Source organism: Nonomuraea sp. NPDC050691 (assembly GCF_040654455.1).
Classification (GTDB): domain Bacteria; phylum Actinomycetota; class Actinomycetes; order Streptosporangiales; family Streptosporangiaceae; genus Nonomuraea.
Genome location: NZ_JBFAIA010000027.1, coordinates 1 through 57238 on the forward strand (window position 1 = coordinate 1; position 57238 = coordinate 57238).

The window sequence follows — 57238 nt, forward strand, 5'->3', positions numbered from 1 at the left end:
CGATCTTCCCCAGCCGCTCGTAGCCCAACGTCTCGTCCGTGTCGCGGGCCGAGTGCGCTCGGCGGTCCCAGTCGCGCAAGAGGCTCCAGGCGGCTATGGAGCTGCCCGCCGAGCCTGGCCGACCTACTCACGGGCTCCCGCCGACTTAGTCGAGGCGCCGGACCGTCCGCTCCGCGCGGGCGCGACGGCCGATTCGCACATGATCGTCCGCGCTCTACCGTGCTTGCGATCTCACGGAACGGAGTGCGCGGATGCACAGACTCCTCAGGTGCGGCCTGGCCGCGGTCATGTCCTCGGTCGTGGCCGCGGCGGCGCTGGCCGGCACCGCGGCGCCCGCCTCGGCGGAGCCCTCGCGCGGCGACGGGCGCCGCGTGACGCTGATGGTGCACGGGTTCGACCGCGAAGCCGACACCAACTGCGCGAGCTCCTGGCAGAACGCCAGGGACCTGCTCACCGCCAACGGGTGGACCGACGTCTACACGTTCGGGTACTACAACAAGAGCACGAACTGCGACATCAAGTTCAGTGGCACGACCGACACCCGCATCCAGGAGATCGGCCGCCAGCTCGCCTGGACCGTCTACTCGTCCTACTCCAGCCAGGGCGTCCCGGTGGACATCATGGCGCACTCCATGGGCGGCCTCATCGCCAAGGCCGCCATCGAGGGGGTCAACCGGTACGGCGTGGCGTCCACGGCCCCTGACCTGAGCGCCGTGTCGATGGACGCCCAGGACATCGGCGCGACGGCCTGGCCGAGCGGCTGGCCCCCGTACCTGTACATCGAGGACGTCGTCACCCTCGCCACCCCGCACAAGGGCATCAACACGGCCCTGGTGGACGCGTGCGCCATCACCCACGAGCAGTGCAGCGACATGCGTGACGGCAGCGGCTTCCTCAGGTGGCTGGGCGCCCAGCCGCCGTCGCAGATGGGGACGGACTACACCTTCCTCGCCTCCTCGTACGACGACACGGTCGCGAGGTCGTCGGCCACGAACGGCTACAGCGCGCACCACTGGAGCATCTACAACAAGAACAGCACCGGCGGGACGCTGAGCCACACGACGATGCGCACCACCGCGACCGGGCAGTGGCAGGCGCAGTGGGGCGGGTCGAGGACCACGGCCGGTTCGGGCACGTACGCCCCGCCGCTGGTGCAGGCCATGAACGCCCTCTACAGCCACGAGGCTTCCTGACCCAGGAAATGGCCACTTAATCGCCCATCAAATGCTCGAAAAAGGTAACTCGAGCGATATATCAGGTCCTATTCGGTTGTGCGGAGAAGGGCGGGAAAGCCGAGCACAACGGCCATGACGGCGCCCCTGACCCCCAGCGTGGCGGACCGAAAATGGGTTGATCCCACGTATTAGCCTGGTGGGGATGCCTCCCGATACACGCTCACCCCGCCGTCCCCTGCCCTTCTCACTGCCCGCGCTCTCAAGCCTCGCCCTGTGGCGGATGAAGCCCTACCTCCGTCCGTACGTGGGCAAGCTGGTGTTCATCTGGCTCGTCGCGATCCTGTCCATCGCCGCCAGCATCGCGCTGCCGCTCATCGGCAAGGACGTCGTCGACGGCCCCGTGCGCACCGGCGACTCCGGCGCCCTGCTGCCGCTCGGCCTGCTGGCGCTCGGCGTCGGGACCGCCGAGGCGGTGCTGATCTTCCTGCGCCGCTGGACCCAGGTCGGTCCCGTGCTCGGCCTGGAGACCCGCATCCGCGACGACCTGTACGCGCACCTGCAGCGCCTGCCGATGGCCTTCCACGGCGAATGGCAGTCGGGCCAGCTCCTGTCCCGCGCCACCACCGACCTGTCGACCATCCGCCGCTTCCTCGGCTTCGGCATGCTCTTCCTGGTCATGAACATCCTGCAGCTCATCACCGTCACGGTGCTGCTGCTGAACATGTACTGGCCGCTGGGGCTCCTCGTGGCCGCCTCCGCCGTGCCGATCGTGCTGGTGTCGAACCGCTTCGAGAAGCGCTACATCAAGATCTCCCGCCAGGTGCAGGACGAGCAGGGCGACCTCGCCACGCTCGTCGAGGAGTCGGCCATCGGCATCCGCACCATCAAGGCGTTCGGCCGCCGCCACCACGTCTACGACCGCTACGACGACGCCGCGCTCAAGGTGTACGGCACGTCGATGGACAAGGTGCGGCTGTCGGCCCGGTTCTTCACGTTCCTGGAGGTGATCCCGAACTTCACGCTGGCCCTGGTGCTGCTGCTGGGCGCGCTGGCCGTGGGCTCGGGCGCGCTGACGCTGGGCACGCTGGTCGCCTTCACCACGATGATGCTCCAGCTCGTCTGGCCCATCGCCAGCCTCGGCTACATCCTCGCGATGGCGCAGGAGTCGATGACCTCCGCCGACCGGGTCATGGAGGTCATGGACACGGCCCCGGCCATCCAGGGCGGCACCGCGGTGATCGAGAACCCGCGCGGCCACCTGCGCTTCGAGGGGGTCGAGTTCCGCTTCCCCGGCGCCGAGCAGCCGGTGCTGCGCGACGTCTGGCTGGAGGTGCGGCCCGGCGAGACCGTCGCGATCGTCGGCGCCACCGGCTCCGGCAAGACCACGATGACCGCGATGGTGCCCCGGCTCATCGACCCGACCGCGGGGCGCGTGACCATCGACGGCCACGACGTGCGCGACCTGACGCTGCCCGCCCTGCGCCAGGTGGTGGCCACCGCCTTCGAGGAGCCCACGCTGTTCTCGATGAGCGTGCGCGAGAACCTCACGCTCGGCCGCCACGACGCCACCGAGGAGGAGCTCGAGGACGCCATCCGCACCGCGCAGGCCATGTTCGTCCACGACCTGCCGTGGGGCCTCGACACCCGGATCGGCGAGCAGGGCATGTCGCTGTCCGGCGGGCAGCGGCAGCGGCTCGCGCTGGCCCGCGCCGTGCTGAGCCGACCGCGGATCCTCGTGCTCGACGACACGCTCTCGGCGCTGGACGTCGAGACGGAGGCGCTGGTCGAGCAGGCGCTGCGCCACGTGCTGCGCGACGCCACCGGCATCGTGGTCGCGCACCGCGCCTCGACCGTGCTGCTGGCCGACAAGGTCGCGCTGCTGTCGGGCGGCACGATCACCCACGTCGGACGCCACCACGAGCTGCTGGCCGAGGTGCCCGCCTACCGCGAGCTGCTCGCCCAGGACGCCGACCTCGACCCCTCGGAAGGAGCCCTGCGTTGAGCGCGGACGCCAACACGTCCACCGGCACGCCGGGCGACCCGGCTGACGGCACAGCCGGCGACCCGGCCGCCGAGGAGCCCGCCGTCGCCGACTGGCGCGGCGTCGCCTCCGAGGAGCAGGACGAGCTGTCCGAGAAGGTGTCGGTGCTGCTGCGGACCCGCTCGCGGCGGCTGCTCGGCGACCTGCTCTCGCCGCACCGCAAGGCGATCGCCCTGCTCACCGGCATCATCGTCGTCTCCAACGCGGCCGGCCTCGCCATCCCGTACCTGGTGAAGGTCGGCATCGACGCGGGCATCCCGCCGATGCTCAAGGGCAGCGGGCCCGCCACGCTGCTCACCGTCATCGGCGTGATCCTGGCCGCGGCGGTCACGCAGGCGCTCACCCGGCAGGCGTTCCTGCAACTGTCCGGCAAGATCGGGCAGGGCATCCTGCTGGAGCTGCGCCGGCGGGTGTTCGACCACTTCCAGCGGCTGTCGCTGAGCTTCCACGAGAAGTACACCTCCGGCCGCGTGATCTCCCGGCTGACCTCCGACATCGAGGCCATCGCCGAGCTGCTCCAGTCGGGCTTCGACAGCCTGGTGACCGCGGTCCTGACGCTGTTCGGCACGGCCGTGCTGCTGGTGGTGCTGGACGTGCACCTCGGCCTGGTGGCGCTGCTGCCGCTGCCCCTGCTGCTGCTGTTCACCCGCTGGTTCCGCCGCCAGTCGGCGATCGTCTACCGGCGCACCCGCGAGACCGTCGCCCTGGTGATCGTCCACTTCGTGGAGTCGATGACCGGCATCCGGGCGGTGCAGGCGTTCCGCCGCGAGCCGCGCAACCAGGAGATCTTCACCCGGCTCAACGACGACTACCGCGGCGCCAACGCCAGCAGCATGCAGCTCGTCGCACTGTTCATGCCGGGCATCAAGCTGATCGGCAACCTGACCGTGGGCGGCGTGCTGCTCTACGGCGGCTGGCTGGCGCTGCACGGCGAGGTCACGGTCGGTGTGCTGACCGCGTTCCTGCTGTACCTGCGCCAGTTCTACGAGCCGATGCAGGAGATCAGCCAGTTCTACAACACGCTGCAGTCGGCGGGCGCGGCGCTGGAGAAGCTGTCGGGCGTGCTGGAGGAGGAGCCGACCGTCCCGGAACCGCGCGACCCGCGGGCGCTGCCCGAGCCGCGCGGCGAGGTGCGCTTCGAGGGCGCCAGGTTCGCCTACGTCGAGGAGATGCCGATCCTGCCCACGTTCGACCTGACCATCCCGGCGGGCCAGAGCGTCGCGCTGGTCGGCGCGACCGGCGCGGGCAAGACGACGCTGGCCAAGCTGATCTCGCGCTTCTACGACCCGACGGGCGGCCGGGTGCTGCTCGACGGCGTGGACCTGCGCCGGCTGGACGAGGCGACGCTGCGCTCGGCCGTCGTCATGGTGACGCAGGAGAACTTCCTGTTCAGCGGCACGGTCGCCGACAACATCAAGTTCGGCCGGCCGGAGGCCACGGACCGGCAGGTACGCGAGGCGGCGCGGGCCATCGGCGCCCACGACTTCATCGCGGCGCTGCCCGACGGCTACGACACGGAGGTGGGCAAGCGGGGCGGCCGGATGTCGGCGGGCCAGCGGCAGCTCGTCGCCTTCGCCCGGGCCTTCCTCGCCGACCCGGCGGTGCTGATCCTGGACGAGGCGACCTCCAGCCTGGACGTGCCGAGCGAGCGCCTGGTGCAGCGGGCGCTGCGGACCATCCTGGCCGACCGGACCGCGCTGATCATCGCGCACCGGCTCTCGACCGTCGAGATCGCCGACCGGGTGCTGGTGATGGACCGGGGCGAGATCGTCGAGGACGGGCCGCCGGACCGGCTCGTCGCCGCCTCGGGCCGTTTCGCCGGGCTCCACCGGGCCTGGCTGGAGAGCCTGAGCTGAGCTGAACGCCCGCAACCCTGGTGAGAGGGCGCCCGCGCGCCGCGGTGCCGCCCTCGCCAGGCGGCGGGCTCGCCGGCGCCGCCGCCACGGGTTCCGTCAGGAGCGCGGGCGCCGTTTCGAGTCTCGGTCACGCGCGCGGACCGCCACAAGACGCGGATTGTGACACCGGAGGCTAGAAAATGCTCACCCGATGTCACGTTACATGAGCCGGAGTCATGTGATCGGGGCCCGGGGACGGCGCGTGCGGCCGTCCCAGGGCTCCGGTGGATCAGAGGAAGCGTGGCCGTTTCGGGACCGGGCTGAGCAGCGGCTTGTCGTCCGGCTGGCCGGGCTCCTGGGCCGGAATGAGCTCCGGATGACTCCTCAGATAGCCGTCGGGGAACGTGGTGGCCTGCTGGCAGTGGCAGCGGGGGCAGATCATGCCCTCGGTGGGCGGCGGGACGGCGACCCCGCCCTGGATCCAGACGACTCTCTCGTTGCCGTGACGGTCCTCGCCGTGCCTGACGAGGTACTCCTCTTCCCACACGTGCCAGCAGCGGCGGCATTCGAACGGTACTAGTCTGCGCACCTCTTCCATGGGTTCACCCCCTAGACCGAGTGTCATCCCACCGGGGCGTTTCCGGCAAGCCACCGTCGACGCCCCCACCAGCCCTGATCACGCGGTGAGCACGAACGCGAACGCACCCGCCACGGCGCACAGCGTGCCGATCCAGGCCAGCAGGGCGTCCACCCGGTTGTCGGTGGGCCGGCCGCCGTGCAGGGCCTCCTGCACCCGCCGGAAGCGCAGGCCGGTGCGCAGCAGCAGCACACCCCCGCACAGCGCGGCCAGCGCGAACCCGGCCGCGGTCGCCACCGGCAGCCCGTGCCGCAGGGTCAGCCCCGCGGCGGCGATCCCGCCCGTGGACAGCACCACGGCCGTGCGCACCCAGGCCAGCCGGGTGCGTTCGCTCTGCAACCCGGGGTCCCAGATGTCGTCAGGCGCCGGCCCCGACATGTCAGGCCGCGATCACGATGCAGACCAGGGCGATCACGGCGACCGCGGTCACCCCGGCCCCGAAGACGACCGCGAGGGCGGGCGGCGGCAGCGGCTCCTGCCTGCGCAGCGCGCGCTGGATGTTGCGCCAGCGCGGGTACGCCATGCCGGCGGCCAGCGCCGACAGCGTGACCAGGATGACGGCGAGCAGGGTGCGCGCCCACGGCACGAAGACGCCCTCCGGCACCGCGGCCATGGCCACCCCGCCCGCGCTGAGGGCCAGCGCGGTGCTGAGCCACGTCAGGAACGTGCGCTCGTTGGCGAGCGTGAAACGGGGATCCGGCTCCATACCTGTGAAGCTAATTCGTCCCCATTTCCCCTAGAGAAGCCGGGGTTGAGGCACGGTTCAACTACAGGCCTCGGCGACCTTCTTCAGGTAGGCGGCCGTGTCGGTGCCGACCTTCTGGGCGGCGTCCACCGCATCGTTGACGTCCTTGACGTCGATGCCCGCCAGCGTGCGCGCGAGGTCGTCGGTGGCCTCCTTGAGGGTGGTGTTGGCGGCCTTGTCGGCCACCTCGGTCAGCTTCTTGGAGGTGTCGTCGAGGGCCTTGTCCATCGCCTGGGGGTCGTCCTTGAGCTTGCCGAGCTCGCTGCCCAGGTCGGCGACGATCTTGGGCGCCTCCAGACATGCCTGGGTCTTGTCGATCGTGCTGTTGACCTCGGAGCAGCCGACGACGGTGACGGCGAGGGCGGCGACGGCGGCGAGGGCGGAGAACCGGGTCGTGAAGGGGCGCATATCGGTGACCCTACCCAACGGCCCGCCGCCGCGGCCCCGCGCGCGAAAGCCGGGGCTCACAGCTTGGCGAAGCAGGGCCCGTCGAAGGTGTGCGCCTTGGCCGTGGGGCCGACGTAGAAGTCCTTGACGATCGTCACGCCGGTCGGCGCCTTGTCGTCGACCTGGTTGACGATCGTCTGGCGGAAGGTGGCGGCGTTGGGGTCGTCGGCGTAGTTCCCGGCCTCGGGCGGCAGCATGCCCTCGTAGTCGACGGTCCTGAGCTTCTTGACTGCCGCGAGCAGGCCCTTGCGGCTGACGTCGCCACTGGCCACCATCCCCTCCAGCGCCGCCTTCAGGGGGTACGCCCAGGCCCAGCCCGAGCTGTAGCCGTCGTTGGGGGTGACACCGGGCAGCGCCTCGCGCATCGCCCGGTGGCCCGGCGTGTCGGCGTTCCAGGGCCGGCCCGGCGCCGACTGCTCGTACAGGGCCTTGAGCGCGGGCGCGGCGGGCGACTTGAGCAGGGCGGGGTTCCAGGTGGGTCCGGTGCCGATGAAGCGGCCCTTGAAGCCGGCCGCGGCGGCCTGGCCGACGATGGCGGCCGCGTCGGCGGGCCCGGTGGTGAGGATGACGAGGTCGGGCCTGCCCTTGGTGATCTCGGTGATCGCGCGGCCCTGCTCGGTGGCGCCCGAGGGCGTCTCGACGTCGGTGAAGGTCAGGCCGTTGCGCTGCGCGGCGATCTTCGCCCCGGCGGCGGCGTCGGCGCCGTAGTCGCCGGCCAGGTGGACGGCCATGACGCTCCTGGACTTGTGCGCCTCCATGGCGTAGTCGACGGAGTTCATCGCCTCGACGCAGTAGTTCGACCCTGACTCGATGATCACGTCCTCGAACTCCCAGGCCGACGTCCAGGAGGCGGGGGCGGCGACGACGCTGTTGGCCTTGAGGTCGCCGAGGATCGCCGCCGTGGTGGGCGAGCCGAGCGTCTGGGCCAGGGCGAGCACCCGGTCCTTGATCTCGTTGTAGACCTGCCGGTGGACCTCGGGGTTGTACTTGTTGTCGCGGACGTACGTGGTGACGTCCACCTCGTACTTCCCGCCGATGCCGCCCGCCTTGTTGACCCGGGCCCAGAACGCCTTCTGCGCGTCGGTGATCGGCACGGCGAGCGCCGCGAACGGCCCGGAGGTGAGGTCGGAGACGGTGCCCAGGTAGATGCAGCCCTTCTTCTTGTCCACGGCCGAGGGACAGGGCTCGGCCGTGACCCCCGGCGCGTGGACGTCCCCGCCCCGGTCGTCGTCGCCCCGGATGACGCCGCACGCGGGAACGAGCGTCACCAACGCGGCCCCCACCACCACGCAACGACTTCTCATGGGTCACCCCTCTTCTAGTAGGAGAACGGCCAGGACTTCCAGTACGCGCGGACCCGGACCCACAGCCCGAACAGGCCCCGCGGCTCGAAGACCAGGAACAGCACGATCAGCAGGCCGTAGAGCACGGTCTCGACCTGGAAGACGTTGGGCGTGCGCGTGGTGTCGGCGCTGACGACCGGCACCAGCGCGGGCAGCGTCCGGGTGAGCGGCTGGAGCAGGGAGATGAACAGGGCGCCCGCGATGGAGCCCGACACGGTCGCCACGCCGCCGATCAGCACCATGGCGATGAACTGCACCGACAGCAGCAGGCTGAACGAGCCCGGCTCCACGTACCCCGAGACGGTGTAGAGCAGGCCGCCCGCGCACCCGGCGTAGAAGGAGGAGACGCCGAACGCCAGCACCTTGTAGCGGGTCAGCGGCACCCCGATGACGGCCGCGGCGATGTCGCGGTCGCGGATCGCGGCGAACGCGCGGCCGACACGCGAGCGGGCCAGGTTGCGCGCCGCGACCGCGAAGAGCACGAGCAGCGCCAGCATCAGCACGTAGAGGACCTGCTCCTTGGTGCCGAGCGGCCCGTCCTGGTCCAGCGGGTAGCCGAGCAGCCGGGGCACGGCCGCCTCCCGGCCCACGCCGGGGCCGCCGGTCAGCGCCTTCCACTCCTTGAAGACGTGCTCGCCGAGGAAGACCAGGCCGAGCGTGACGACGGCCAGGTAGAGGCCGCGCAGCCGGGTGGCGAGCGGCGCGACGAGCACCCCGGCCGCCGCCGCGGCGAGCCCGGCCGCGGGCAGCCAGATCCAGATCTCCGCCACGCCGAACCCGAGGGTCCTGCCGCCGGGCGGCCCGGACAGCGCGGCGGCGGTGTAGGCGCCGATGGCCACGAAGAAGGCATGGCCGAGCGACACCTGCCCGGCGTACCCGGTGACGATGTTGAGCCCGATCGCGCCGATGGCCAGCGCGTACGCCCCGGCCAGCACCTCCAGCGACCGGTCGGCGAGCACCACCGGCAGCGCGAGGGCCAGCGCCACCAGCAGCCCCGCCCACAGCCGCTTGGCCGGCGTGTCGAGCAGCGCCATGTCCTGGGCGTAGGAGGTGTTCAGCAGCGGCCGGCCCCGCACCCGGCGAGACCGTCCGGTCGGTATGTCGGGGACGTCGGAAATCGTCCCGGATCGCTGATCCGTCACACGCGTTCGACCTCCCGGGTGCCGAACAGGCCGTACGGCCTGACCAGCAGGACCACCAGCATCACCACGTACGGAGAGACGACGGCGAAGTTCTGGCCCAGCCACGGCGCGTACTCGCCCTGGTACGACTGGAACAGCGACTCCACCACCCCGACGACCAGCCCCCCGGCCACGGCCCCGCCGAGCGAGTCGAGCCCGCCCACGATGATCGCGGGCAGCGCCTTGAGCGCGATCACCCACGTGGACTGCTCGATGCCCTGCCCGGTGCCCGCGAACGCGCCCGCGACGGCGGCCAGGAACCCCGCGATCGCCCACGACAGCGCGAACACCAGGCCCACCGAGATGCCCTGCGCGAGCGCCGTCTCCTGGTCGTGGGCCGCGGCGCGCATCGCCAGCCCGTAGCGGGTGTGGCGGAAGAAGGCGAACAGCAGGGCGACGAGCGCCGCCGTCACCGCGAGCATCGCGAGCCAGCGCTGCTGCACGACCAGCGGCCCCAGCTCGACCTGCGCGAACCCCCACGGGTCTCCCACCTGGCGGACGTCGCGGCCGATGAAGGCGTTGACCACGACCCGCAGGACCACGTCCACGCCCAGCGTGATGATCGCCACCACGAACGCGGGCCGCCCCACCATCGGCCGGATCGCCGTCCGCTCCACGCCCAGCGCCACCCCGGCGACCAGCAGCGCGGCCAGCGGCACGGCCAGGTAGAAGCCCGTCGTCTCGGCCAGGTAGCTGACGGCCACGCCGCCGGCCAGCATCAGCGCCGGCTGCGCGAAGCTGATCACCCGGGTCGCCTTGTAGATGATGACGAAGCCGAGGGCGAGCAGCGCGTACACCGAGCCGTTGCCCAGCCCCCTGATGACCGTCTCCACCAGCCCCTTCACCGCGCGTACATCCCTTCGACCAGGTCCTCGAACAGCTTCACGACGGCGGCCCGCTTGACCTTCTGGGTGGCGGTCAGCTCGCCGTCCTCGTGGTCGAGCTCCTTGGGCAGGAACGCGAAGCGCTTGACCTGCTCGGCGCGGGCCAGGCGGGCGTTGACCGCGTCCACGACGCCCTGGACCAGCTCGCGGGTCTCCGGCCGCTCCGACAGGTCGCGGTAGGTGGTGTAGGGGATGCCGCGCCGCCGCGCCCACTCCCCCACCGTGTCGGGCTCGATGCCGACGAGCGCGACGAGGTAGGGCCGCCGGTCACCGACGACGACGGCCTCCTTGACGTACGGCGACGCCTTCAGCGCGTTCTCGATCTCGCTGGGCGCGACGTTCTTGCCGCCCGCGGTGATGATGATGTCCTTCAGCCGGTCGGTGATCCGCACGTGCGTGCCGTCCACCAGCTCGCCCACGTCGCCGGTGTGCAGCCAGCCGTCCGGGTCGAGGACGGCCTCGGTCGCCTCGGGCCGGCCCCAGTAGCCGGCGAACGTGCCGGGATGCCGGGTGAGGATCTCGCCCGTCGCCTCGTCGATCCGCAGCTCCACGCCGGGGTGCGGCTCGCCGACCGTGCCGAGCCGGATCCGGCCGGGCCGGTTGGCGGTGGCGATGGCGGTGTTCTCGCTCATGCCGTACAGCTCATGCATGGGCACGCCGATGCCCATGAAGAACCTGAGCACGGCCGGCGCGATGGGCGCGGCCCCGGAGGCGGCGTAGCGGACGTGGCGCATGCCGAAGCGTTCGCGCAGCGCCCGGTAGCAGCACACCCACCCGGCCGCGTACGCCAGCCGGGTGGCGAGGGTGTGGCGTCCGCCGGTGCTCGCCAGCGTGTCGCCCACCCGGTCGGCCACCCGCAGCCAGAAGCCGGTGACGGCCCGCTTGAGCGGGGTGGCCGAGGTACGCCGGATGTCGATCTGGGCGAGCACCTTCTCCCAGATGCGCGGCACGCCGAACAGGATCGTCGGCTGCACCTCGCGCAGGTTGGCCTGGACGGTGTCGATGGACTCGGCGAAGTTCACCTGCACGCCGGAGGCCGCGTTGAACCAGACGGTGAAGGCCCGCTCGGCCACGTGGCACAGCGGCAGGTACGACAGGACCAGGTCGCGTTCGGAGGGCGGCGGCGAGGTGAAGCCGCCGCCGGTCACCAGCGTCTCCACCGCGTACTCCACGTTGCGGGCCGTGAGCATGACGCCCTTCGGCGGCCCGGTCGTGCCGGAGGTGTAGATGAGCGTCATCACGTCGCCGGGGTCGGCGGCGGCCATGCGCCCGGCGACCGCGCCGGGATGATCGGCGCGGTGCCGCGCGCCGAGGGCCAGCAGCTCGGGCCAGGCCATGAGGCGCGGGTCGTCGTAGCGGCCGCGGATGCCGCGCGGCTCCAGGTAGACGACGTGCCGCAGGTCCGGGCATCGGCCGAGGACGGCCAGCGCCTTGTCGGCCTGCTCCTGGTCCTCGGCGACGAGGATCCGGGCGCCGCAGTCGGCGAGGAGGTAGGCCACCTCGTCGGCCGGGTTGGTCGGGTAGAGGCCGACGGTGACGCCGCGCACCGCGACCGTGCCGAGATCGGCGTAGAGCCACTCGGGACGGTTCTCGGAATGGACGGCCACCCGGTCGCCCGGCTCCACGCCGAGGGCGAGCAGCGCGTGCGCGACCAGCTCCGCCCGGTCCCAGTAGCCGGCCCAGGTGACCTCGCGCCAGACGCCGAGGTCCTTGTGCCGCATCGCGACCGCGCCAGGCGCGGACCGGGCCCGCGCGCGCACCCGGGTCGCGATCGTGGTCATCGTGCCGGTCGCCGCCTGGCTGACCGGGGCGCTCGGCGCCGTCATGCGGCACCTCCCGGGCGGGCGCGGGTCGGCGCCGTCACGCGGCACCTCCCAGGTACGCCCGGATCACGGCCGGGTCGCCGCGCACCTCGGCCGGGGTGCCGAGCGCCACGGGCCGCCCGAAGTCGAGTACCAGCACCCGGTCGGCCAGGTCCATCACCAGGCCCATGTCGTGCTCCACCATCACGATGGGCACGCCCAGCTCGTCACGCACGTCCAGGACGAACCGCGCCATGTCCTCGGTCTCCTCCACGTTCATCCCGGCCACCGGCTCGTCGAGCAGCAGCAGGCGCGGCTCCATGGCCAGCGCCCGGCCCAGCTCGACCCGCTTCTGGATCCCGTACGGCAGCAGCCGCACCGGGTGGCGCCGCCACGGCTCCAGCTCCAGGAAGTCGACGATCTCCTCCACCCGCTCGCGGGCCGCGAGTTCGGCCCGGCGCGCCCGGCCGAACCACAGGACGGCCGCCGCGGCGCCGTAGCGGAAGTGGTGGTGGCGCCCGAGCATGAGGTTGTCCAGGACCGTCAGGTTGTGGAACAGCTCGACGTTCTGGAACGTGCGCGCCATGCCCCGCGCGGCGATCTGGTGCGGCCGCAGCGCCAGCAGGTCCTCCCCGAGGAAGGTGACCCGGCCCCGCTGCGGCCGGTAGACGCCGGACAGCACGTTGAAGACCGACGTCTTGCCGGCGCCGTTCGGCCCGATGACCGCCAGCAGCTCGGACGGGCGCACGTCGAAGGTGACGCCGTCGATGGCCGTGACCCCGGCGAAGCCCAGCCGGACGTCCTGGAACCGGAGCACGGGCTCGGCCCCGCTCACGACAGCCACCTCTTCCTGCGCCTGTAGTGCTTGACGTCGCGGAAGGAGCGGACCGCCCCCAGGTAGAACTCCTTGATGTCGTCGTCGGCCAGCAGCTCACCGGCCGGCCGGTCCATGACGATCTTCCCGGTCTCCATGACGTAGCCGTGGGTCGCGATGGACAGCGCCATCCGGGCGTTCTGCTCCACCAGCAGCACCGTGGTGCCCTGCCGGTTGATCTCGACGACCAGGTCGCGCACCTGCGCCACCAGCGACGGGGCCAGGCCCAGGCTCGGCTCGTCCAGCAGCAGGTAGCGGGGGCCCGCCATGAGCGCGCGGCCGATCGCGAGCATCTGCTGCTCGCCGCCCGACAGGTAGCCGGCCGTGGCCGCCCGCCGCTCGCGCAGCAGGGGGAACAGGTCGTAGACCCGGTCCAGGTGGGAGACGCGGGCGGTGTGGCCGCCGGCCCGCAGGTTCTCCTCCACGGTGAGCTCGCCCAGGATGCGCCGGCCCTCCATGACCTGGCTGACGCCCCGCCGGACGATCTGAGCCGGCCGCAGGTGGTGGACGGGCTCACCCTCCAGCATGACCGAGCCCTTGACCACCTCGCCGTCGTGGACGCCGAGCAGCCCCGACACGGCGCGTAACAGGGTGGTCTTGCCGGCGCCGTTCGCGCCGAGCAGCGCGACGACCGACCCCGGCGGCACGCTCAGGCTCACCCCGCGCAGCACCAGCATCACGTCGTCGTAGACGACCTCGAGATTGCGCACCTCCAGCACCCGGGCTCCTCGGCACAGTGGTCCAGGTCACATCCCCGATGTGCACAATCTCCACTGTCACCCCGCCGTCAGCAAGGGGTGCGGGAGCACCGATATGAGAGTGGAGTTCTAGGATTTCGTCTATGGCAACTTGTGAACATCTTTCGCAGGCGGCGGATCCGGTGCCCCGCACCCCGGAAGGGTGCGAGGAGTGCCTGGCCGTGGGCGGCCGGTGGGTGCACCTGCGGCGCTGCCTCGACTGCGGGCACATCGGCTGCTGCGACTCCTCGCCCGGCAAGCACGCGACAAAGCACTTCCACGAGGTCGCCCACCCGGTCGTCCAGTCGTACGAGCGGGGCGAGCAGTGGAAGTGGTGCTACGTCGACAACGCGATGGGTTAGCGCTCCAGGATGGCCTCCTCGAAGTCGAGCTGGGCCATCACCTCACGCAGCACCTCGTCGTCGAGGCTGCGCTCGTCGCGCAGCCTGACGAACACCTCACGCTCGGCACGCAGCATGTCGCGCCGCAGGCGGCGGTAGAGCGCGCTGGGCGTCTCCGCGCCGCCCTGCGCCGTGCCGCCGCCCAGACGCTCCCAGGCGGTGAGCGAGCGCCGCCACGACTTCTCCTTGAGCTGGTCGATGACCTGCTTCTGGATCTCGTCCGGCTCGCCGTCCTCGGTCTCCATGGCCCGGTCGAGCGCCTCCAGGCCCGCGGTGAGCGCCGCCTGCTGGGCGCTGGCCTCGGCCAGCAGGTCCTGGTAGCGCTCCTCCTCGCTGGACACGCGCAGCCGCCGGATCAGCGCGGGGAACGACAGCCCCTGCACCAGCAGCGTGCCGATCACGGTGGTGAACGTCAGGAACAGCAGCATCGGCCGGCCCGGCACGTCGTCCGGGATGGAGAACGCGGCGGCCAGCGACACCACGCCCCGCATGCCGGCCCAGCTCACGATCACCACCTGCGCGGGCGCGGGCCTGTCATCGCCACGCCGCAGCAGCCTCGGCACGTACGCCGCGGGGAACATCCACGCGAAGCGCACCAGCACCGTCACCAGGAACACCGCGCCCGCGTACAGCGCCAGCTCGATCGCCCCGTAGGCGTTGACGCCCCGCACGACCGTCACGAGTTGAAGGCCGATCAGCGCGAACACGATCGTCTCCAGGAAGAAGTCGGTCACCTTCCACACCGACGCCGACACCAGCCGCGAGCCGAACCCGCGCAGGTGCATCTGGTTGCCCAGGTAGAGGCCGACGATGACCACGGAGATCACGCCCGAGGCGTGGGCCGACTCGGCCGCGAGGTAGGCGGCGAACGGGATGAGCAGCATGAGCGTGTTCTCGACCAGCGAGTCGCGGGTGTGCCGGAACACCCAGGCGAACGCCAGCGCCAGCGCCAGGCCGATGCCCACGCCGGCCACCGTCGCGTACACGAACTCGCCGGCCGCCATGGCGAGGTCCACGGTGGCGCCCGTGGCCGCGCCGATGGCCACCCGGTAGGCCGTCAGGGCGGTCGCGTCGTTGAACAGGCTCTCGCCGATGAGGATCGTCAGCGTCCGGCGCGGCAGGCCCAGCCGCCGGCCCACGGCGACCGCCGCCACCGCGTCGGGCGGCGCGACGATCGCGCCCAGCGCGAACGCCGCCGCCAGCGGCAGCTCGGGCAGCAGCAGGTGGACGGCCATGCCGACGGCGGCCGTCGTGACCAGCACCAGGCCCACCGACAGCAGCGCCACCGGCCGCCACACGTCGCGCAGCCGCAGGTAGGAGCTGTCGAGCGCGGCCGAGTAGAGCAGCGGCGGCAGGAACACGAACAGCACCAGCTCGGGGTCGAGCGGGATGGCCGGGACCACCGGCGACACGATCAGCCCGGCCGCCACGAGCAGCAGCGGCGCCGGCCAGCCTCTGCGGCGCGCCACGGCCGCCACGGCCACGGCGCCGCCGGCCACGAGGAGCAGCTGGAGTCCCGTGGTCGCGTTCACCGGGCACGCCCAGGGGAGGGCGCGGGACGATGGGACACTTCAGGCCCTCCTCGGCGACGGGTCGGGGCGCGGTCCCCGCTGCGCGCGGGGACGGCCCGGCCCACCGCCGGGACGGTCTCCCCGCCGGGGGAACGCATCGGTCTCCATCATGCCGTGCCCGCCCGCGACGGGGTCACGTGCCTCCCGCCAGGACCGCCCCGCAGGGTGTCACCCGGTCAGCGGGCCGGTCCTGGGCACGCCCGGGTGCCGCGCGTCACCAGTCGCGGCGGTCGTCCCGGTCGTCGTACTGCTGGTCCGGCCGCAGGCGCTCGCCCGTGGAGAACATGGGGTCACCGACGTACGGGCGCGAGAGCTGGCCGTCCTGCCGGTACCCCTGCCCCTGCTCGGGGGTGCCCAGCGCGAGCAGCGGGTCCACCGGGTTGGCGGGCGGCGGGTAGACCGGGTAGTCCTGGCCGGCGTAGTCGCGGGCCGGGGAGGGCTGGTCCAGGGAGGCGTAGCCGTCGCGGACCCGGTAGGAGTCGCCGCTCTGGTACGGCTCCTGCTGCGGGTACGGGTCCGGCTCGGCGCGGCGGGCGGCGGCCCGCTGGGGCATGGAGCGGCGGCGCCCGGCGCCGGGGATGCCGTGCATGGGCGTGCCCAGCCCGGCGGCACCAGGGTCGGCCGCGGGCGCGGCGCCGCGGCCCTGCTGCTGGTATCCGAGGTCGTCGTGGGCGTAGCGGTCCTGGCCGTGCCGGTCCTGTCCCCGCCCGCCGAACGGGTCGGACGCCTGTGACGGGAAGCCGAGCGGGTCGGTGGAGTGGGGCGGCGCCTGCCGCTCGCCGGGAAGCTGGTAGCGGCGCTCACCGGCGACCGGGTGCGGGCCGGAGAAGGGGTCTGGGTCGAGGGTGTACTGCGGGCCGCTCGGGGTGTCGTCCACGTACTGCGGGCCGGTGAACGGCTCCGACCGCTGCGGATCGGCGTACTGCTGGCCGGAGTAGGAGCGGCCGGCGCCCGGGTCGGCGTACTGGGGGCCGGTGAAGGGCTGCCGCTCGCCGTACTGGCCGGGGTCGGCGTAGGGCGAGGAGTCGCCGTACTGGCCGACGGAGGTGTCGGCGTACGGGGAGGAGTCGCCGTACTGGCCGGCCGAGGTGTCCGCGTACGGCGAGGAGTCACCGTACTGGCCGGCCGAAGTGTCCGCGTACGGCGAGGAATCGCCGTACTGGCCGGCGGAGGAGTCGCCGTAGGGGTCGCGCTGGGCGGGCGGCTCGCTGTAGGAGGCCACCAGCTTGTCCTGGCGCGGCGGGGTGCCGCGCGCGACCAGCACGTCGCTGGGCGACAGGGTCGCCGTGGGGCGCTCCTCGGGCTGCTGCTGCGCCGGCGGGGGCGTGAGGGTCTGCGGCCGCTGGTACTGGCCGGTGCCCGGGATCACCTCGGTGCCCGGGTCCTGCTGGGCGGGCACGGCCGGCTGCTCGCCGGTGGCCTCCGCGAAGCCGTCGTCGAGGGTGTCGAGGAGACGTCCGACGTCGTCCATCGGCATGCGGAAGCTGGCGGTGCACATCTCTCCCCGCCAGAGGCTGAGAACGAGGGTGCCCTCGTGCCAGGTGACCCGGAGACACCGCTCCTGCCCCCGGGCATCGAAGAACACTTCGCCGAACGACGGCAACGGGACAACTTCCGACATAGGGGACATCCTGCGATAACCAGCCCTTATTCGTCCACTCAACCCCGGGTAACTCTACTTAACCGGATTTACCATCCCCATCCTGGACCCATCCGGTCACAGTAGGAAGACCAGTTGGAGTCCCGGTCGTTCAGTGTGCCATGCGGGCCGCCGGGTGTGTCCCCCGAACGCCGGGATGCGCATGGCCGATCACACCGCGTTCGGCGCCGGGGACCCGCGAATGCGGGTAGCGTTTACTGCCGTGCCGGACTCCCATCTCCCGTCAGTCGACGAACTGCTCAGCATCGCGGTCAACGCTCTCGGAGGGAGCGAGCGGCAGGGCCAGATCACGATGGTCGGCGCCGTCCAGCGGGCCATCGAGCGCAAGGAGCACCTCGCCGTCCAGGCCGGCACGGGCACCGGCAAGTCGCTCGCCTACCTGGTCCCCTCGATCCGGCACGCCATGGACGCCGACAAGCCCGTGGTGATCTCCACCGCGACCATCGCGCTGCAGCGTCAGCTCGTCGACCGTGACCTGCCGCGCCTGTCCGAGGCGCTGGCCAAGGAGCTGCCGCACGCGCCGACGTTCGCCATCCTCAAGGGCCGGCGCAACTACCTGTGCCGCTACAAGGCGACCGCCGGCTGGCCCGAGGAGGACGAGCAGGACCAGCTGTTCGACCCGCGCGAGGTCAGCGCCACGGGCCGCATGGTCCAGCGCATCCAGGAGTGGGCCGAGGAGACCGAGACCGGCGACCGCGACGAGCTGGTGCCCGGCGTCAGCGAGCAGGCGTGGCGGCAGTTCTCCGTCAGCGCGCAGGAGTGCCTGGGCGCCAGCCGCTGCCCCAGCGGCGCCGAGTGCTTCGCCGAGATGGCCCGCGCCCGCGCCGGCGAGGTGGACGTCGTCGTCACCAACCACGCGCTGCTGGCCATCGACGCCATGGGCGACCTGCCGGTGCTGCCCGAGCACGACACGGTCGTGGTCGACGAGGCCCACGAACTGGTCGACCGGGTGACGTCCGTGGTGACCGGGGAGCTGTCGGAGACGTCGGTCATGCTGGCCGTACGACGGGTGGGGCGGCTCATCGAGCAGCCGATCGCCGACCAGCTCATGGAGGCCGGCGAGGACCTCAAGGCGCTGCTGGCCGCCGCGCCCGCGGGCCGGATCGACGAGTTGCCGCAGGTGCTCGGGCTGACGCTGGCGCTGGTGCGCGACGCCGCGGCCCGCTGCGTCACCGCGCTCGGGCCGCGCGGCGCCGACAAGGACGACCCCGACCGCGCCGGCCAGCGCAAGGCCGCGTTCACGGCGCTGGACGAGGTGCACGACACGGCGGTGCGCATGCTGGAGGCCTACGGCCACGCCTCCGAGACCGACCGGGCCGAGGTGGTCTGGCTCGACGCGGGCACCGACCGGCGCGCGCCCACGCTGCGCGTCGCGCCGCTGGGCGTGGGCGGCATGCTGCGCGAGCGGCTGTTCGGTGACCGCACGGTGGTGCTCACCTCGGCCACGCTGGCCCTCGGCGGCACCTTCGACGGCATGGCCCGCCAGTGGGGTCTGGTCGGCCCGAGCGCCAACGGCCCCGACACCGGCGCCTCCGCCACCGATGCCGGCCCGGCCTCCGGCTCCGGCTCCGGCTCGGGTTCCGGCTCAGGCTCGGGTTCCGGGGAGGGGCAGCGGGGCGGGCGTGCCGCCGAGTGGCAGGGCATCGACGTGGGCTCGCCGTTCGACCACCAGCGCGCGGGCATCCTGTACGTCGCCAAGCACCTCCCCCAGCCTGGCCGCGACGGCCTGCCCGAGGCGTACCTCGACGAGATCACCGAGCTGATCGAGGCGGCCGGCGGACGGACGCTCGGCCTGTTCTCCTCGATGCGGGCCGCCAAGGCCGCCACCGAGGCGCTGCGCGACCGGCTGGACGTCCCGCTGCTGTGCCAGGGCGACGACTCGACGATGCTGCTGGTCAAGCAGTTCGCCGAGGACGAGCCGACCTGCCTGTTCGGCACGCTGTCGCTGTGGCAGGGCGTGGACGTCCCGGGACCGTCGCTGCGGCTGGTCATCATCGACCGGGTGCCGTTCCCCCGCCCGGACGACCCGCTCACCTCCGCCCGGCAGCGCCACGTCGCGGCCAAGGGCGGCAACGGGTTCATGTCGGTCGCCGCCACCCACGCCGCGCTCCTGCTCGCCCAGGGCACGGGCCGGCTGCTGCGCTCGCAGCACGACAAGGGCGTCATCGCGGTGCTCGACCCCCGGCTGGCCACGGCCCGCTACAGCGGTTTCCTGCTCGGGTCGCTGCCGCCGTTCTGGCGCACCACCGACCCGGCCGTCCCGCGCGCCGCCCTCAAGCGCCTGTCGAGCGAGCCGTCCTGACGACGTCCTGAGCTCGGCGGCGCGGCCTCGCCCGCATGACCGGCCCACGGCTCACCCACGCACGGGAAACGCGCGCCTTCTTCTGGGCTCAGGGGCGCGCTCCCGGGTGCCGAGGCGCAGGAGATCCCCGCCCTCAGGCGTCCTCCCGCGCGAGCCTCGCTCTCCCGACGCCGCACTCATCGCCCCGGAAGCACCTCAACCCCGTGCGGTGGCCCGGATGGGACGTCAAGGGACCTCGGAAGGACGTCAGGGGGCGTCGGGAGTCCAGGGGGCGAGGTCGGGGCGCTTGGGGTCGAGGCCGTCGCCCGAGGAGGTGCCGCGCAGGCGGCGTCCCACCCACGGCACCAGGTACTCGCGCACCCACTGGGCGTCCTCACGCCGGCGTACCCGGGGGTCGGCCGTGCGCTCCGGCCACACCTTGCGCCAGTCGTCGAACGGCACCCCCAGCACGTCGAGCACGCGGGCCGCGACCAGCCGGTGGCCGTCCTCGTTCATGTGCAGCCGGTCCTCGCTCCAGGCCCGCCAGTCGCGCAACCCCTGCATCGACCACTGGTCGACCAGCTTGCACCCGTACAGGTCGGCGATCGAGCGGATGTGCAGGTAGAAGATCGCGAAACGGCCGCGCAGGCGCCGCATCAGCGGCGTGTCACGCGGATCGACGCCCGTGAACAGCAGCACGTCGGCCCCGCACGCCCGCAGCTCGCGCACGGCCCGGGCGAGGGTCTTGGCCATGACGTCGGGGTCGCTGCCCGGCCGGAGCAGGTCGTTGCCCCCGGCGCACAGGCTCACCAGGTCGGGCGCCATCTGCACGGCCAGCGGCACCTGCTCCTCGACGATCTGGTCGAGCAGCTTGCCGCGCACCGCGAGGTTGGCGTAACGGAAGGAGGGGCTGTCCTCGGCCAGGCGCTCGGCGACCCGGTCGGCCCAGCCGCGGAAGCGGCCGTCGGGGCCGGGGTCGTTGAGCCCTTCGGTGAAGCTGTCGCCGAGCGCGACGTAGGAACCGTAGTGTCTCATGACGGCGTCAGCGGGAGATCTCCTGGTAGGCGGCTTCGAGCAGCTCCTCGGACGGGTCCTCCAGGCGGCCCGGCTGGGCCAGGCCGTCGAGGACCACGAAGCGCTGCTTGGCGCCGCGGTTCTTCTTGTCCAGCCGCATGTGGTCGCGCAGGCGCGGCCAGGCGTCGGCGCGGTAGCCGGTGGGCAGGCCGACGGCGGTGAGGATGGACCGGGTGCGCTCGACGAGGTCGGCGCCGATCCGGCCGTCGAGGCGGGACAGCTCGGCCGCGTAGACCATGCCGATGGCGATGGCCTCGCCGTGGCGCATGTGGTAGTGCTCGGCGCGTTCGATGGCGTGGCCGAGGGTGTGGCCGTAGTTGAGGATCTCGCGCAGCCCGGCCTCGCGCAGGTCGGCGCCCACGACGTCGGCCTTGACCTGGATCTTGCGTTCGATCAGCTCGCGCGTGTGCCGGCCCTCGGGCCGGGTGGCGTCGGCCGGGTCCTGCTCGACCAGGTCGAGGATGACCGGGTCGGCGATGAACCCGCCCTTGATGATCTCCGCCAGGCCCGCCACGTAGTCGGCGCGCGGCATGCTGGCCAGCGTCGTCAGGTCGCACAGCACGCCGGCGGGCGGCAGGAACGTGCCGACGAGGTTCTTGCCCTCGGGCGTGTCGATGCCGTTCTTGCCGCCGACGGCGGCGTCGACCATGGCGAGCAGCGTCGTCGGCACCAGCACCACCTGGATGCCGCGCAGCCACGTGCCCGCCACGAACCCCGCCAGGTCGGTCGTGGCCCCGCCGCCGACGCCCACCACGGCGTCGGAACGGGTCACGCCGTAACGGCCGAACGCCGACCACAGCTGCGCCGCGACCTCGACGGTCTTGGCCTGCTCGCCGTCGGGCACGGGCAGCGCCACCACGTCGAACCCGGCGTCGGACAGCGACGCGCACACCGGGCGGGCGATCTCCGGCAGCCCGGCCGGGTGGACCACGGCGACCGTGCGCACCCCCGGCTTGAGCAGCGCCGGCAGCTCGCCCAGCACGCCCGCGCCGACCACCACGTCGTACGGGCTGTCGCCACGCACGGTGATCCTGGTCGCGGTCATGACGCCAGCCCCTTCACGATCTCGTCGGCCAGCTCCTCCGGGGCGCGCTGGTCGGTGACGACGGTCAGGACGGCGAGCCGCTCGTAGACGGGCCGCCGCTCCTCCATGAGCTTCTTGAGCCGGCTGCGCGGGTTGAGCACCAGCAGCGGCCGCGCCGAGGCGAGACCGACCCGCTGCACCGCGTCGGCCAGGCCCACCTGGAGGTAGACGACGGGCTGACCGGCGAGCAGCGCCTGCGTCTCCTCGTTGAGCACGGCGCCGCCGCCGAGCGACAGCACCCCGTCGTGCTCGGCCAGGGCCCGGCGGACGGCCTCGTGCTCCAGCTCGCGGAAGCGCTCCTCGCCGTCCTCGACGAAGATGTCGGAGACGGGCTTGCCGGCGACGGCCTCCACGTCGGCGTCGGTGTCGCGGAAGGCGACGCCGAGCCGCGCGGCGAGCAGGCGGCCGAGGGTGGTCTTGCCGGACCCGGGCGGTCCGATCAGCACGGCTCTGATCACTTGATCACCATGGAGGAGAGGTAGCCGGACAGGTTGCGGGCGACTTCCTCGACGGAGTCGCCGCCGAACTTCTCGAGCGCGGCGTCGGCCAGGACGAGCGCCACCATCGCCTCGGCCACGATGCCCGCGGCCGGGACGGCGCACACGTCGGAGCGCTCGTGGTGGGCCTTGGCGGCCTCGCCGGTCCTGACGTCGATCGTGGCCAGCGCCCTCGGCACGGTCGAGATGGGCTTCATGGCGGCACTGACCCGCAGGACCTCGCCGTTGGTCATGCCGCCCTCGATGCCGCCCGCGCGGTTGGTGACGCGCTTGACGCCGTTCTCGGTGGTGTACTCGATCTCGTCGTGGGCGCGGGAGCCGGGCCGGCGGGCCGTCTCGAACCCGTCGCCGACGGCCACGCCCTTGATCGCCTGGATGCCCATGAGCGCCCCGGCCAGCCGGGAGTCGAGGCGGCGGTCCCAATGGGTGTAGCTGCCGAGACCGGGCGGCAGGCCGTAGGCGAGCACCTCGACGACGCCGCCGAGCGTGTCGCCGTCCTTGTGCGCCTGGTCGATGACGGCGACCATGGCGGCGCTGCCCTCGGGGTCGGAGCACCTGACCGGGTCGTCGTCGATCCGGGCCAGGTCGCCCGGACCGGGCAGGGTCTCGGCCGGTGTCCTGGCGCCGCCGATCTCGGTGACGTGGCTGACGATGTCGACGCCGAGCGCCTGCTTGAGGAAGCGCCTGGCCACCTCGCCGAGAGCCACCCGGGCCGCCGTCTCGCGGGCGCTGGCCCGGTCGAGGACCTGCCGCGCGTCGTCGAACCCGTACTTCTGCATGCCCGCCAGGTCGGCGTGGCCCGGCCGGGGCCGCGAGCGCGGCGCGTTGCGCGCCAGCCCCTCCAGCTCGGCCGGGTCGACCGGGTCGGCGGCCATGACCTTCTCCCACTTCGGCCACTCGGTGTTGCCGACGCGCACGGCGACCGGGCTGCCCATGGTGCGGCCGTGGCGGACGCCGCCGACGATCGTCACCTGGTCCTGCTCGAACTTCATCCGGGCGCCGCGGCCATAGCCGAGACGGCGGCGGCGCAGCGCCTCGTCGATGGCGGCCGTGGTCACCTCGACCCCGGCCGGCAGGCCCTCCATGACGGCAACGAGCTCCGGCCCGTGGGACTCTCCGGCGGTCAACCAGCGCAACATGCGTACAAGTCTTCCACGTCCCGGCCGGTGGGATGGCCGAACGTTCACCAGGCGAGACACACGGCGGCCAGAGCACCGAGCAGCATGAAGGGTCCGAGCGGGAACTGCGAGTCCCGGCTCGCCCGCCGCGTCAGGAGCAGCGCGAGGGCGTACAGGGCGCCGAGGAGCTGCCCGGCGACGGCGGCCACCACCCACGCCTCCCAGCCCCGCGCGGCGGCGGCCATGCCGATGAGCCCGGCCAGCTTGACGTCGCCGAGGCCCATGGCGGCCGGCCTGGCCAGCCACAGCGCGCCGTAGACGGCGGCCAGCGCCGCCGCGCCCAGCAGGGCGCGCGGCAGCTCGCCGGTGGGGAGCAGGCTGAGCGCCAGCAGCGGGTACGAGGGCAGGGTGATGACGTCCGGCAGCCGTGAGGTACGCCAGTCGATCACGGCGAGGGCGGTACCGGCCAGGGCGAGGTAGAGGTAGGGCAGCCCGGCGCGCCAGGTGACCAGGGCCGCGACGGCGGCGGTGGCGACCTCCAGGTACGGCGGCCAGGGGGGGAGCGGCGTGGTGCGCAGGACCCGCGCGAACGCCTCCCGCGCCTCGGCCCGGGTGTCCGGGGGTTGTTCGTCGGTTCGGGGGGCGGTGCCGGGGGGCGTTCGGGGGGTGGTGTCGGTGGCGGAGCCGGGGGATGTGTCGGGGGCGGCGTGGGAATCCATGTCCGCGTGAGGCCCGGCGGGAAGATCCGCGTCCGGGTCGCGGGTGAAGCCGCCCGCCAGGGTGCGGACGTAGGGGCCGGCGAGGAAGCCGACCAGCGCCGACAGTGCCACCAGTCCCGCCACAGGGCGACCCTAGTGCGACGAACCGCTCCACGCGGCCCTCTTGGCCCACCCGGCCACACCCGGCCACGCGAGGATCAGGGCGGTCAGGTGGCCTTGCGGGAGAACCAGCGGCGGCGCCGCGGAGCGGGGGCGGCCTGCATGCGGGCGACCGTCACCCCCGCCACCTGGTCCAGCGTGCCCGAGGCGACCGCGGCCAGCGCCTCCAGCACCTCTCCCTCGATCACGAACGGCACCGGCCCCGCCACGTCCACCACCACGGCCGCGGCCCGCTCGTGGGTCGCCGCCTGGCACACCTGCGGAGTGGTCGCCTGCACGGGCCGGGCGTCCGGCCGCCACCGCGTCAGCGCGTCCGTGCCCGTGAACGCCAGCACCGCCTCCCTGCCGTCCTTGCCGACGAGCTTGGGCAGCGCCATCTCGCTCTCCTTCTCCTGCCGCAGCCCGTGCTCGCCGACCTCGGACTCGGTCAGCAGGGCCACGACGGGCACGAGGAGCCGGGCCCCGGTGAGAGCGGCCAGCACGTCTGCGGCGCCGGCCGTGCCCTCCTGGTAGGAGGCCAGGACGGCGGCCAGGGCGGGCGCGGCGCGGCCGTCGTCGTCCGGGTCGAGAGGTTGCGGAATGCTCGGCACAGTTCCCGACACTACCGCCGCCTTCCCCCGCCTCCCGAACACGCCCGCCGTCCCAACACGCCTGCCGTCCCGCAGCACACCCGCCCTCCCGACCCCCGCCCTCCGGAACAGGCCCGCTCTCCCAGCATTCCCGCAGCACACCCGCCCTCCCAACGCGCCTCTCCCCACACGTCCGCCGTCCGCGACACACCCGCCCTCTTGGACGCGCCGTCCGGCCGCAGCGGTGCGAGGGTGTCGGCCGTGTGGACGGCGCGCCGCCCGGTAGGCTGGAACCTCTTGATCTTGGGGGTGGCTGTGCGGTTCGGGCACGCGGACACGATCTGGCGCGACTTCCCGGAGCTGGTTCCGGCGGTGCTGTACGCCGAGGGGATCCGGCCGGACGTCTCCGTGGACGCCCGGGTGGCCCAGTTCTCGGCGACGGCCGCCGGGCGGCTGGAGGGGTCGCCGGAGGGCGAGCTGCCGGAGATCCAGGCGTGGCGGCGGGCGTTCGGGCGGATGGGCCTCAAGCCGACCCAGTACCGCTGCGCCTCGGAGTCGCTGCTGCGGCGGCTGCGCAAGGAGGGCACACTGCCGCGCATCCACCCGCTGATCGATCTGTGCAACGCGGTGTCGGTGGCGTACGCGATCCCGGTGGCGGTGTTCGACGTCGAGCACGTCACGGACTTCCTGGAGGTACGGCACGCCGCGGGCGACGAGACGTACCTGACCTTCTCCGGCGAGACCGAGCACCCCGCGCCCGGTGAGGTGGTCTTCGCCGACGGCGCCGGCCGGGCCCACGCCCGGCGCTGGACGAACCGGCAGAGCGGCCTTTCGGCCGTCCGCGACACGACGCGTTCCGTGCTCGTGGTCGCGGAGGCCCTGCACGAGACGGCGGCGCGCGACGTGACGCGGCTCGCGGAGGCGCTCGCGGGCGAGCTGGACGCCGCCTGGGGCACCGCCTCGAAGACGGCCGTGCTGACGCCGTCCGCCCGCCACTTCATCTTCTGAAGCTGAAGTCTCATCTTTGGAGGCTGAGGGTTCGCTTCTGAAGGCTGAAGGCGCCCGGCCCTGATGATGCGAAGCCGAGCCGTATGCCTGTCGCTGGGCCCGTCCGCCGCCGTCCCGGTGCGGTCGTGGCAGCGACCGCACCGGCCGGCGGGCCCGGGTCAGGTGAGGTGGAACCCGACCCTGGGGCCGTTTCCCTGATAGACCCCGTCGCGCGTCCACTCGGTGGTGCTGATGGAGAACGTCTGGCCGGGGAAGTGGCCGTAGAAGCCGGCGTTCGGAACGCGCATCCGCGTCTTGAAACGGCCCGTGCCGTCGGTCTTGGCCGTGCCCATGAGGTGCGCGTGGAAGGTCAGCCGCACCTGCCCGTTGCGGATGAACCCGGACCCGGTGACGGTGATCGTCGTCCGCGCCGAGCCGCGCCTCGGGCTGATCTTCAGTCTCGGCTCCCCACGCCCGGCGTACGCGCCGGATCCGCCCGACGTTCCGGGGCCCTGGCTGGAGCCCGCCGAGGGGCCCGAGAGCCAGGAGGGCAGCTGCAGCCGGGACAGGTCGGACTCCGTCAAGTAGTTGACGGCGAACACCGTGGCCACCAGGAGGAGGATCGTGAACAGCACGCCCCCGCCGGAGCGCCGCTCGGGCGGTGCGGGCGCGGGCTCTGAGGGCCGGGCGGGCGGCGGATCGGGCGACAGCGGGGCCGGACCTCCCTTCTTCTTGCCCTTCCCCGCCGTCTTGCCCTCGGAAACCGCCGGTCCCGCCGCGTACGGGCCCGGCGATCCCTCCACGTGCGGGCCCTGAACGCGCGGCCCCTCCACGTGCGGGCCCTGAACGTACGGGCCCTCCACGTGCGGGCCCTGGACGTGTGGGCCCTGGACGGATGGGGTCGCCGGTCCGGCTCGGCCGGTGACCGCCTGCCGGATCCTCTCCAGGTCCTCGTTGGCCGTCATCTGTCCAGCTCCGCCCCTCGTCGCGTGTCCTCCGCCACCCGGTCGGCGACGCGCCGCGCCTCCCGCTGGGCGGCCGCCGCCCGGCGCCGGTCGGTCGCGCGCGCCCGGGTCAGCGTCCTCGCGATGACGCAGTAGAACCCGGCGTGCAACTCCACGTACGAGGGGCGCATCCGGTCACGGACGATCAGGTGCTCCAGCATGCCCATCGCCGCATCGGCCTGCCCGTCCTCCGGCACGCCGGCCAGCCCGCTCTCGACCTCCGGCACCAGACGCAGCCAGTGCCGGGCCGCGCACGGGCGCGGGCACGCCTGGCACCAGATCCGCTCGGGCGGCCCCGCGTGATAAGCGGATCCGTTCTCGGAAGAGGGCGCGGGACCAGCGGGCCCGTACCCGGAAGACGTCCCGGCGACCTGTTCGGTAGGCGCCTCGGGCGTTGTGGCGCCGCCGGGTTCGGGGACCACCGTGACCCACACCGGGGCGGGATGGCCGCCCGCGTCCACGACGAACGCCTCGCCCCTGCCCAGCATCGGCACCTGGTCGGCCACCTGGCCGAGCGCGCCCTCGCCGGGGTCCTCGGCCAGCCGGTGGGTGAGCCGGTTGGGGAACAGCCGCGTCACCTCGCCGGGAAGCTGCCGCGGGCTCTGCGACACCAGCACGAACCCCTGGCCGTACGAGCGCTGCGTCGAGATCGCCGTCGCGGTCGCCTCCGCGGCGGCCGTCACGACACCCTCGCTGTGCCCGGCGCCCGGGCCGTTCCCGAGCAGCAGGTGAGCCTCCTCCAGCACGGCCAGGTGGCCGAACCGGGGCAGGGGGTTCGCGCGCCGGTAGGCGACCATGCCGGCCAGCAGCAGTCCGAACGCGAGTTGCCGGGCCGTCCGGTCACCGAAGCCGGCGAGGGTGATGACCGCGGGCGCCGACAGCAGCCGTCCCCAGTCCAGCCCCGCGCCGGGACCACCCGCCAGGGCGTCGCCGCCCGCGCCCGCCACGAGGCTCTGCACGCGCTGGCCGAGCGAGGCGCGCAGGTTGGCGGCCTGCTCCCCCGCGCCGCCGTGCGCGCCGGCCTGCTCCAGGACCGCCCGGTAGAACGTGGCCACGCTGGGCGGGTCGTCGCCGTGGTAGAGGTCGGTGACCGCGTTGCGCAGCGCCGCCGCCGCGAACGGCCACGTCGCCGACAGGCCCGTGGCGGCGTCCAGGCATTCGGCCACGGTGTCGGCGAACGCCGCCCTGTCCACGCCCTCGGGAACGGCCAGCGGGTTGATCTGCGTCCCGTCGCGTCCGAGGCTCAGCGTGACCGCGCCCAGGGGGAGGTACTCGGTCTTCTCCGGGTCGATGACCAGGAACGGGATCGCGTGCTCGCGCCACAGCCGCCGCAGCAGCGTCATGACCGTGGTCGTCTTGCCGAACCCGGTCAGGCCGGTGACCAGGAGGTGCTGGTTCAGGTCGGGAACCCGGAGCCGGTAGGGGCGTCCGCCGGCCGAGCGGCCCAGCCACACGCCGGCCGCCCCTGTCCGCGGGGCGTACCGGGCGACGACCGCCGGTCGCCGCGCGTGGACGGTGACGGCGTCCATCGGCAGGGCCGTCAGCGGCACGAGACCCGCGGCGGTCCGCGGCGCGACGATCGCGCCCGTCCGGATCGCCTCCAAAGTGCCGGAGCGGGACGAGGCCGCCGGCAGGGTGCCGGAGCGGGACGGGGCCCCTTCCAGCGCGCCGGACCGAGACGGGATCGCATCCAGAGCGCCGGACAGGGACGGGGCCGCCGCCGGCTCCGGGGTCAGACCTGGCGCGCCGAGTGCCGCTGCCAGCTCCGCGGCCACGGCGGGATCGTGCGCGGTGACCGTCAGGGTCGCGTGGAAGACCACCGGTGTGCTCTCCAGAAGGTCGAGCGCCGCCGTCTCGCCGCTCCCGGCGGCGCGGTCCCGGTCATCCCGGTCGTCACGGTCGTCCCTGAGGGTGGGGCGCCGTCCGTCGGCGCGCCGGATCGCCCGGCGCAGCACGGGCAGCGCGGACAGCGGCGGGGCCATGGGGACGAGCGTCACGTGGACGCCGCAGGGCCCGTCGGAGCGTTCGACGGCGTCCAGCAGCGCCGCCCATCGCAGCCCGCCGACGGGCCAAGACACGGCTCCGTACCCGGGTGGGCGCCCGGCGGGAGCGGGAGTGAGCCGCCACGCCCGCCCACCGGCGTCATCGTCCCGGCCGTACGGGTGGTGCCGCTTGTCGTGGGGGCCGGGTTCGTCCCGGTGGGAGGCCAGGTCCACCAGGCCGGCGAGGAGGTCGCGGCAGCGGGCGGCGTGGCCGGCGACGGTCACCGCGCGGCCCGAGAGCGCCAGCTCGATCCGCGTGCCCGCCGCCGGGTCGCGCCGGACCCTGGCCTGAACGGTGACGGGGTCGGTGTGGCGTACGCCGGTCAGGAACTCCGTCACCCTGTTCCGGAGGACGCCGGCGACCGTCTGCCGCTCGTTCCCGGGCTCGGGGACGGCGGCCGTCGCGGGCAGCCTGACCACCCGCAGTACGGCGGAGCACCCGGCGGGCGGGCTCCCGGCCCCCGTGATCTCGGGGCCTGTGCCGGGCCGGACGCTGGACGGGCGCGCGGGCCCGGCGCGAAGGGCCCGCGGGGACGAGGAGCCCGCGCCGGGCCGGGGGGCCGGCGGGGGCGCGGGGGTCGGCGCGGGGGTCATGGTCGTCTCCCACGGCCGACGAGGTGGCGCAGGCGCTCCGGGCTGATGTCCCGGGCGGGCGCGGCCAGGGGGTCGGTCCGCGCGTCCTCGGGCCCGCACACCGGGCAGTCGGGCCGGCGGTCGACGCTCATCCAGACCGTCTGGAACGCGTGCTGACCCGGTGCGTCACGCAGGACGTGCCCGAACAGCCAGTACCCCGGCTCGGTGCCGAAGGCGACGTACGACTGGCCACGCTCTCGCGGACCGGCGAGGAATCCGGCGATCCGGGTTTCCTCGCCGGACTGGTGCAACAGGGCCAGCGCGATCTTGGTCGCCGCCGCCGAGACGTGCTGGATGTCCACGATCAGCCCGGGCTCGGCCAGCAGGCGGCCGGTGCCGTAGTGCGTCGGCTGGACCAGCGCCGTGTCGGACGACAGGTCACGCACACCGGCCGTCGCGCAGCCCCAGCACGCCGAGCCCGGATACGTCATGATCACTTCTCCTCCCGCGGCTCCCCGGTACAGGCCGGGGAAGATCGCCGGCACGCCGGTCCAGTACGCCAGGTGGTCCAGGCGGCGCTGGGCACGGCTGTCGTCGGTCGCGGCCACCAGCAGGTCGCCGTCGCGCAGCGTCTCCGCCAGGTCGCCCGGGTCGAGCGCCTGGACGCCGCACCGCTCGACGCGCACGGTCAGCTCCGGGTTGATCGCGACCAGGCGGGAGGCCAGCGCCGACACCTTCGGCCGTCCGATGTCGCCCACCGTGTACGGGCTGCGTCCCAGGTTCTCCGGCGCGACCCGCTCGGGATCGACCACCGTCAGCCGGCCGACGCCCGAGCGGGCCAGGCATTCGGCGACGTACGCGCCGACCGATCCCGCCCCTGCCACCACGACGTGCCGGTCGGCGAGCGTTCGGGAGACCAGCCCGGCGCTGCGCGCGAACAGCCCCGTGGCGCGCCTTCGCCGCACGGGCGCGGCCGCCCGGTCCCTCGCCTCGCCCAGTCGCGAGCCCAACCGTGGGCCCAACCGCGAGCCCAAGTCCCATCGCGAGCCCAGCGAGCCCAGTCGCGAGCGGACCGGCGTCGTCGGCCGGCGTCCCGGCCGCCGCGCCCCTCTGACGGCCAGGGCCAGCCGGTCGGCGGCCGGGGCCGCCAGGTCCCAGGTCAGAGGCACGGGCGAGCCGTGCGTCACCAGCACCGGAGGCACGGCGGGGAAGTCCACCCCGAACAGCGCCGCCGACACCGAGGGCAGCGCGTCGAACCGGACGGCCACGGCGATCACCGGCGCGCCGTCCACGGTGAGCACCTCCGGCTCTCGCACCTCGCCCGCTCCGGCGCGGGCCAGGGACTCACAGACCGGCAGCACGAGCGGGTGCATCGGCAGCACCTGGACGCCGTCCGCCGCGCTCACCGCGCCGTACCATGACACCCGCACTCCCCGGCTGACCAGTTCGTGGGCGGCCGGCGGCCGGTCGTCGTGGGTCACGATCGGCGCGAGGAACCTGCCCAGGTGCGGATTGAGGCCGAGGGAGCGGCCGAACTCGCGGCGGTCCTGGCCGGAGGGTTCCGGCAGGCCGGCCGGGTGGGAATGGACGATGCCCTTGAACCGCGCGGCGGTGTTCCGCTGCGTCAGCGCGGCCTGCTCGATGAGCCAGGCGCTCGTGTGGTAGCGGACGTCCGTGGCGGTCGCCGGCTCGTCCTGCAGCAGGCCGGTGACCAGGTCGGTCCCCGGCGGCCCGAAGAGCGCGCCGCCCGCCTCCGGAGGCACCCCGCCGATCCTGGTGACGATCGCCTCCAGCGCGTGGTCGGTGATCCTGACCCGCATCACGGCCGTCACCGTCCCTCGGCCGCGAACGGGAACCGGTAGCCGTTGCGGACGAACCCCATGCCGAGGGCCCACAGCACGGACTTGGAGAACGCCTCCTCCAGCGTCGGCTGGCCCGCACCGCGCGTCTCCGAGAGGCAGATCGTCCCGTCGGGGTAGAGGTGCCCGTCGTGCGCGTCCACGATCTTGCGCCGTACGAGCTGCTCCAGGGCCGGCTCGACGAGCTTGACGCGGTATTCGCGCCCGTCGAAGAACGCGAAGAGCGTGTAGCGCTCGTTGAGCTCGGTCGTGATCGAGTACGCCCACCCGCGCACGTCCGGCTCGTCGATGTAGACGGTGCCCTCCGGCATGTGGGTGCGCGCGAACCGCCGGTCCTCGGCCAGCCGCCGTTCGGCCCGGCGCGAGAGGGCGGCGAAGGTGCCGTGGTGGACCTTCGACACCGGTTCGTCGCCTGTCTGATCGCCGCGGTAGATCTTCCCGTCCCGTCCCACGGTGATCCGCGCCGCCGGGTCCTGCGGGTACGGGGCGCCCATGCTCTGGGCCTGCCGGATGATGTCGCGCAGCTCGTTCAGGTCACTGGGGTTGCCGGGTTCTCCGCTCATGGCCGCTGTCCCCCCGTCCCGGAGTCCAGGCCGGACTTGTGGTCCTGGGTGCTGTGCGGGTCCCTGGGGATGGGGCCGCTGACGATGCTGTGGAAGTCGGTCCGGTACTGCGAGGGCTCGTGGGACGAGGGCTTCGGCGGCTCCGCGGCGTGCCCGGAGTGTCCCTGCTCGGCCGGCTTCTGGGCGGAGCCTTCTCCGCCTCCCCGGCCACGCTCCTGCAGTCCCTGGTACGGGTTCGACACCGGATCACCGTCGGCCCCGTCGCGCGACCGCAACTGCGTGGGTGGGCGGTGCTGGTGCGTCGTCCCGGCTTCGGCGGGCGGCCGGCCGGCGTCGTGCCGCTCGCGGCCCACGTCCTGGTGGGACATCTGCTCCCGGAGGCGTTCCTGCGCCTGGCGGTCGATGCCCCAGATCGCCGCGCCCCCCGTCGCCTCGGGCGCCCGGGCCGTGCCCTCCTCACGCCGCCCTCGGCTCTGGCCGCCACCGGGCGCGGCGCCCGAACCCGTGCTCCGCTCACCACCGCGCCCTCCGCCATTACTCTCGTGGCCGTGGCCGTGGCCGTGGCCGTGGCCGTGGCCGTGGCCGTGACCGTGGCCGTGGCCCTGGGTGCTGCCCTCGCCTCGCCTCTCACCACTCTGGGGCTGCTCGGGAGCCGGGGGACGCTGTGGGGCGAAGCGGATACGGTGCCGAACCTGGATGCCCTCATGAGGGTCTGGCGGGGTGTCCGGGCGGCGGCCCCCGCCCTGACGTCGCCCGCCCCCGCTGCCCGGACCGCCGCCACGCGCGTCCGGCGCCTCCTGCCCGGCGCCCTTGCCGGGATGGCGCGAGCGGGAATCGTCCTCGGGGTTGTCCACCGGCTTGCCGGGGTTCGGGCTCATGCGGGACGCCTCCTGTCGTCGAGTTGTCCGACCTCATCGGGGAAGGCCGGCGGATCCGCCGTGGCGGGGCCGGGCACCCGTCCCCGCGCGAGTTCCTGGAGCAGTTCGGTGGGGGTGACGCCGAGCGCCTCGGCCGCGAACGGGATCGTGTCCGCGTACTCGCCGAGCAGCCCCTTCAGCACCTGCCAGCGCAGTTGCTCGATCGCGGTGCCGGCCTCCGGGTCGCGCATGAACAGCGGCACCACCCCGTACACGGCGGCGAGGTCCACGTCCAGCGCCGCCTGTCTCATGCCGTGCTCGCGCGCGATGCGGTCGGCGTACCGGGCCTTGATCGCGTCCAGCGCGGCCCTGACCGGCTGGAGGGCCGTCTTGGCCGCCAGCCGGGCGGTCTCGACCTCGGCCTTCCCCCGCACGTCCCTGATCGACGTGACCACCGGGTCGGGGGTGATGTTCACGTGGACGAACCGTTCGACGACCAGCAGGCCCTCGCCGGGACCGGCGGTCCCGTGCACCGCGCTCATCCCGGTCAGCGCGTCGCGCCGGTCGTCGATCTGGTAGACGTCGTCGTGCTCGCGCCGGCGCAGCAGGGCGCGTGCCCACGCGCGGAAGTCGGCGTCGAGCTGGAATCCCGCCGCCTCGCCGTACCGGGAGCTGAGCACGCCGTAGCGGCCCGCGACCTCGAGGAGGATCCCCGGGTCGGCGCTCCAGCGCGGCTCCACCACGGCGACCGCGGTCACCCCCACCTCGCGCCCGTCGGCGAGCCGGACGTCGTCGGCCGCCATCAGCACCGTCTGCGGCGCCGTGTCGAACAGCAGCACCGAAAGCTCGCCGGTCGCGGGCAGCCTGCGCCCGGTGAACAGGCCGATCATCGGTCCGTGCCGGCCCGGCCCGCACACCGCGCGCGGCACCCCGTTGCGGAAGACGACGGCCATCAGGCCCGCGTCGACCACCAGGCGCCGCTGTTCGAGCTGGTACGGCCCCTGCACCAGCGTGGGTAGAACGTACTGCGACATACCGGGCACCTCCGGGCGACGGGATGTTCACCCTGAGTGTGGATCGATATGATCAGCTTTGCGCACCTGACAAACCCGCACTTCACAGATGGCATCCTCGACCCCCGGCAGAGGGAAAACCCGGGGCCGGGAGCGTGCAAACCACAGGCCGGAGGGTGGCGAGACTCGGTGAGGACCGTGGCCGGCGGGTGGAGGGTGCCGGATACCCTGATCGCCGTCTCGGTGACCGCGGTCGCGCTGGCGGCGGCGGCATGGGCGATCGCCGCCTCCTGGGAAGTCGGGCCGCCGACCGCGTCCTGGGTGCGCGTGGGCTACCACGGGTTCGGCGTGCCGCTGATCGTCGCCGGCGGCGTGCTGTGGGCCCGCGCGCGGCGAGCCCGCGTCGGTCTCCTGCTGATCGCTCTCGGCACCGCCTACTACCTGCAGTTCCTGCGGACCAGCGACGACCCGGTGCTGTTCGGGGTGGGGTTCTGTCTCGCGTTCCTCTACGTGGGGGTCTTCGCGCACCTGGCGCTGAGCGTGCCGTCGGGCCGCCTGCGCGGGCCGGTCGACCGCGCCTACGTCGCCGTCAGCTATCTGGCCTGCGTCGGCACCCAGGTGGCCCGCTACCTCACCGACCGTCCCACCGGACGCTGGAACTACAACATCCCCCAGGTCAACACGGGATGGGCGATCGCCGGCAGCCTCGTCATGGCCGTGCTCGGCGTGGTGGGCATCGCCCTGGTGCTGCGCCGGCTCCTGTCCGCGCTCGCACTGCGCCGCCGCCACACGGGCCCCGTCTGGGCCATCATGATCACGGTGGGCGCGCTGGTCATCGTCTCCTCGGTGTCCAGCGCCACCGGCCGCCCGCTCGGCTTCCGGCTCGGCGTCGAGGTGCTCATGCTCGGCGGCGCCGCGGTCGGCATCGTGGTCGCCTATCTCGTGTCGGTCGGGCTGCAGTGGCGCCGCGAGCTGCGCATCGCCGAACTGCCCGCCCGGCTCGGCGGGCTGCGGGCCCCTCCGCTGGCGGCCCTGCAGACGGCCCTGGCCGAGGCGGCCGGCGACCCCACGTTGCGCCTCCTGCTGCCCCGGCGCGACGGCGCGCTCACCGACCTGGCCGGACACCCCGCCGCGGACACCGAGGACCACGCGCGCGCCCGTACCCCCGTCACCCGCGGCGGCGAGCTGCTGTGCGTCATCGAGCACGACGCCGCCCTGGCCGAAGGTGGCCGCGCCATCACCAGCGCGATCGCCCTCACCGGCCTGGTCATGGAGAACGTACGGCTCTACGTGCAGGTCATCGAGTCGCGGCGAAGGCTGCTCGAAGCCGAGCTGGCCGAACGCCGGCGCATCGAGCGGGCCCTGCACGACGGCGCTCAGCAGGGATTCTTCGTCGTCCTCACGCTGCTCGGCATGGCCCACAGCCAGGCCGCGGCCGAGGGGAGCCCCCTGGCGGGCCAGCTCGCCACCGCCAAGGGCAGGCTCACCGACGCCATCAAGGTCCTGCGCGACCTGTCCCAGGGGCTGCATCCCCGCTCGCTGGTGGCCCACGGCCTCCGCGAGACGGTCGCCGACCTGGCCCGGCACCATCCGGGGCAGCTCACCTACGAGGTGCCCGACCGGCGCTGGCCGCCGGATGTGGAGTCGACCGCGTACTTCGTCATCGCCGAAGGCGTCACCAACGCCATCAAGCACGCCACCCCGGGCACCGCCATCCGCGTACGCCTGGCTCCCGACGGCGAGGACCTGCTCGTCGAGGTCGCCGACGACGGCCAGGGCGGCGCCGACGCCTCCGGCGGCGGCCTGCGCGGCCTGACCGAGCGCGTCGCAGCCGCCGGAGGCGAGCTGATCCTCGACAGCCCGCACGGCGGGGGCACCCGCCTGCTCGCCCGCCTGCCCGGCGAGTTCGCCGGGGAACCGCCCGCCGCACCCCCTGCCGGCTCCCCTGCCGGTGCGGGGCATCCCGCCGAAGGAGACGGCCTGTGAGAGTCATCGTCGTCGAGGACGACCCGATGCTGCGCGCCACGTTCGTCACGGCGCTCACCCACCTCGGCGTCGAGGTCGCCGGCAGCGCCGAGACGGCCGACCACGCGCTGGCCCTGGTCGACGAGCACGCGCCCGACGTCGTCACCCTGGACCTGAGGCTGGCCAAGGAGCCCGAGCCGGCCGACGCGGGGCTGCGCATCGCCGAGCGCGTCCGCGCCCGCTACCCGGAGGTCGCCCTCCTGGTCCTGGCCGGCAGTCCTAAGGTCGCGCACGCCGAGAAGCTCATGGCGCTGGAGGAGCCTCCCCGCGCCGTCGGCCTGATGGCCAAGGACAGCCTCGGCGACATGGAGCTCATCACCGACGCGATGAGCCGGGTCGTCAAGGGCCAGATCGTCATCGACCCCCAGCTGGTCCGGCAGCTCCTGTCGCCACGGCCGGCCCGCACGACGTCCGCCGCCGACCCGCTGGCCCGCCTCACCCCCCGCGAACGGGAGATCCTCGCACTGGTCGCCACCGGCCTGTCCAACCTGGCCATCGCGCAGAAGCTGTCGTGCGCGCTCAGCAACGTGGAGCGGAACCTGACCACCATCTTCCACAAGCTCGGCCTCGTCTCCGCGGACGCGGGCGAGCAGCGCAGCCTCAACCGCCGGGTCCTCGCGACGCTCATCTATCTGCGCGCGGGAAACCAGAGCGAGCGGTAGGGGAAACTGTGCTGGATTCCCTCACCTGATCAAGCAGGATCTGTCCGAGGGAAGGGGATGGTGGTCATGCGCATCGTCGTCGTGGAAGGCACCCCGTCCCTCCGCGAGGCCCTCGTCCGGCTCTTCGCCGAGCGCGGGATCGAGGTGGTGGGCACGGCCGCCGGGCACCTCGAGGGCCTGAACGAGGTCGAGCGGACCCGTCCCGACGTCGTCGTCATCGACGTGAGCCTCCCGCCCGACCACACCGACGAGGGCCTGGGAACGGCTCGGGCAATCCGGTCGCGGCATCCCGCCGTCGGGCTGCTCGTGCTGTCCTCGCGCACCGAGGCCGGGTACGTGCACCGCCTGGTCAGCCTGCGCCCGCCGGGCAGCGCCGGGTACGTGCTCAAGGAGCGGCTCGGCGATCCGGACGACCTGGTGGCGGCCCTGCGCCGGGTCCATGCCGGCGAGATCGTCATCGACCCCCACATCGGCTGGCCCGGCGCCCCTCCCTGACACCCGCGCGGGCATGGAGCGGAGACGGTCAGTGGGTGGTGATGGCCGCGACCGGGCCGCCGCCCGAGGGGCCCTGGTGGACGGCCGCGACCGACACGAACACCGCGGGGTCGCCCGTCACCGAGGCCGCCACCCCGCCCACGGCCGCCTTGATCTGCCGGTGCCAGTGGACGTCGGAGTCGTCCAGCATGATGTTGCGCCGTCCCCGCACCCGGCCCGAGGGGTCGGCCTCGCACTTCATGAAGACGTTGACCAGCCGCTCGCCCAGGTCGGAGGGGTGCGGGCGGCCGGGCAGGTCCAGCCCGGAGGCGCGGATGGCCTCCCAGATCCCGTCGGCGTCCAGGGCGTCCTTCATGACGCTGTGGCCGATCCGGTAGCGGCCGCCGATCCCCCGGACGTTGCCGACCAGGACGATCTGCGCCCGGTCGAGCTCCACCCCGGAGGAGCAGGACGCGACCGACGAGTACAGGGACAGGTCCTTGTGGATCTGGTCGGCCCGGGGCGGTTCGATCTCGCCGAGGGCGACGGCGATGCCGAGGGCGGTGGTGGAGTTCGACAGGTCCATGGAGGGGCCGGTCTCCTCGATGGCCGTGTCCTGCCCGCGGCTCCTGGCCTCGGTGATGGTGGCCAGGGTGAGCAGCGGCGTCTTGGTCTGGACGTAGTGGACGTCGCGCGGGTCGTCGATGCCGGCGATCTTCATGGCCTCGCGGACGCCGGCCGCGACCTTCTCCACCATGGCGGGGCGGCCGATGTCCTCCGGCAGGATCACGTCGCTCATGGCCACGCCGACCGACACGCGCGGCTCGTCCGTCGGGACGGCCTTGGCCGGGTCGAGGGTGGCGAAGATCGTGGCGTGCGGGCTGAGGATGCCGTCGGTGCCACCGGACCACACCAGGGGCACGGTCTCGGGCGCGGGGTGGCCCTTGGCCGCCAGCACCTCGCGGAAGGCGCGGTCGGCCAGGATGCGGGTGTAGTCGTTGACGCCGCCGTTGCCCTCGGTCTTGCCGATGACGGCCAGCACGCGGTGCGCCTCGATGACGCCGTCGTCGATGAGCCGTGCCAGGCCGGAGGCGTCGGTCACGCTCTCGATCGGCACCTTGCGCACTTCGATCGGATCCGGCATTGGTCGCCCTTTCTCCACCCCTGCCCGGGTCGGTTCCCCGGGGCGAGATACCCGGCCGTCCGGCGGGCGCCTCACCGGCCCGCGCAAACATCAGGCCAAACCCGCCGGCCCGCCCCTGGCGACGCTACTCATCTCCCGGCCGCCCCTTCATGGGCAATCTCTGCCAATGTCTTGATATGTCGCTCATCTGGAGGTCGCCGGGTGACCTGGCGCACGGGCGGTAGGGTCTCGGCTGTGATACGCGAAGCGGCCGTCAACGGGATCAAGCTCTCCTTCCGTGAGGAGGGCGACCCCGGCTCCCCCGCCCTGGTGCTGCTGCACGGGCGCACCGCCGACCACAACGACTGGAACGGCATCACCCAGCACTTCGCCGCCCGCCATCACGTCATCGCGCCCGACCTGCGCGGCCACGGCGCCAGCGAGTACCCCGGCTCCTACGCCGTCCCCGACATGGCCGACGACGTCGCCGCGCTGCTGCGCCACCTCGGGATCGGCAGGGCGGTGGTGGTGGGCCATTCGCTGGGCGGCGTCGTCGCGTGCCTGCTGGCCGTGCGCCATCCCGGCCTGGTCGGGCGGCTGGTGCTGGAGGACCCGCCGCAGCCGTACCCGCTGGAGGGCCGCCCGCCGGTCGAGGAGGACGACTCGACGGGGTTCGACTGGCGGATGATCCACGAGACCGAGCGCCAGCTCCTCAACCCCGACCCGGCCTTGCGCGACGGGCTGCGGCAGGTCACGGCGCCCACGCTGGTGCTGTCGGGCGGCCCGGCGAGCCAGTTCCGGTCGGGGCTGCTGGCCGAGCTGATCCCCGGGGCGCGGCTGGTCACGATCGACGCGGGACACCTGATCCACGTCTCGGCGCGGCGGGAGTTCCAGCGCGCGGTGGACGAGTTCCTGGCCGAGTGAACGCCCTCCCGGCCCGACCTGCCGTGTCAGGGGCCGCCCGCCCGCGAACGCCCCCGTTCAGCTCAGGCAGGCGCGGAACACCTGCGTGAGGCGGGAGACCGTCTCCTCGCGCGGACTGAGAGCGATGTTGGCGTTCGCCGCGGCGCCGAGCATGCGCATGGTCACCTCGTCGTACCCGTGCTCGGCGAACAGGCGGCAGGCCGCGTCGAGGATGCGCCTGCGCGTGCCCTCCCGGCTCCTTGGTTCCACGACCTCGACGATAAGGCGCTCCAGGCGCCCGCAGGTCCCGCGGCGTGTACGGCCCCCGAACCCAAGGGTTACGGGCGGGTATCTTCTACGATGCGTGGTGTGACCGTAATGTCATAAAGATCCGCCAGGGTGGAGGGGTGGCAACGAGGCTCGGCGATCATATGCGGGAGAGGCTGGCGGCGTTCGGGCTGATGGGGCCCGCGATCGCGCAGTCGGCCGTCGGCGCCGGGCTGGCCTGGACGGCGGCCGTTCACCTGCTCGGCCATCCCCGGCCGTTCTTCGCGCCCATCTCCGTCCTCATCTGCCTCGGCGTCGGCCTGGGCCAGCGGCTGCGCCGGGTCATCGAGCTGGTGGTCGGCGTCAGCCTCGGAGTCGGCGTGGGCGACCTGCTGGTCGCCTGGATCGGCACCGGGCCGTGGCAGATCGCCCTGGTCGTCGCCCTGGCCATGGGCGTGGCGGTGCTGCTGAACGGCGGGCCGCTGTTCGTGGCCCAGTCCGGCTCGTCGGCGGTGCTCGTCGCCACGCTCCTGCCCGGAGCCGGCGGAGGCGGTTTGGACCGGATGCTCGACGCGCTCACCGGAGGGCTCATCGCCGTCGCCGCGGTGGCGCTGCTGCCGATCAGCCCGTTCACGCTCGCCGCCCGGCACGCCTCCGCGGTGCTCGACGCGCTGTCCACGGTCCTGGAACGAGCAGCCGACGCCATCGAACGGCATGACGCCGACCTCGCCGCCGAGGCACTGGCCGAGGGACGCCGCACCCAGTCGGCCATCGAGGACTTCCAGCAGGCGCTGAGCACCAGCAGGGAGATCGCCCTGATCTCGCCCCTGCACTGGCACCGCCGCGCCAGGCTCGCCCGCTACCAGAAGGCCGCCGTGCCCATGGACCACGCGCTGCGCAACGCCCGCGTGCTGGCCCGCCGCACCCTGGTGTCGCTGGGCGAGGCCAGCCCCCCGCCGGCCTCGCTGGCCGCCTCCATGCGCGAGGTGTCGGAGGCCGCGCTGCTGCTGCAACTGGAGCTGGCGGCCGGCCGCGACCCCGCGCTGGCCCGGCAGGCCCTCACCGCGACCGCCGGCCGGCAGCGGCCCGAACGGCTCGGGTTCTCGGCCGACGTCATCCTGGCGCAGGTCCGGTCGATCGTGGTGGACCTGATGCTGGCCACCGGCTCCGACTCCGAGACCGCCGGCGCCGCCCTGGCCCCGGTCGAGGACCCCGGCCACGAGAACCGCCCCCAGGGGTGAGCGGGCTCAGCCCGACAGGCGCTTGAGGCGGGCGACCGCCTCGTCGATGACCTCTTCCTTCTTGCAGAACGCGAACCGCACGAAGGGGCGGCCCCGCTCCGGATGGTCGTAGAACACCTGCGTCGGGATCGCCACCACACCTGCCAGCTCCGGCAGCCGGCGGGTCAGCTCCAGCCCGTCGGTGAAGCCGAGCGGCCGGATGTCGGTCTGCACGAAGTACGTGCCCGACGGCCGCAGCACCTCGAACCCGGCCGCCGCCAGCCCCTCCATCAGCCGGTCCCGCTTGTCCTGCAGTCCGCCGCGCAGCTCCTCCACCCACGCCGACTCGCGACGCAGGCCGTGAGCCACCGCGAGCTGCCACGGCGCGCTCGCCGTGAACGTCAGGAACTGCTTGACGGTCGACACCGCCCGCACCAGCTCGGCCGGCGCGCACACCCAGCCCGTCTTCCAGCCCGTGACCGAGAACGTCTTGCCCGCCGAGGAGATCATCACCGTGCGCTCGCGCATGCCGGGCAGCGTGGCCAGCGGCACGTGCTCCACCCCGTCGAACGTCAGGTGCTCGTACACCTCGTCGGTGATCGCGACCAGCCCGCGTTCACGGCACAGCTCCGCGATGACCGTCAGCTCCTCGCGCGTGAACACGGTGCCCGTCGGGTTGTGCGGCGAGTTGACCAGGATCGCGCGGGTCCGCGGGGTGACGGCGGCGCGCAGCTCGTCCGGGTCGAAGGCGAACCGGCCCTCGACGGGGCGCAGCGTCACGGCGGACAGCCGCGCCTGGGCCAGCGCGATCGAGGCGGCGTAGGAGTCGTAGTACGGCTCGAACGCGATCACCTCGTCGCCCGGCTCGCACAGCGCCAGGATCGCGGCCGCGATCGCCTCGGTCGCGCCCACCGTCACCAGCACCTCGCCGTCGGCGGCGTACTCGAGGCCGTAACGGGCGGCCCGGTGCTCGGAGACGGCCTGCCGTAGCTCGGGCACGCCGGGCCCCGGAGGGTACTGGTTGGCGCCGGTCCTGATCGCCCGCACCGCCTCCTCCAGCATCGCCGCCGGCCCGTCGGTGTCGGGAAAGCCCTGCCCCAGGTTGATCGACCCGGTGCGCAGCGCCAGCGCGCTCATCTCGGCGAAGATCGTCGTGCCGAACGCCCGCATCCGCGAGACCAGTGGTTCCGTCACGGGACCACCTTAGTCCGCGGGGCCCCCCGCGACCTCATCGCGCCGAGCCCCGCGCGACCGGCGGCGGCTGCTCTAGTCTCGTCCTCGTGATCACCCGGGTCCTGTTAGCCCTCGCTCTGACCGTCACGCCCCCGACGCCCCCCGCGCCCACGCCCGCACCCGGCCCCAGCGTCGCGCTGGAGGCCGGAGCGTGCCCGGTCGCCATGCCCGAGGGCACCACCTGCGGGTTCCTCCTGGTGCCGCAACGCCGCGACACGCCCGGCCACACGATCAAGGTGGGGTACGCCGTCCACCGCTCCACCGCCCCCGGCCGCAAGCCGGACCCGGTCGTCTACATGAGCGGCGGCCCCGGCTCCTCGTCGCTGCAGCTCACCGGCTTCCTCAGCCAGATGTTCCCCGACCGCGACGTGGTGACGGTCGAGCAGCGCGGCGGCAGGTACTCCTGGCCGCGGCTCGGCTGCCCCGAGCTGGCGCAGGCCATGCTCGACCGGATCACCCGCCCCGACCCCGACGCGGCCGCCGGGGCCGCCGGGGCCGCCGCGAGGTGCCGCGCCCGGCTCGAACAGCAAGGCGTGGACCTGCGCGGCTACACCACCGCGGAGATCGCCGCCGACGTCGTCGCCCTGCGCGCGGCGCTCGGCTACCCCGCCTGGAACCTGTTCGGCGTCAGCTACTCCACCCGCGTCATGGTGGACGCCGCCGCCGCCGACCCCGGCGGCACGCGGTCCGTGCTGCTCGACTCGTTCCTCCCGCAGAGCGTGGCCTGGTACGACGACGCCCGGCGCAACCTCGACGACACCCTCGCCCACCTCGGCCTGAAGGACCGCTTCGACGCCGCGGTCAGCCGGCTCGACGCCGCTCCCGCACGCGTCACGACCGTGGACCCGCTGCGCGGCACCGAGGTCGAGGCCCGCCTCGACGGCGGCGACGTGGCGACCATCATGGCCGAGGCGCTGCACGAGACCGGCGTGATCGCCGTCTCGGCCCCGCTGGTCGCCGCGCTCGCCGCCGGGCGCGACGAACCGCTGCGGCCCCTCGCCGACGCCGTGGGCGACGGGCTCGTCTCCCACGAGCTGGGCCTGTACGAGGCGGTGCAGTGCCAGGACGAGATCCCCGCCAACACCTTCGCCGCCCCGTCCCGGCTGTTCACCGTGGAGGTCGAAAAGGCCGTCTGCGACGCCTGGAAGCTGCCCGCCGCCAAGCCGTCGGCCGCCACCACCAAAGCCCCCGTCCTCGTGGTGGGCGGCCGGTACGACCCCACCACCCCGACCCGCACCAGCCGCCCGGCGGCCGAGGCGCTGCCCGACGCCCGGTTCATGGAGTTCGACGACACCGGGCACGCGGTGTTCCTGTCCAACGCCTGCGCCCGCGAACGGATGGCCGCCTTCGTGCAGGCCCCCGCCGCGGCGGACGGCGGCTGCGCGGCGCCCAACGGCGGAGTGCCGCCCCGGCTGGCCGCCGCGGACCTGCGCGTGACCGGCGCCCCGTACGCGATCTCCCGCTCCCCCTGGCTCGCCGCGCCGCTCGCCCTCTTCGCGCTCGTCGCGCTCGTCCAGCTCGTCGCGGGCGCGCTGCGCGGCCGGGCCCTGGCCGCGTTCGCCGGCCTGGCCGGGGCCGCGGCCGTCGGCCTGCTCGTCCAGTCGGCGTACGGGCTGATCAGCCGGAACGAGACCGCGCTCGCCGTCGGCCTGCCGTCGGCCGTCACGGCGTACGGCTGGCTCGCGGCCGGCGCGGTGGCGCTCACGCTGGCGGACCTCGCGCTGCGCCGGACGTGGTGGCGGGCGGGAGCGGCTCTCACCGGCGCAGGATTCCTCGTATGGTGGTTCGCCTGGTTCCTCTGATCCCGTGATCCTCTGACATGAGGTGATTTGTCCTGGTCGCCGTGACCCCCCGCATCCGCGCCCTCGACGCCCTCCGCGGCTTCGCGGTGGCCGGGATCATGCTCGTCAACACCTGGCAGCACGGCCCCCACCAACCCCGCACCGGCATCGACCTCACGATCGAGGCGTTGTTCCAGAGCCGCTTCTACCCGATCTTCTCGCTGCTGTTCGGCATGAGCTTCGTGCTGTTCCTCCGGCGGGCCGGCCGGTGGCGACTACTGCCCCGCCTGTTCTGGCTGTTCTGCTTCGGCCTCGCCCAGCACGCCTTCTACGAGGGCGAGGTGCTGACCGACTACGCCTTCTACGGCCTGGCGTTACTGCTGCCCGCCTCGTTCCTGTCCGCCGGGCCTCCCGTCCTGCTGCTCGCGGCGGGGGTGACCGTCTGGGGCGTCTGGGCGGGCGGCGGCATCCTGCTCATCCCCGGCATGTTCCTGCTCGGCATGGCCCTCATGCAGCTCCGGCCGCCCGCGCGGCGGCTCCTGCCCGGCTTCGCGGTCAGCGCCCTCGCCTCCGCGCTGCTCGTCCTGGCCTGGACGACCAGCGACGGCTGGGCCACCGGCCCCCGGGACCCCCGCATCTGGACCGTCTACACCGTCGCCGCGCTCACCGGCGCCGCCGCCCTCAGCACCGGAGTCCTGCTGATCCTGCGCACCCGCCCGGGCGGGCGCCTGTCGGGCGTGCTGGAGCCGCTCGGCCGGACGGCGCTCACCAACTACCTCACCGGCACCGCCGTCGTCGTCCTCACCTCACCCCTCGTCCACGCCGACCCCACCCGCTGGTCGGTCGTCGCCGTCGCCGCCCTCACCGTCACCGCGCAGGCGCTGTTCAGCCGCTGGTGGCTCACCCGATACCGGTACGGCCCGCTGGAGTGGGCCTGGCGGTGCCTGACCTGGTTCCGCCTGGTGCCCAACCGGCTAGAGTCGGGCCGTGACCACCATCGCGCTGTGCCAGATCCCCGTCTCCCCTGACCCGGGAGCCAACCTCAAGCGGGTGTGCGAGGCGCTGGCCCGCGCCGAGGGCGCCGACCTGGCCGTCTTCCCGGAGGCCACGCTCACCCGCTACGGCAGGCGCATCACCGAGCTGGCCGAACCGCTCGACGGGCCGTTCGTCACCGGCCTGGCCGAGGCGGCCCGCGAGCACCGCACCGCCGTGATCGCCGGGGTGTTCGAGCCCGGCGGCGCCGACGGGCGCGTCCACAACACCGCCGTCGCGCTCGACGCCGACGGCCGTCTCACGGCCACCTACCGCAAGATCCACCTGTTCGACTCCTTCGGCGCCCGAGAGTCCGAGCTCGTCGCCCCCGGCTCCGAGCCGGTGGTCACCGAGCTCGCCGGGCTGCGCGTCGGCCTCGTCACCTGCTACGACCTGCGCTTCCCCGAACTGACCAGAGCACTGGCCGACCGCGGCGCCGACCTGTTCGCCGTCATCGCCGCCTGGGGCTCGGGCCCGCTCAAGGAGGACCACTGGGTCACCCTGGTCCGCGCCCGCGCCCTGGAGAACACCACGTGGACCGTCGCCGTCGGCCAGGCGCCCAACCCGGCCGAGTCCACCGACGGGTTCGGCGTCGGCCGCAGCATGCTCGTCGACCCCCTCGGCGTCGCCCGCGCCGACCTCGGCACCGCCCCCGGCGTCCAGCTCGTCACGATCGACCCCGAGACCACCGCCGCGGCACGCGCCACACTCCCCTGCCTCGAACATCGCGTTCTGGGGGTCAACAGATCGTAAAATGAAACGGTGAGCAGAACGCACATGCAGAAGGTGGTCCCACCGCGTCTGCTCGTCCCCTATCTTTCGGGCAAGCGCACGGTGATCTCCGGGTACGTCTACCGCGTGCAGGACTGCGCGCGGCTGACCACCCCCCGCGACCTCTACCTCGGGCTCGACCTGTCCTTCGACGGGTCCGAGCTCACCGCCGACGTGCCCGAGCTGTACGTGATGCGCTGGCACGCACGCGACGTCGACACCTACGTCGTCCCGTACGGCCCGCACATGGGCGGCGACTGGAGCGACGTGCCGCCGTTCGCCGGCAACGGGTTCACCACCTCGACCCACCACGTGGTGCCGCAGTTCCACACCATCCCCATGCCGATCCCCGCCGGAGCCGAGATCGTGCACCTCACCGACGACGGCGAACACCCGTTCGCCGCCTACGACGGCCTCACCTGGCGGCCCGCCGCATGAACGACGAACTCACCCCCGTGGCCTCCGGGTTCATCGCCCGCTTCGGCGAGCACACCCTGCCCGCCGCCCTCGGCCCCGACAGCGACCAGGTCGTCCTGTTCAGCGAGGAGGAACTCGACGGCTTCGAGGCGGCCTCCGGCTACTGGCGGCGCGAGGTGCGCCGCGAGGAGCTGGAGTGGCTCGTCCTCATCCGCACCGTCGGCGCGTTCGGCGGCGAGCCCTGCGTCGTGCTCGACGAGGACGACGACGGCCTGCACATCGCCTACCTCGGCCACAGCGGCATGAAGGCCGAGGCCCTCGGCTACTGGATGGTCGACCACGGCGCCTACGAGGTCGTGGTGCCCCGCGAGGAGGTCTTCTCCATCCGCGTGGAGCGCGTCCCCGTGCCCTGAAGTCCCAAGCGTCCAGCCCCCCGTGACCGCCCGCGCCTCCCCGCGCCCCGGCCCTGACCGTCCCGCCCCCTCTCTCGCCCCGCGCCCCCGGTCACCCGACCGGGGCCGCCTCAGAGGCCCAGGTTGCGATAGCGGGCCAATCGGGTCGCCAGCCGGTCCCCCGTCGGCTGCCCCAGCAGCCCCGCGATCTCGTGCTCCAGCGCCCGCCCCACCCGCTCGCAGAACGCCCGGTGCTCGTACGCCGCGTCCGGCCGCTCCGGGATCACCCGGTCCACGATCCCCGCGCGGCGCAGATCCGTCGCCCGCACCCCCTGCGCCTGCGCGATCTCGGGGGCGAAGTCCACCGACCGGTAGAGGATCGCCGAGGCGCCCTCCGGCGGCAGCGGCGACAGCCACGCGTGCTGCGCGCACAGCACCCGGTCGGCCGGCAGCAGCGCCAGCGCCGCGCCCCCCGCCCCCTCCCCCAGCAGCAGGCACACCGTCGGCGCGTCCAGCGACACCATGTCCGCCAGGCACCGGGCGATCTCCCCCGCCAGGCCGCCCTCCTCGGCCGCCTTCGACAGCGCCGCCCCCGCCGTGTCGATCACCGTCACCAGCGGCAGCCCCAGCTCCGCCGCCAGCCGCATGCCGCGCCGCGCGATCCGCAGCCCCGCCGGGCCGAGCGGCGCGCTGGAACGCTGGCTGCGCCGGTCCTGCCCCAGCACCACCGCCGGCGCCCCGCCGAACCTGGCCAGCGCCAGCAGCAGTCCCGGATCGTTCTCCCCCGCGCCCGTGCCGTTCAACGGCGTCACGTCCCGCGCGGCCAGCTTCAGCAGCGACCGCACACCCGGCCGGTCGTCCCGGCGCGACCTGCTGATCGCCTCCCACGCCTCCACCGGACGCAGGTCCTCCTCCGGCGGCTCCCCCGGCCGCAGCCCCGTCGTGTCGGCGCACAGCACCGACAACGCCCGCACCGCCAGCTCCCGCGCGTCCTCCGCCGGCACCACCGCGTCCACCAGACCGTGCCGGAACAGGTTCTCCGCGAGCTGCACCCCCTCCGGGAACGGATAGCCGTGCAGCGCCTCGAACACCCTCGGCCCCAGGAACCCGATCAACGCCCCCGGCTCGGCCGCCGTGACATGCCCCAGCGACCCCCACGAGGCGAACACCCCGCCCGTCGTCGGATGCCGCAGATACACCACATGCGGCAGCCCCGCCGCCCGGTGCGCCTGCACCGCCGCCGTGATCTTCACCATCTGAACGAACGCGACCGCGCCCTCCTGCATCCGGGTGCCGCCCGAAGCCGGCGCCGCCAGCAGCGGCAGCCGTTCCCGCGCCGCCCGCTCCACCGCCGCGGTGACCCGCTCGGCCGCCGCCACCCCGATCGAGCCCGCCATGAACGAGAACTCGCTCGCCACCACCGCGACCCGCCGCCCGCCCAGCAGCCCCTCACCGGTGATCACCGACTCGTCGTAGCCCGACTTGGCCCGCGCGGCGGCCAGCTCCTCGGCGTAGGACGACCCCGGGGCGGCCGGGTCGACGGGCGCCACGTCCCACGACGTCCACGACCCCTCGTCCAGGACCGTGTCGATCAGCGTGCGCGCGTCCGGACGGCTCACCATGGCTCCTTCGTGTCAAGGACTGCTGCAATGTTGACGCACGAACGCGCCGGCCGGTGCCTCGGCGCGGCCGTCATCTCTCGCGATCTTCGAGCCAGGCGAGCACCGCCTCGCCGTCCTGGCCCAGCACCGGCGGCGCCGTGTGCCGCGCCTTCTCCCGATCCCCGGCCTCCGGCCCCCCGGAAACCTCCGGTCCCGGCTCCCCGGAGGCCGGCCACTCGAAGCGCAGCGGCGGGCCCGGCAGCTCGATCCGGCCCAGCACCGGATGCTCCACCTCCACCACCAGGCCCTGCGAGCGGGTCTGGTCCCAGGTGTAGACCTCGTCCAGCGACCTGATCGCCCCCGCCGGCACCCCCGCCTCGGCCAGCAGCGCCAGCCAGTGCCCCCGGTCGTGGGCGGCCAGCGCCCGCTCCATGTCCTCGACCAGCTCGTCGCGGTGCGCCCGCCGCTCCCGGTTGGAGGCGTAGCGCGGCTGCTCCGGGTCGATGCCCAGCAGCGCGGCCACCTTGCGCCACTGGCCCTCGTTCGCCGCCGCGATCTGCAGCATGCCGTCCGCGCAGCGGAACGAGCCGTACGGGGTGATGCTGGCGTGGTGGTTGCCGCCCGCCGCCGGCACCGTGCCGCCGACCGTCCATGCCGTGCCGTGATAGGAGTGCACCCCGGTCACCGCCGCCAGCAGCGACGTGCGCACCACCCGGCCCTTGCCGGTCCGCTGCCGCTCGTACAGAGCCGCCGCCACGCCGTACGCGCCGTGGATGCCGGCGAGCAGGTCGGCGATCGACGCGCCCACCCGGTACGGCTCGTCCGGCGAGGGGCCCGTCAGCGACATCAGGCCCGCCTCGCCCTGGGCGATCTGGTCGTAGCCCGGCCGGCCGCCCTCCGGCCCGTCGTGGCCGAAGCCGGTGATCGACAGGACGACCAGGCGCGGGTTCAGCTCGTGCAGGCGCTCCACCGGGAAGCCGAGCCGGTCCAGCACGCCGGTGCGGAAGTTCTCCACCAGGACGTCGCTCTGCCGGACGAGCCGCTCGACGAGCTCCTTGCCCTCCGCCGACTTCAGGTCGACGGTGATGGACTCCTTGTTCCGGTTCGCCGCCAGGAAATAGGTCGAAATATCGTGATCAGGGCCGACGAAGGGCGGCCCCCAGTGCCGCGACTCGTCCCCGCCCTCCGGATGCTCGACCTTGATCACCTTGGCGCCCAGGTCGCCCAGCATCTGCGCCGCGTGCGGACCCGCCAGAGCCCTGGACAGATCCAGGACCACGATGTCGTCGAGAGGTCCGAGCACGTCATCCTCCAGCACACGTTCCGGGGGTGAATCGACATTCTCCCCCCATTCCCTCCACGTCACCTACCCTGGGTGGGTGCAATCCCTGGCCCGCCGCATCCGGGCGCTCGACCCGTCGTGCGGGCCGGTCCGGCTGGTCGCCGTCGACGGCCCCGCCGGGTCGGGCAAGACCACCTACGCCGGAGAGCTCGCCGCCGCGCTCGGCTGCCAGGTCGTCCACAGCGACGACTTCCCCGTGCCGTGGGAGGAGGGGCCGGGCCCCTGGTTCGCCGCCCTGGAGGAGAGCGTGCTGCGCCCGCTCGCCGCCGGGCGGCCCGGCGCCTACCGCCGCTACGACTGGACGCGCGGCGCCTACGCCGAGACCGTCACCGTGCCCGTCGCGCCCGTGCTCGTGATCGAGGGCGTCGGCACCGCGCGCCGCTCCGCCGCCCCGCTCATCGCGTTCACCGTCTGGGTCGAGGCGCCGCCGGACGTACGGCTGCGGCGGGTGCTCGACCGCGACGGGCCCGAGCTGGAGCCACGCTGGCACATCTGGTTCGAGGCCGAGGAGAAGTGGTTCGCCGAGGACGGCACCCGCGAGCGCGCGGACCTCGTCCACCGCACCTGAGCAGCACCCGAGCGGACGCCTTTACAAAGTAGATCAGGAGTCGGGGAGACTGCCGCTCATGAGCAGCAGCGTGTACGCCGCCACCGACCCCGAGTCGGTGACCTCCCCCGCGCGGACCATCGCCTCGAAGTCCGCCCGGCTCACCCACCGCTGCCGCATGTCCTGCTCGGTGTGCTCGCGGCGCGGAGGCCCCGGTTCGAGGCCGGTCGCCAGGTAGACGTGCATCTGCTGGGTGGCCACCCCGTGGGCGTTGTCCAGCGCGCCGAGCCACCGCCAGTGCGCGGCGCGCAGCCCCGTCTCCTCCGCGAGCTCCAGCCGCGCCTCGTCCTCCAGCGTGCTCGCGTCGGCCGAGCCCTGCGGGAAGCTCCACGTCCGCCGGCGCACCGGGTAGCGGTACTCCTCGACGAGGTGGAAGCCGCCGTTCTCCCACGGCATGACCAGCACGAAGTCCGGCTTGTCGATGTAGGCGTACAGGCCGCGCGAGCCGTCGGGCCGCTCCACCTCGTCCTCGCGGACCACCATCCAGGGGTTGGAGTAGACCACCTTGGTGGTGATCTGCCGGATCGTGTGCCCGTCGTTCATCGGTCGGCCGGTCATCGGTCGGTCGGTCACAGGTCGTCCACCTCCGCGTGTGTGCGGCCGCCGGACAGCCGCGCGTAGCCGGGCCCGCGGTCGAAGAAGCGGCCCGCCGGAGGCCGCAGGTTGGCGCGCAACCGCGCCGTGCCCTCCTCGTCGATGCGGTCGCCGTCCAGCACCACGCCGTAGTCGCCGAGCGCGCCGGCGATCGACACCTTGCCGTCGCGCACGTCCGCCGCCACCGCCCGCGGGTCGCGATCGTACGGCGAGCCCCAGCCGCCGCCCCCCGTCGTGCGGATGCGGATCACCTCGCCCGCCTGCACCGGATGGTCGTCCACCAGCCCGTCCATCTCCTTGCCGGCGATCTCCACCCGGAACGGCCGCCCGGCCAGCCCGCCGTTGACACCCCAGCACGACAGGATCGACCGGTCGGCGATCGACATGTACGAGGCGTCGCGCAGCATCCGGATGTGCTTGTCGTAGCCGAGCCCGCCCCGGAACAGGCCCGGGCCGCCCGAGTCACAGGCCAGCGCCAGCCGCTCGACCCGGAACGGCCAGCGCGCCTCGGCGAACTCGACCGGGATGTTGCGCGAATCGGGCACCACGTGGATGGTGTCCTCCCCGTCGGCGTACCACCGCCCGCCGGAGCCGCCGCCCAGCACCTCGCGCATGAGGTACGGCACGCCGTCGGCGTCGGCGCCGTGGACGCCGGTGTAGCGGATCGTCTCCTGGTCGGCCGGCATGCGCCCGCCGGTGGCCTTGGCCAGCACCCCTGCCAGCACGCCCAGCAGGCGCAGGATGACGAACGTGCGGGCGTTGGTCGGAGCCGGGAACACCGGCGTCAGCAGGGTGCCCTTCTCCGGGAAGACCATCGTGATGAGGGGGACGACGCCCTCGTTGACGTCCAGCTCGGCCATCCGCTCCGGCGTGTCGGCGAGGTTGCGCAGCACCGGGGCGAGCCACTTCTTGAGGAAGACGCCGTCGGCGTAGTCACCCGCGTGGTTGATCGGCCCCTTGGCCTGCGGCGAGGTGCCGGTGAAGTCGATCGTCAGCGGGGATTCCGCCGCGTGGTCCACCGTCAGCGTGATCCGCTGGCTGTGCAGGCGGGGCTCGTCCACGCCGTCGTGCTCGGCGTAGTCCTCCCACACGTAGACGCCCTCGGGCAGCTTCGACAGCAGCTCCCTGCGGAACGTCTCGGTGGTCTTGTCGATGATCGCGTCGAAGCACTCCTCGACGGCGGCGCGGCCGTACCGGTCGAACAGCTCGCCCAGGCGGCGCGCGCCCATGAGGCAGGCCGAGCACTCGGCGTCGAGGTCGCCCGCCAGCGAGTCGGGCATGCGCGAGTTGCGGATCATGATGCGCAGCGCGGCCTCGTTCGGCACGCCCTGGTCGCGCAGCTTGATCGGCGGGACCATCAGGCCCTCCTCGTACACGCTGCGCGCGTGGGAGGGCATCGAGCCGGGCACCGCGCCGCCGATGTCGTCGTGGTGGCCGAACGCCTGCACGAACGCCACGACCTCGTCCTCGTGGAAGACCGGGACGGTCACGCACAGGTCGGGCAGATGCCCGATGCCGCCCTCGGACAGGTAGACGTCGTTGTGGAAGTAGACGTCGCCCGGCCGCATCGTCTCGACCGGGAAGTCACGCACGATCGGCTGGACGAGCGCGCTGTAGGAGCGCCCGGTCAGCTTGCGCAGCCGCACGTCGTGGATGCCCGCGCGGAAGTCGTGGGCGTCGCGGATCATCGGCGAGCGGGCGGTGCGGGCGATCGCGGTCTCGACCTCCTTCTCCACCGACGCGAGCGTGCCCTCGACGATCTCGACGAGGATCGGGTCAGCCACGCCGCACCTCCACATTGCCGTATGCGTCCACCGTCGCGGTGAACCCCGGATGCACGGGGATGGTCGAGCCGTACTCCTCGATCACCGCCGGGCCCTCGAGCACGGCCCCGGCGTCGAGCGCGGCCCGCTGGAGGATCGGCGTGTCGTGTTCCTCCTCGAAGCGCACCTTCCGGGTCGCCGGCTCGGCCTCGGTCTCCGGGTACGGCCGGCGCCGGATCGGGGGCCGGGCGATCGGCCCGATGCCGGAGACGCGCAGGTTGACCCACTCGACGCCCTGGCGCGGGCCGTCGCGGTAGGCGTAGCCGTACAGGCGCTCGTGGGCGTCGTGGAAACGCTCGACGACCTGCGCGCGCCACGCCTCGTCGATCGGTCCGGGCGGGGCCGGGACGCGCACCTCGTACGCCTGGCCGTAGTAGCGCAGGTCGGCGCTGCGGGCGTGGATCGGCTCGTCGAACCCCTCGCGTTCCAGGGCCTCCGCCGCCTCCCCCTCCAGCTCCCCGAAGATCCGCGCCGCGACCTGGAGCGACAGGTCGCGGGTGACGTGCGTGCGCACGTAGTCGTTCTTGACGTCCACCGTGAGCAGCCCGAACGCGGAGACGTTGCCCGGCTCGGGCGGCACGATCACGGCGGGCAGGCCGAGGATGTCGATGAGCCGGCACGCCAGCAGCGGACCCGACCCGCCGAACGTCACGAGCGGGAAGTCGCGCACGTCGAGCCCGCGCTTGACCGTGATCTGCCGGATCGCGTTGCTCTGGTTGAAGGCGCTGATCTCCAGGATGCCCGTCGCGGTGCGCTCGGGACCGAGCCCGAGCTTGCCGGCCAGGGCCTCGACGCCGCTGCGCGCGGCGCCCACGTCGAGCGGGATCTCGCCGCCGAGCAGGTGCGGCGGGATGCGGCCGAGGAAGACGTGCGCGTCGGTGACCGTCACCTCCGTGCCACCCCGGCCGTAGCAGAGCGGCCCGGGATCGGCGCCGGCCGACCTGGGGCCGACCTTCAGCGTGCCCTCGGGCGAGATCCATGCGATCGAGCCGCCACCCGCGCCGACGGTCACGATGTCGATCATCGGGATCTTGACCGGGTAGCGACCGACGGAGCCCTCGGTGGTGACGGACGGCTCCCCGTCGATCACCACGGCGACGTCCGTGGAGGTGCCGCCGCCGTCCAGCGTGATCACCGACGGGTGGCCGGCGTTGGCGGCCAGCATCGCCGCGCCGAGCGCGCCCGCGGCCGGCCCCGACAGCACGGTGGTGATCGGCTGGTTGACGACCTCGCGGGCCGACAGCACGCCGCCGTTCGACTTCATCACCGAGAACGGCATGCCGAGGCGGTGCGACAGGTCGGCGATGTAGCGGCGCATCACCGGCTTGACCGCGGCGTCCACCAGCGTGGTGACCGACCGCTCGTACTCGCGGTACTCGCGCAGCACGTCGCTGGAGATCGACACGACCGCGTCGGGATGCTCGCGGGCCAGCACGTCGCGCATGCGCCGCTCGTGCTCCGGGTTGGCGTAGGAGTGCAGGAAGCACACGCCGATCGCGGTGACGCCGCGGGCCCGGAACCAGCGGGCCACCTCGACGGCCTGGTCCTCGGCGAACGGACGCACCTCGGCGCCCGTGTGGTCGAGCCGCCCGCCGACGGTCCGCACCATGTGCACCGGGACGATCCGCGGCGGCTTGACCCAGAAGTAGGAGTTGCCGTAGCCGTCGGGGACGCTCTGCCGGCCGATCTCCAGGACGAACTCGAAGCCCTCGGTCGTGACGAACCCGAGGCCCTCGACGCGTTCCTCCAGGAGCTGGTTGGTGGCCACCGTGGTGCCGTGGACCACCGAGGCCACGTCCAGCTCGCCCAGCTTGCGCACGCCCGTGACGAAGCCGTCGGCCGGGTTGGCGGGGGTGGAGGGCGTCTTCGTGGTGACGATCTCACCGGTGCCCTCGTCCACCGCCACGACGTCGGTGAAGGTCCCGCCGGTGTCGACGCCGATGCGCACGTTACGCATGTCGCCCCCGCGCCGGCCGGCCCCTGTCTGTGACCACGCTTCCTCCTGAGGTTCAGGGGAGAAATCTCCCATGAGGTCAGGGAACACGCCAAGCCCGCTAAGGTGGCACCCCGTGACCGACCTGTCTGCCTTGTCCCCCGTCCCTCCTGGTGCCCGCGACGCGGTGCTCAAGTTCTTCTTCGGCCCCATGGACTGCGGCAAGTCCACGCTGGCCCTGCAGATGAACTACAACCACAGCCGCCAGGGCAGGCGCGGCCTGGTGCTCACCAAGCACGACCGGTCCGGCGGTCCCCAGGTCACCAGCAGGATAGGGCTCGGCCTGGAGGCGATCGAGGTCGAGGACTCCCTGGACCTCGTCGCGCTGGTCACCGGCCACGACAGCATCGACTATCTCATCTGCGACGAGGCGTGCTTCTACACGGTCCCGCAGATCGAGCAGCTCGCCGACCTGGTGGACGACCACGGGGTGGACGTGTACGCCTTCGGGCTGGCCTCGGACTTCCGGTCGGTGATGTTCCCGGCGGCGCAGCGGCTGTTCGAGCTGGCCGACGAGGTGTGCCGGCTCCAGGTCGAGGTGCTGTGCTGGTGCGGGCGGCCGGGCCTGCTCAACGGGCGGATCGTGGGCGGCGAGGTGGTGCGGACGGGCGAGCAGGTGGTGATCGGCGACACGGACCGCTCGCCGGTCCGCTACCAGGTGCTCTGCCGCCGCCACCACCGCTCCGGCCTGCTGGGCGAGGGCACCGCCTAGTTCTTGGTGTGTTTTGGTGTGTCAGACGGCGCAGGAGCCGTCGTCGCAGCCGTCGGCGGGGGCGGCGAGCAGCGTGACGGGGGTCTGCCCGACGCGCTCGGCCACCTCGTCGATGGCGGCGTCGAACGTCTCCTCCGGCTGGGCGCCCGACACGGCGAACTTGCCCTCGAACAGGAAGAGGGGCACCCCGCTGATCCCGAGCCCCGCCGCCCGGGCGAGCTGCTCCCGCACCTCGCCGGCGCCCTCGCCGGTGTCCTGCACCCCGGCCTCGGCGGCCAGCTTGGCGAGGACGTCCGGATCGGCGACGTTCAGCCCGTCGGTGAAGTGGGCGCGGAACAGCCGCTCGGCCATCTCCTCGCCGCGGCCCTGGCGGGTGGCCAGCTCGACCAGCCGGTGCGCCTCGAAGGTGTTGGCGCTGACCGCGTGGTCGAAGCGCAGCTCCAGGCCGTCGCCGGCGGCCACCTCCGTGACCCGGCCGGTCATCTGGGCCGCGTCCGGACCGAACTTCCGCGCCAGCGCGTCGAGCAGCGGCTCGCCCTCGGCGGGGGCGTCGGGGGCGAGCTGGAACGGCCGCATCGTGACGTCCAGGGTGCCGCCGCGGGCACGGAACCGCTCGGCCGCGCGGGCGAAGCGGGTGTGGCCGATGTAGCACCACGGGCAGGCGACGTCCGAAAATATTTCCACTTTCATGCACATCGCCAACCGCGCCGTGACTGCGGGCATTCCGGAGCCGCTCAGCCGGAGGCCAGTTCCTCCAGCCGGAACGGCAGGTACGCCGAGTCGTCCACCAGCGCCGACGCCCCGCGCCACCAGCCGAACCACTCGCCGCTGCGCCACATCCAGTCGGCCCGCTCGATGGCCGCCACCACGTCGCCGACCGTCCGCCACGGTTCGCCCGCCTGCTCCAGCGTGGCGCCGTGCCGCACGGCCCAGTCGCGCAGGATCCCGGCCGCGTCCGCGTCGACCTCCCGGGCGTACGGGTCGGGGTCCTCGCCGGGCAGCCGGTGCGGCCCCAGCCCGGCGGCCACGCCCCAGCTCCACTGAGCCTCGGCGGGACGGGAGTAGCGCAGCGACTGGAAGTCGAGGTTCGAGCCCAGCTCGTCGTCGGGGCGGCGCATGACCACCGCGTCCAGCCGGCCGCCGGCGTCGAAGTGCACGACCAGCCGGTCTCCCGGCCGCACCCCGTCGGGGAGGACGAACCGGTCCTCCGCCTGCCACGAGTTCAGGTCCACCTCGGCCACGGGGGAACCCCAGAGCGCGTCGGCGGCGTCGTCCGCCATCCACGCGGCCAGCATCTCCAGGGCGGTCAGGTCGGTCCACGGCTCGATCGCCACGGCCGTGACGAGCACCTCGTCCGGCGCCGGCAGCTTGCCGCCGCGCGGCCGTCCCCACCACTCCGCGCCCAGGTCACGGGTGCCGACCACCAGCGCGGCGATGGCGGCCAGCTCGGCCGACCTCCTCGTCAGGCTGGCGCCCAGCGCGAGGTCGAGACAGCGGCCGATGCGCTCGTCACCGAGCTCGGCGCGGGCGTCGCCGACCAGCGCCTCGGCCGTGGGGCGATCCTCGCCCAACAGGTTGCGTACGACTCTCCTGGCCTCGGTCCTCGCGTCTTCAGCATGTGCCTGCCGCATACCGCCACGCTACGCCCGTAGATCCTTTTCCGCGAGAGCCGGAACCCCGCATCCGCGCAGGCCCTGCCCCACGCCGCTTCCCGCGTCCGCCCTCCCGTGGTCGCCGGCCGTTCAGTGGTGGCGGCGGCCCGAGCGGGCGAGGAGCCAGCCCACCGCGACGCCCGTCAGCGCCACCCCGGCTCCCGTGCCGAACGACGCCAGCATCACCCACGGCCGCGTCTCCGTGCGCGCCCCGGCGGCGCGCTCCCCCGCCGGCCTCTCGTAGACGGCCGGTCGCTCGCGAACCGCCGTCACCGGCGCGGCCACCGCGAGACCGCCCCCTCCAGCACCGGCGGTCTCCGCCACGCCCGCGCCAGGCGTCCCCATGGCCGTCCCCGCCGGCTCGGCGGCGGGCGACCCCACGGCGGAGGGCTCCGCCGTGGACGGCTCGACGGGGCCGCGCAGGAGCCGGTCCACCGCGGAGAAGAACTCGCCGGCCGTGCGGCGCGCCACCGAGCCCAGCATGCGCTGTCCGACTCCGCCGATCATGCCGCCCACGACCGCGTCGGCGTCGTAGTCGACCCGCGTCCCCCCGTCCACCTCGCTCAGCCGTACCTGCACCGTGGCGTCGACCGTCCCCGGTGCGCCCTGCCCGCGTGCCCGCAGCACGAAGCTCTCCGGCGCGAGCGGGTCGGCGAGCGCCACCTCGCCCTGGTAGAGGCCCCTGACGGAGGCCACGCCCGCGTGCACCGTCATCCGGTACGTGTCGGGCCCGCTCTCCTCCAGCCGCTCGCAGCCCGGGATGGTGCGCACCAGCACCGCCGGGTCCCGCAGCGCGGCCCACACCCGATCTCTCTCGACGCCGATCACGGCGCTACCTGCGACCTTCACACAGCCACCCTAAGCACGGACCCCTTCCGGGAT

The 57238-nt window shown here is 73.4% G+C and carries 53 protein-coding genes; 18 read left to right on the forward strand and 35 right to left on the reverse strand.

The genetic code is table 11. The features are described from left to right. The first annotated feature begins 251 nt into the window (after positions 1–251). The 3 genes from AB0H81_RS14100 (at position 252) to AB0H81_RS14110 (ending at position 5072) form a co-directional block, all read left to right on the forward strand. Complete coding sequence (locus AB0H81_RS14100) at positions 252–1193, forward strand: hypothetical protein (RefSeq protein ID WP_358373819.1); 942 nt, start codon at positions 252–254, stop codon at positions 1191–1193. 262 nt (positions 1194–1455) lie between these two features. Next, a complete protein-coding gene (locus AB0H81_RS14105; RefSeq protein WP_358373822.1) occupies positions 1456–3177 on the forward strand; it encodes an ABC transporter ATP-binding protein in 1722 nt (573 codons plus the stop codon). Then, positions 3174–5072 (forward strand): ABC transporter ATP-binding protein, encoded by a 1899-nt coding sequence (locus AB0H81_RS14110; RefSeq protein ID WP_358373825.1) that lies wholly within the window; start codon positions 3174–3176, stop codon positions 5070–5072. Before AB0H81_RS14105 ends, AB0H81_RS14110 begins: the two co-directional genes overlap by 4 nt. Positions 5073–5340: 268 nt before the next feature. Here AB0H81_RS14110 and AB0H81_RS14115 read toward each other — a convergent pair whose 3' ends face one another. The 10 genes from AB0H81_RS14115 to AB0H81_RS14160 form a co-directional block, all read right to left on the reverse strand. Next, positions 5341–5649, reverse strand: a complete 309-nt coding sequence (locus tag AB0H81_RS14115) for a hypothetical protein (RefSeq protein WP_358373828.1) — start codon at positions 5647–5649, stop codon at positions 5341–5343. Between the two features lie 78 nt (positions 5650–5727). Then, complete coding sequence (locus AB0H81_RS14120) at positions 5728–6066, reverse strand: DUF202 domain-containing protein (RefSeq protein WP_358373831.1); 339 nt, start codon at positions 6064–6066, stop codon at positions 5728–5730. Between the two features lies 1 nt (position 6067). After that, complete coding sequence (locus AB0H81_RS14125) at positions 6068–6394, reverse strand: DUF202 domain-containing protein (protein ID WP_358373832.1); 327 nt, start codon at positions 6392–6394, stop codon at positions 6068–6070. Positions 6395–6451: 57 nt separating this feature from the next. Continuing rightward, positions 6452–6841 carry a hypothetical protein gene (locus AB0H81_RS14130; protein ID WP_358373835.1) on the reverse strand — a complete coding sequence of 130 codons (390 nt, stop codon included), beginning with the start codon at positions 6839–6841 and terminating at the stop codon, positions 6452–6454. 56 nt (positions 6842–6897) lie between these two features. Next, on the reverse strand, positions 6898–8184 hold the full coding sequence (locus AB0H81_RS14135) for an ABC transporter substrate-binding protein (protein ID WP_358373838.1): 1287 nt from the start codon (positions 8182–8184) through the stop codon (positions 6898–6900). A 14-nt stretch (positions 8185–8198) separates the two neighbouring features. Then, positions 8199–9299 carry a branched-chain amino acid ABC transporter permease gene (locus AB0H81_RS14140; protein WP_358373841.1) on the reverse strand — a complete coding sequence of 367 codons (1101 nt, stop codon included), beginning with the start codon at positions 9297–9299 and terminating at the stop codon, positions 8199–8201. Between the two features lie 62 nt (positions 9300–9361). Beyond that, positions 9362–10249: a branched-chain amino acid ABC transporter permease gene (locus tag AB0H81_RS14145; protein WP_358373844.1), complete on the reverse strand. Its 888-nt coding sequence runs from the start codon at positions 10247–10249 to the stop codon at positions 9362–9364. Then, the gene (locus AB0H81_RS14150; RefSeq protein ID WP_358373847.1) at positions 10246–12114 is read right to left on the reverse strand and encodes an AMP-binding protein; all 1869 of its coding nucleotides are present in this window, start codon (positions 12112–12114) and stop codon (positions 10246–10248) included. The genes AB0H81_RS14145 and AB0H81_RS14150 overlap by 4 nt, the downstream gene beginning before the upstream one ends. Before the next feature lie 34 nt (positions 12115–12148). Then, positions 12149–12925: an ABC transporter ATP-binding protein gene (locus AB0H81_RS14155; protein WP_358373850.1), complete on the reverse strand. Its 777-nt coding sequence runs from the start codon at positions 12923–12925 to the stop codon at positions 12149–12151. Beyond that, entirely contained in the window at positions 12922–13683 is a 762-nt protein-coding gene (locus AB0H81_RS14160) for an ABC transporter ATP-binding protein (RefSeq protein WP_358373852.1), read from the reverse strand. The genes AB0H81_RS14155 and AB0H81_RS14160 overlap by 4 nt, the downstream gene beginning before the upstream one ends. A 122-nt stretch (positions 13684–13805) precedes the next feature. Here AB0H81_RS14160 and AB0H81_RS14165 point away from each other — a divergent pair, with 122 nt between their 5' ends. Next, positions 13806–14063: a UBP-type zinc finger domain-containing protein gene (locus tag AB0H81_RS14165; protein WP_358373855.1), complete on the forward strand. Its 258-nt coding sequence runs from the start codon at positions 13806–13808 to the stop codon at positions 14061–14063. Here the strand turns inward: AB0H81_RS14165 and AB0H81_RS14170 are convergent. Together AB0H81_RS14170 and AB0H81_RS14175 are read right to left on the reverse strand one after the other, a co-directional pair. After that, positions 14060–15634 carry a Na+/H+ antiporter gene (locus AB0H81_RS14170; RefSeq protein WP_358373858.1) on the reverse strand — a complete coding sequence of 525 codons (1575 nt, stop codon included), beginning with the start codon at positions 15632–15634 and terminating at the stop codon, positions 14060–14062. The two genes, AB0H81_RS14165 and AB0H81_RS14170, sit on opposite strands and share 4 nt — an antisense overlap. 253 nt (positions 15635–15887) lie before the next feature. Then, positions 15888–17294 (reverse strand): hypothetical protein, encoded by a 1407-nt coding sequence (locus tag AB0H81_RS14175; RefSeq protein WP_358373860.1) that lies wholly within the window; start codon positions 17292–17294, stop codon positions 15888–15890. A 220-nt stretch (positions 17295–17514) separates the two neighbouring features. On the opposite strand from AB0H81_RS14175, the gene AB0H81_RS14180 reads away from it, so the two are divergent. Then, positions 17515–19635, forward strand: coding sequence for an ATP-dependent DNA helicase (locus AB0H81_RS14180; protein ID WP_358373863.1), 2121 nt, complete (start codon positions 17515–17517; stop codon positions 19633–19635). A gap of 246 nt (positions 19636–19881) precedes the next feature. Here AB0H81_RS14180 and AB0H81_RS14185 read toward each other — a convergent pair whose 3' ends face one another. The 6 genes from AB0H81_RS14185 to AB0H81_RS14210 form a co-directional block, all read right to left on the reverse strand. Beyond that, on the reverse strand, positions 19882–20649 hold the full coding sequence (locus AB0H81_RS14185; protein ID WP_358373865.1) for an SGNH/GDSL hydrolase family protein: 768 nt from the start codon (positions 20647–20649) through the stop codon (positions 19882–19884). Positions 20650–20656: 7 nt separating this feature from the next. After that, positions 20657–21733, reverse strand: coding sequence for a 3-dehydroquinate synthase (aroB, locus tag AB0H81_RS14190; protein WP_358373868.1), 1077 nt, complete (start codon positions 21731–21733; stop codon positions 20657–20659). Continuing rightward, positions 21730–22230: a shikimate kinase gene (locus AB0H81_RS14195; protein ID WP_358373871.1), complete on the reverse strand. Its 501-nt coding sequence runs from the start codon at positions 22228–22230 to the stop codon at positions 21730–21732. The genes aroB and AB0H81_RS14195 overlap by 4 nt, the downstream gene beginning before the upstream one ends. Further along, positions 22227–23408 carry a chorismate synthase gene (gene aroC, locus AB0H81_RS14200; RefSeq protein WP_358373873.1) on the reverse strand — a complete coding sequence of 394 codons (1182 nt, stop codon included), beginning with the start codon at positions 23406–23408 and terminating at the stop codon, positions 22227–22229. Before aroC ends, AB0H81_RS14195 begins: the two co-directional genes overlap by 4 nt. Positions 23409–23452: 44 nt before the next feature. After that, the gene (locus tag AB0H81_RS14205; RefSeq protein WP_358373876.1) at positions 23453–24229 is read right to left on the reverse strand and encodes a prepilin peptidase; all 777 of its coding nucleotides are present in this window, start codon (positions 24227–24229) and stop codon (positions 23453–23455) included. Positions 24230–24312: 83 nt separating this feature from the next. Further along, complete coding sequence (locus tag AB0H81_RS14210) at positions 24313–24855, reverse strand: SseB family protein (protein ID WP_358373878.1); 543 nt, start codon at positions 24853–24855, stop codon at positions 24313–24315. Positions 24856–25143: 288 nt separating this feature from the next. Between AB0H81_RS14210 and AB0H81_RS14215 the strand changes: the two genes are divergently transcribed. Beyond that, complete coding sequence (locus tag AB0H81_RS14215; RefSeq protein WP_358373958.1) at positions 25144–25842, forward strand: phenylalanine--tRNA ligase beta subunit-related protein; 699 nt, start codon at positions 25144–25146, stop codon at positions 25840–25842. Positions 25843–26000: 158 nt separating this feature from the next. Here the strand turns inward: AB0H81_RS14215 and AB0H81_RS14220 are convergent, their stop codons facing one another. The 6 genes from AB0H81_RS14220 to AB0H81_RS14245 are packed head-to-tail and all read right to left on the reverse strand — an operon-like array spanning position 26001 to position 33753. Then, complete coding sequence (locus tag AB0H81_RS14220; RefSeq protein WP_358373881.1) at positions 26001–26786, reverse strand: hypothetical protein; 786 nt, start codon at positions 26784–26786, stop codon at positions 26001–26003. Then, entirely contained in the window at positions 26783–29461 is a 2679-nt protein-coding gene (locus AB0H81_RS14225; RefSeq protein WP_358373884.1) for a DUF87 domain-containing protein, read from the reverse strand. Before AB0H81_RS14225 ends, AB0H81_RS14220 begins: the two co-directional genes overlap by 4 nt. Further along, entirely contained in the window at positions 29458–31260 is a 1803-nt protein-coding gene (locus tag AB0H81_RS14230) for a ThiF family adenylyltransferase (protein WP_358373960.1), read from the reverse strand. The genes AB0H81_RS14225 and AB0H81_RS14230 overlap by 4 nt, the downstream gene beginning before the upstream one ends. Before the next feature lie 8 nt (positions 31261–31268). Next, the gene (locus AB0H81_RS14235; RefSeq protein WP_358373887.1) at positions 31269–31862 is read right to left on the reverse strand and encodes a hypothetical protein; all 594 of its coding nucleotides are present in this window, start codon (positions 31860–31862) and stop codon (positions 31269–31271) included. Then, positions 31859–32740: a hypothetical protein gene (locus tag AB0H81_RS14240; protein WP_358373889.1), complete on the reverse strand. Its 882-nt coding sequence runs from the start codon at positions 32738–32740 to the stop codon at positions 31859–31861. The genes AB0H81_RS14235 and AB0H81_RS14240 overlap by 4 nt, the downstream gene beginning before the upstream one ends. Then, a complete protein-coding gene (locus tag AB0H81_RS14245) occupies positions 32737–33753 on the reverse strand; it encodes a hypothetical protein (protein WP_358373891.1) in 1017 nt (338 codons plus the stop codon). Before AB0H81_RS14245 ends, AB0H81_RS14240 begins: the two co-directional genes overlap by 4 nt. A gap of 195 nt (positions 33754–33948) precedes the next feature. On the opposite strand from AB0H81_RS14245, the gene AB0H81_RS14250 reads away from it, so the two are divergent. The 3 genes from AB0H81_RS14250 (at position 33949) to AB0H81_RS14260 (ending at position 36914) form a co-directional block, all read left to right on the forward strand. Then, complete coding sequence (locus tag AB0H81_RS14250; protein WP_358373893.1) at positions 33949–35718, forward strand: histidine kinase; 1770 nt, start codon at positions 33949–33951, stop codon at positions 35716–35718. Next, positions 35715–36419 (forward strand): response regulator transcription factor, encoded by a 705-nt coding sequence (locus AB0H81_RS14255; protein ID WP_358373895.1) that lies wholly within the window; start codon positions 35715–35717, stop codon positions 36417–36419. Before AB0H81_RS14250 ends, AB0H81_RS14255 begins: the two co-directional genes overlap by 4 nt. 66 nt (positions 36420–36485) lie before the next feature. Then, the gene (locus tag AB0H81_RS14260) at positions 36486–36914 is read left to right on the forward strand and encodes a response regulator transcription factor (protein ID WP_358373897.1); all 429 of its coding nucleotides are present in this window, start codon (positions 36486–36488) and stop codon (positions 36912–36914) included. A 28-nt stretch (positions 36915–36942) separates the two neighbouring features. Here the strand turns inward: AB0H81_RS14260 and AB0H81_RS14265 are convergent, their stop codons facing one another. Further along, entirely contained in the window at positions 36943–38037 is a 1095-nt protein-coding gene (locus AB0H81_RS14265) for a ring-opening amidohydrolase (protein ID WP_358373899.1), read from the reverse strand. 234 nt (positions 38038–38271) lie between these two features. Between AB0H81_RS14265 and AB0H81_RS14270 the strand changes: the two genes are divergently transcribed. Next, positions 38272–38940, forward strand: coding sequence for an alpha/beta hydrolase (locus AB0H81_RS14270; protein ID WP_358373901.1), 669 nt, complete (start codon positions 38272–38274; stop codon positions 38938–38940). A gap of 57 nt (positions 38941–38997) precedes the next feature. On the opposite strand, the gene AB0H81_RS14275 is transcribed toward AB0H81_RS14270, so the two are convergent. Beyond that, positions 38998–39189, reverse strand: a complete 192-nt coding sequence (locus AB0H81_RS14275; RefSeq protein WP_358373903.1) for a helix-turn-helix domain-containing protein — start codon at positions 39187–39189, stop codon at positions 38998–39000. Between the two features lie 161 nt (positions 39190–39350). Here AB0H81_RS14275 and AB0H81_RS14280 point away from each other — a divergent pair, with 161 nt between their 5' ends. Next, positions 39351–40427 carry an FUSC family protein gene (locus AB0H81_RS14280; RefSeq protein ID WP_358373905.1) on the forward strand — a complete coding sequence of 359 codons (1077 nt, stop codon included), beginning with the start codon at positions 39351–39353 and terminating at the stop codon, positions 40425–40427. 6 nt (positions 40428–40433) lie between these two features. Here the strand turns inward: AB0H81_RS14280 and AB0H81_RS14285 are convergent, their stop codons facing one another. Then, a complete protein-coding gene (locus AB0H81_RS14285; RefSeq protein ID WP_358373907.1) occupies positions 40434–41600 on the reverse strand; it encodes a pyridoxal phosphate-dependent aminotransferase in 1167 nt (388 codons plus the stop codon). Between the two features lie 86 nt (positions 41601–41686). Between AB0H81_RS14285 and AB0H81_RS14290 the strand changes: the two genes are divergently transcribed. From AB0H81_RS14290 to AB0H81_RS14310, 5 genes are read left to right on the forward strand one after another with little or no spacing between them, the layout of a single operon-like run. Then, positions 41687–43441 carry an alpha/beta hydrolase gene (locus AB0H81_RS14290; RefSeq protein WP_358373909.1) on the forward strand — a complete coding sequence of 585 codons (1755 nt, stop codon included), beginning with the start codon at positions 41687–41689 and terminating at the stop codon, positions 43439–43441. A gap of 41 nt (positions 43442–43482) precedes the next feature. Then, positions 43483–44448: a DUF418 domain-containing protein gene (locus AB0H81_RS14295; RefSeq protein ID WP_358373912.1), complete on the forward strand. Its 966-nt coding sequence runs from the start codon at positions 43483–43485 to the stop codon at positions 44446–44448. Beyond that, entirely contained in the window at positions 44408–45205 is a 798-nt protein-coding gene (locus tag AB0H81_RS14300; protein WP_358373915.1) for a carbon-nitrogen hydrolase family protein, read from the forward strand. The genes AB0H81_RS14295 and AB0H81_RS14300 overlap by 41 nt, the downstream gene beginning before the upstream one ends. A gap of 9 nt (positions 45206–45214) precedes the next feature. Beyond that, a complete protein-coding gene (locus AB0H81_RS14305; RefSeq protein ID WP_358373918.1) occupies positions 45215–45661 on the forward strand; it encodes a hypothetical protein in 447 nt (148 codons plus the stop codon). Beyond that, complete coding sequence (locus AB0H81_RS14310; protein ID WP_358373921.1) at positions 45658–46053, forward strand: hypothetical protein; 396 nt, start codon at positions 45658–45660, stop codon at positions 46051–46053. The genes AB0H81_RS14305 and AB0H81_RS14310 overlap by 4 nt, the downstream gene beginning before the upstream one ends. A 110-nt stretch (positions 46054–46163) precedes the next feature. Here the strand turns inward: AB0H81_RS14310 and AB0H81_RS14315 are convergent, their stop codons facing one another. Both AB0H81_RS14315 and AB0H81_RS14320 read right to left on the reverse strand, forming a co-directional pair. After that, positions 46164–47654 carry a carboxyl transferase domain-containing protein gene (locus tag AB0H81_RS14315; RefSeq protein ID WP_358373924.1) on the reverse strand — a complete coding sequence of 497 codons (1491 nt, stop codon included), beginning with the start codon at positions 47652–47654 and terminating at the stop codon, positions 46164–46166. 70 nt (positions 47655–47724) lie between these two features. Further along, entirely contained in the window at positions 47725–48936 is a 1212-nt protein-coding gene (locus tag AB0H81_RS14320; RefSeq protein ID WP_358373927.1) for a CoA transferase, read from the reverse strand. A gap of 76 nt (positions 48937–49012) precedes the next feature. Between AB0H81_RS14320 and AB0H81_RS14325 the strand changes: the two genes are divergently transcribed. Continuing rightward, a complete protein-coding gene (locus AB0H81_RS14325) occupies positions 49013–49543 on the forward strand; it encodes a hypothetical protein (protein ID WP_358373929.1) in 531 nt (176 codons plus the stop codon). A gap of 33 nt (positions 49544–49576) precedes the next feature. On the opposite strand, the gene AB0H81_RS14330 is transcribed toward AB0H81_RS14325, so the two are convergent. Genes AB0H81_RS14330 through AB0H81_RS14340 form a run of 3 tightly spaced genes read right to left on the reverse strand, consistent with a single transcriptional unit; the run spans position 49577 to position 53956 of the window. Next, the gene (locus AB0H81_RS14330; RefSeq protein ID WP_358373932.1) at positions 49577–50155 is read right to left on the reverse strand and encodes an NUDIX hydrolase; all 579 of its coding nucleotides are present in this window, start codon (positions 50153–50155) and stop codon (positions 49577–49579) included. Next, positions 50152–51960: a hydantoinase B/oxoprolinase family protein gene (locus AB0H81_RS14335; protein WP_358373933.1), complete on the reverse strand. Its 1809-nt coding sequence runs from the start codon at positions 51958–51960 to the stop codon at positions 50152–50154. Before AB0H81_RS14335 ends, AB0H81_RS14330 begins: the two co-directional genes overlap by 4 nt. Then, positions 51953–53956, reverse strand: coding sequence for a hydantoinase/oxoprolinase family protein (locus AB0H81_RS14340; RefSeq protein WP_358373936.1), 2004 nt, complete (start codon positions 53954–53956; stop codon positions 51953–51955). The genes AB0H81_RS14335 and AB0H81_RS14340 overlap by 8 nt, the downstream gene beginning before the upstream one ends. A 112-nt stretch (positions 53957–54068) precedes the next feature. Here AB0H81_RS14340 and AB0H81_RS14345 point away from each other — a divergent pair, with 112 nt between their 5' ends. Beyond that, positions 54069–54704, forward strand: a complete 636-nt coding sequence (locus AB0H81_RS14345; protein WP_358373937.1) for a thymidine kinase — start codon at positions 54069–54071, stop codon at positions 54702–54704. A gap of 21 nt (positions 54705–54725) precedes the next feature. Here the strand turns inward: AB0H81_RS14345 and AB0H81_RS14350 are convergent, their stop codons facing one another. The 3 genes from AB0H81_RS14350 to AB0H81_RS14360 all read right to left on the reverse strand — a co-directional run bounded on the left by AB0H81_RS14350 (position 54726) and on the right by AB0H81_RS14360 (position 57205). Further along, on the reverse strand, positions 54726–55394 hold the full coding sequence (locus tag AB0H81_RS14350; RefSeq protein ID WP_358373962.1) for a DsbA family oxidoreductase: 669 nt from the start codon (positions 55392–55394) through the stop codon (positions 54726–54728). A gap of 44 nt (positions 55395–55438) precedes the next feature. After that, a complete protein-coding gene (locus AB0H81_RS14355; RefSeq protein ID WP_358373940.1) occupies positions 55439–56335 on the reverse strand; it encodes a hypothetical protein in 897 nt (298 codons plus the stop codon). Positions 56336–56446: 111 nt separating this feature from the next. Further along, complete coding sequence (locus AB0H81_RS14360; protein WP_358373943.1) at positions 56447–57205, reverse strand: carbon monoxide dehydrogenase subunit G; 759 nt, start codon at positions 57203–57205, stop codon at positions 56447–56449. Between the last annotated feature and the right edge of the window lie 33 nt (positions 57206–57238).

Coding starts and splice junctions, on each gene's coding strand:
- AB0H81_RS14180 (WP_358373863.1), top strand. CDS start 17,515: ATGCGGGTAGCGTTTACTGCCGTGCCGGACTCCCATCTCCCGTCAGTC.
- AB0H81_RS14130 (WP_358373835.1), bottom strand. CDS start 6,841: ATGCGCCCCTTCACGACCCGGTTCTCCGCCCTCGCCGCCGTCGCCGCC.
- AB0H81_RS14175 (WP_358373860.1), bottom strand. CDS start 17,294: ATGTCGGAAGTTGTCCCGTTGCCGTCGTTCGGCGAAGTGTTCTTCGAT.
- AB0H81_RS14220 (WP_358373881.1), bottom strand. CDS start 26,786: ATGACGGCCAACGAGGACCTGGAGAGGATCCGGCAGGCGGTCACCGGC.
- aroC (WP_358373873.1), bottom strand. CDS start 23,408: ATGTTGCGCTGGTTGACCGCCGGAGAGTCCCACGGGCCGGAGCTCGTT.
- AB0H81_RS14315 (WP_358373924.1), bottom strand. CDS start 47,654: ATGGTGAGCCGTCCGGACGCGCGCACGCTGATCGACACGGTCCTGGAC.
- AB0H81_RS14165 (WP_358373855.1), top strand. CDS start 13,806: ATGGCAACTTGTGAACATCTTTCGCAGGCGGCGGATCCGGTGCCCCGC.
- AB0H81_RS14105 (WP_358373822.1), top strand. CDS start 1,456: ATGAAGCCCTACCTCCGTCCGTACGTGGGCAAGCTGGTGTTCATCTGG.
- AB0H81_RS14260 (WP_358373897.1), top strand. CDS start 36,486: ATGCGCATCGTCGTCGTGGAAGGCACCCCGTCCCTCCGCGAGGCCCTC.
- AB0H81_RS14135 (WP_358373838.1), bottom strand. CDS start 8,184: ATGAGAAGTCGTTGCGTGGTGGTGGGGGCCGCGTTGGTGACGCTCGTT.
- AB0H81_RS14185 (WP_358373865.1), bottom strand. CDS start 20,649: ATGAGACACTACGGTTCCTACGTCGCGCTCGGCGACAGCTTCACCGAA.
- AB0H81_RS14265 (WP_358373899.1), bottom strand. CDS start 38,037: ATGCCGGATCCGATCGAAGTGCGCAAGGTGCCGATCGAGAGCGTGACC.
- aroB (WP_358373868.1), bottom strand. CDS start 21,733: ATGACCGCGACCAGGATCACCGTGCGTGGCGACAGCCCGTACGACGTG.
- AB0H81_RS14340 (WP_358373936.1), bottom strand. CDS start 53,956: ATGCGTAACGTGCGCATCGGCGTCGACACCGGCGGGACCTTCACCGAC.
- AB0H81_RS14230 (WP_358373960.1), bottom strand. CDS start 31,260: ATGCGGGTCAGGATCACCGACCACGCGCTGGAGGCGATCGTCACCAGG.
- AB0H81_RS14240 (WP_358373889.1), bottom strand. CDS start 32,740: ATGAGCCCGAACCCCGGCAAGCCGGTGGACAACCCCGAGGACGATTCC.
- AB0H81_RS14115 (WP_358373828.1), bottom strand. CDS start 5,649: ATGGAAGAGGTGCGCAGACTAGTACCGTTCGAATGCCGCCGCTGCTGG.
- AB0H81_RS14280 (WP_358373905.1), top strand. CDS start 39,351: ATGCGGGAGAGGCTGGCGGCGTTCGGGCTGATGGGGCCCGCGATCGCG.
- AB0H81_RS14245 (WP_358373891.1), bottom strand. CDS start 33,753: ATGTCGCAGTACGTTCTACCCACGCTGGTGCAGGGGCCGTACCAGCTC.
- AB0H81_RS14310 (WP_358373921.1), top strand. CDS start 45,658: ATGAACGACGAACTCACCCCCGTGGCCTCCGGGTTCATCGCCCGCTTC.
- AB0H81_RS14235 (WP_358373887.1), bottom strand. CDS start 31,862: ATGAGCGGAGAACCCGGCAACCCCAGTGACCTGAACGAGCTGCGCGAC.
- AB0H81_RS14355 (WP_358373940.1), bottom strand. CDS start 56,335: ATGCGGCAGGCACATGCTGAAGACGCGAGGACCGAGGCCAGGAGAGTC.
- AB0H81_RS14100 (WP_358373819.1), top strand. CDS start 252: ATGCACAGACTCCTCAGGTGCGGCCTGGCCGCGGTCATGTCCTCGGTC.
- AB0H81_RS14120 (WP_358373831.1), bottom strand. CDS start 6,066: ATGTCGGGGCCGGCGCCTGACGACATCTGGGACCCCGGGTTGCAGAGC.
- AB0H81_RS14125 (WP_358373832.1), bottom strand. CDS start 6,394: ATGGAGCCGGATCCCCGTTTCACGCTCGCCAACGAGCGCACGTTCCTG.
- AB0H81_RS14350 (WP_358373962.1), bottom strand. CDS start 55,394: ATGAAAGTGGAAATATTTTCGGACGTCGCCTGCCCGTGGTGCTACATC.
- AB0H81_RS14150 (WP_358373847.1), bottom strand. CDS start 12,114: ATGACGGCGCCGAGCGCCCCGGTCAGCCAGGCGGCGACCGGCACGATG.
- AB0H81_RS14225 (WP_358373884.1), bottom strand. CDS start 29,461: ATGACCCCCGCGCCGACCCCCGCGCCCCCGCCGGCCCCCCGGCCCGGC.